This window comes from Streptomyces sp. NPDC030143 (assembly GCF_055573695.1).
In genome coordinates, this window is the sequence record NZ_JBVIAY010000004.1 from 56,266 (window position 1) to 111,994 (window position 55,729).

General features: G+C 73.4%; 52 protein-coding genes, 1 tRNA gene and 1 pseudogene (2 of these 54 running past the window's edge). 30 read left to right on the forward strand and 24 right to left on the reverse strand.

Features of this window, described 5'->3' with window-relative positions:
- Positions 1-2,208, reverse strand: partial view of a penicillin acylase family protein gene (locus tag ACZ4YY_RS08650; protein WP_468285445.1) — the 5' portion only. 339 nt of this gene lie to the left of the window's left edge; 2,208 of the gene's 2,547 nt are visible here — the first part of the coding sequence; it begins with the start codon at positions 2,206-2,208; its stop codon lies off the left edge, out of view.
- 88 nt (positions 2,209-2,296) lie between these two features.
- Here ACZ4YY_RS08650 and ACZ4YY_RS08655 point away from each other — a divergent pair, with 88 nt between their 5' ends.
- The 6 genes from ACZ4YY_RS08655 to ACZ4YY_RS08680 all read left to right on the forward strand — a co-directional run bounded on the left by ACZ4YY_RS08655 (position 2,297) and on the right by ACZ4YY_RS08680 (position 5,664).
- A complete protein-coding gene (locus tag ACZ4YY_RS08655) occupies positions 2,297-3,019 on the forward strand; it encodes a siderophore-interacting protein (RefSeq protein WP_468285448.1) in 723 nt (240 codons plus the stop codon).
- Positions 3,020-3,043: 24 nt separating this feature from the next.
- Positions 3,044-3,673, forward strand: coding sequence for an HhH-GPD-type base excision DNA repair protein (locus ACZ4YY_RS08660; protein ID WP_468285450.1), 630 nt, complete (start codon positions 3,044-3,046; stop codon positions 3,671-3,673).
- 72 nt (positions 3,674-3,745) lie between these two features.
- Positions 3,746-4,048, forward strand: a complete 303-nt coding sequence (locus ACZ4YY_RS08665; protein ID WP_468285453.1) for a hypothetical protein — start codon at positions 3,746-3,748, stop codon at positions 4,046-4,048.
- A 50-nt stretch (positions 4,049-4,098) separates the two neighbouring features.
- Positions 4,099-4,239, forward strand: coding sequence for a hypothetical protein (locus tag ACZ4YY_RS08670; protein ID WP_468285455.1), 141 nt, complete (start codon positions 4,099-4,101; stop codon positions 4,237-4,239).
- Positions 4,240-4,592: 353 nt separating this feature from the next.
- A complete protein-coding gene (locus ACZ4YY_RS08675; protein ID WP_004943146.1) occupies positions 4,593-4,889 on the forward strand; it encodes a type II toxin-antitoxin system VapB family antitoxin in 297 nt (98 codons plus the stop codon).
- Positions 4,890-5,028: 139 nt separating this feature from the next.
- Positions 5,029-5,664, forward strand: coding sequence for a LytR C-terminal domain-containing protein (locus tag ACZ4YY_RS08680; protein WP_468286542.1), 636 nt, complete (start codon positions 5,029-5,031; stop codon positions 5,662-5,664).
- Positions 5,665-6,181: 517 nt separating this feature from the next.
- Here the strand turns inward: ACZ4YY_RS08680 and upp are convergent.
- Positions 6,182-6,817 carry a uracil phosphoribosyltransferase gene (upp, locus tag ACZ4YY_RS08685; protein WP_468285457.1) on the reverse strand — a complete coding sequence of 212 codons (636 nt, stop codon included), beginning with the start codon at positions 6,815-6,817 and terminating at the stop codon, positions 6,182-6,184.
- Positions 6,818-6,955: 138 nt separating this feature from the next.
- On the opposite strand from upp, the gene ACZ4YY_RS08690 reads away from it, so the two are divergent.
- The 6 genes from ACZ4YY_RS08690 (at position 6,956) to ACZ4YY_RS08715 (ending at position 9,932) form a co-directional block, all read left to right on the forward strand.
- The gene (locus tag ACZ4YY_RS08690; protein ID WP_468285460.1) at positions 6,956-7,150 is read left to right on the forward strand and encodes a hypothetical protein; all 195 of its coding nucleotides are present in this window, start codon (positions 6,956-6,958) and stop codon (positions 7,148-7,150) included.
- A 313-nt stretch (positions 7,151-7,463) separates the two neighbouring features.
- Positions 7,464-7,997: a tRNA adenosine deaminase-associated protein gene (locus ACZ4YY_RS08695; RefSeq protein WP_468286545.1), complete on the forward strand. Its 534-nt coding sequence runs from the start codon at positions 7,464-7,466 to the stop codon at positions 7,995-7,997.
- A 62-nt stretch (positions 7,998-8,059) separates the two neighbouring features.
- Complete coding sequence (tadA, locus tag ACZ4YY_RS08700) at positions 8,060-8,491, forward strand: tRNA adenosine(34) deaminase TadA (RefSeq protein WP_468285463.1); 432 nt, start codon at positions 8,060-8,062, stop codon at positions 8,489-8,491.
- A 45-nt stretch (positions 8,492-8,536) separates the two neighbouring features.
- A tRNA-Ser gene (locus ACZ4YY_RS08705) sits at positions 8,537-8,621 on the forward strand.
- A 139-nt stretch (positions 8,622-8,760) separates the two neighbouring features.
- Positions 8,761-9,567 carry an ATP-grasp domain-containing protein gene (locus tag ACZ4YY_RS08710; protein WP_468285466.1) on the forward strand — a complete coding sequence of 269 codons (807 nt, stop codon included), beginning with the start codon at positions 8,761-8,763 and terminating at the stop codon, positions 9,565-9,567.
- A gap of 215 nt (positions 9,568-9,782) precedes the next feature.
- Positions 9,783-9,932, forward strand: a complete 150-nt coding sequence (locus ACZ4YY_RS08715; protein ID WP_468285469.1) for a hypothetical protein — start codon at positions 9,783-9,785, stop codon at positions 9,930-9,932.
- Positions 9,933-9,990: 58 nt separating this feature from the next.
- Here the strand turns inward: ACZ4YY_RS08715 and ACZ4YY_RS08720 are convergent, their stop codons facing one another.
- A complete protein-coding gene (locus ACZ4YY_RS08720) occupies positions 9,991-13,149 on the reverse strand; it encodes an AfsR/SARP family transcriptional regulator (RefSeq protein WP_468285472.1) in 3,159 nt (1,052 codons plus the stop codon).
- Between the two features lie 813 nt (positions 13,150-13,962).
- Here ACZ4YY_RS08720 and ACZ4YY_RS08725 point away from each other — a divergent pair.
- Both ACZ4YY_RS08725 and ACZ4YY_RS08730 read left to right on the forward strand, forming a co-directional pair.
- On the forward strand, positions 13,963-15,396 hold the full coding sequence (locus tag ACZ4YY_RS08725) for an NB-ARC domain-containing protein (RefSeq protein WP_468285475.1): 1,434 nt from the start codon (positions 13,963-13,965) through the stop codon (positions 15,394-15,396).
- The gene (locus ACZ4YY_RS08730; protein WP_468285478.1) at positions 15,393-17,045 is read left to right on the forward strand and encodes a DUF885 domain-containing protein; all 1,653 of its coding nucleotides are present in this window, start codon (positions 15,393-15,395) and stop codon (positions 17,043-17,045) included. The genes ACZ4YY_RS08725 and ACZ4YY_RS08730 overlap by 4 nt, the downstream gene beginning before the upstream one ends.
- An 88-nt stretch (positions 17,046-17,133) precedes the next feature.
- Here ACZ4YY_RS08730 and ACZ4YY_RS08735 read toward each other — a convergent pair whose 3' ends face one another.
- The 9 genes from ACZ4YY_RS08735 to ACZ4YY_RS08775 form a co-directional block, all read right to left on the reverse strand.
- Positions 17,134-17,970, reverse strand: coding sequence for an isocitrate lyase/PEP mutase family protein (locus ACZ4YY_RS08735; protein WP_468285480.1), 837 nt, complete (start codon positions 17,968-17,970; stop codon positions 17,134-17,136).
- A gap of 158 nt (positions 17,971-18,128) precedes the next feature.
- Positions 18,129-19,118 (reverse strand): MmcQ/YjbR family DNA-binding protein, encoded by a 990-nt coding sequence (locus ACZ4YY_RS08740; RefSeq protein ID WP_468285483.1) that lies wholly within the window; start codon positions 19,116-19,118, stop codon positions 18,129-18,131.
- 34 nt (positions 19,119-19,152) lie between these two features.
- Complete coding sequence (locus ACZ4YY_RS08745; protein ID WP_468285486.1) at positions 19,153-20,415, reverse strand: ATP-grasp domain-containing protein; 1,263 nt, start codon at positions 20,413-20,415, stop codon at positions 19,153-19,155.
- A 17-nt stretch (positions 20,416-20,432) separates the two neighbouring features.
- Positions 20,433-21,677, reverse strand: a complete 1,245-nt coding sequence (locus tag ACZ4YY_RS08750; protein WP_468285489.1) for an ATP-grasp domain-containing protein — start codon at positions 21,675-21,677, stop codon at positions 20,433-20,435.
- Between the two features lie 31 nt (positions 21,678-21,708).
- A complete protein-coding gene (locus tag ACZ4YY_RS08755; protein WP_468285492.1) occupies positions 21,709-22,830 on the reverse strand; it encodes an NAD(P)/FAD-dependent oxidoreductase in 1,122 nt (373 codons plus the stop codon).
- Between the two features lie 36 nt (positions 22,831-22,866).
- The gene (locus tag ACZ4YY_RS08760) at positions 22,867-24,471 is read right to left on the reverse strand and encodes a class I tRNA ligase family protein (RefSeq protein WP_468285495.1); all 1,605 of its coding nucleotides are present in this window, start codon (positions 24,469-24,471) and stop codon (positions 22,867-22,869) included.
- 5 nt (positions 24,472-24,476) lie between these two features.
- Positions 24,477-24,845 (reverse strand): cupin domain-containing protein, encoded by a 369-nt coding sequence (locus tag ACZ4YY_RS08765; protein WP_468285497.1) that lies wholly within the window; start codon positions 24,843-24,845, stop codon positions 24,477-24,479.
- Positions 24,846-24,880: 35 nt separating this feature from the next.
- Complete coding sequence (locus ACZ4YY_RS08770; protein WP_468285500.1) at positions 24,881-26,179, reverse strand: SidA/IucD/PvdA family monooxygenase; 1,299 nt, start codon at positions 26,177-26,179, stop codon at positions 24,881-24,883.
- A 117-nt stretch (positions 26,180-26,296) separates the two neighbouring features.
- Positions 26,297-27,577, reverse strand: a complete 1,281-nt coding sequence (locus ACZ4YY_RS08775) for an ATP-grasp domain-containing protein (RefSeq protein ID WP_468285503.1) — start codon at positions 27,575-27,577, stop codon at positions 26,297-26,299.
- 176 nt (positions 27,578-27,753) lie between these two features.
- On the opposite strand from ACZ4YY_RS08775, the gene ACZ4YY_RS08780 reads away from it, so the two are divergent.
- The 10 genes from ACZ4YY_RS08780 (at position 27,754) to ACZ4YY_RS08825 (ending at position 36,132) form a co-directional block, all read left to right on the forward strand.
- A complete protein-coding gene (locus ACZ4YY_RS08780; protein ID WP_468285506.1) occupies positions 27,754-28,086 on the forward strand; it encodes an avidin-fold protein in 333 nt (110 codons plus the stop codon).
- Between the two features lies 1 nt (position 28,087).
- Positions 28,088-29,467: an FAD-binding oxidoreductase gene (locus ACZ4YY_RS08785; RefSeq protein ID WP_468285509.1), complete on the forward strand. Its 1,380-nt coding sequence runs from the start codon at positions 28,088-28,090 to the stop codon at positions 29,465-29,467.
- Positions 29,468-29,496: 29 nt separating this feature from the next.
- Entirely contained in the window at positions 29,497-30,795 is a 1,299-nt protein-coding gene (locus tag ACZ4YY_RS08790) for an MFS transporter (protein ID WP_468285512.1), read from the forward strand.
- A 201-nt stretch (positions 30,796-30,996) separates the two neighbouring features.
- Positions 30,997-31,863, forward strand: coding sequence for a dimethylargininase (ddaH, locus tag ACZ4YY_RS08795; RefSeq protein WP_468285515.1), 867 nt, complete (start codon positions 30,997-30,999; stop codon positions 31,861-31,863).
- Positions 31,864-31,897: 34 nt separating this feature from the next.
- Positions 31,898-32,401, forward strand: coding sequence for a YbaK/EbsC family protein (locus tag ACZ4YY_RS08800; RefSeq protein WP_468285518.1), 504 nt, complete (start codon positions 31,898-31,900; stop codon positions 32,399-32,401).
- A 174-nt stretch (positions 32,402-32,575) separates the two neighbouring features.
- Positions 32,576-32,752 (forward strand): hypothetical protein, encoded by a 177-nt coding sequence (locus ACZ4YY_RS08805; RefSeq protein ID WP_468285523.1) that lies wholly within the window; start codon positions 32,576-32,578, stop codon positions 32,750-32,752.
- Between the two features lie 18 nt (positions 32,753-32,770).
- Positions 32,771-33,064, forward strand: a complete 294-nt coding sequence (locus ACZ4YY_RS08810; RefSeq protein WP_468285526.1) for a Dabb family protein — start codon at positions 32,771-32,773, stop codon at positions 33,062-33,064.
- 168 nt (positions 33,065-33,232) lie between these two features.
- Positions 33,233-34,072, forward strand: coding sequence for an RNA polymerase sigma factor SigF (locus ACZ4YY_RS08815; RefSeq protein WP_468286547.1), 840 nt, complete (start codon positions 33,233-33,235; stop codon positions 34,070-34,072).
- A gap of 306 nt (positions 34,073-34,378) precedes the next feature.
- Positions 34,379-35,290, forward strand: a complete 912-nt coding sequence (locus tag ACZ4YY_RS08820) for an RNA polymerase sigma factor SigF (protein WP_468285529.1) — start codon at positions 34,379-34,381, stop codon at positions 35,288-35,290.
- A 395-nt stretch (positions 35,291-35,685) separates the two neighbouring features.
- Positions 35,686-36,132, forward strand: a complete 447-nt coding sequence (locus ACZ4YY_RS08825; RefSeq protein ID WP_468285532.1) for a hypothetical protein — start codon at positions 35,686-35,688, stop codon at positions 36,130-36,132.
- Between the two features lie 11 nt (positions 36,133-36,143).
- Here ACZ4YY_RS08825 and ACZ4YY_RS08830 read toward each other — a convergent pair whose 3' ends face one another.
- Positions 36,144-36,341, reverse strand: coding sequence for a hypothetical protein (locus tag ACZ4YY_RS08830; RefSeq protein WP_468285535.1), 198 nt, complete (start codon positions 36,339-36,341; stop codon positions 36,144-36,146).
- 235 nt (positions 36,342-36,576) lie between these two features.
- Between ACZ4YY_RS08830 and ACZ4YY_RS08835 the strand changes: the two genes are divergently transcribed.
- The 4 genes from ACZ4YY_RS08835 to ACZ4YY_RS08850 all read left to right on the forward strand — a co-directional run bounded on the left by ACZ4YY_RS08835 (position 36,577) and on the right by ACZ4YY_RS08850 (position 41,073).
- Positions 36,577-37,098, forward strand: a complete 522-nt coding sequence (locus ACZ4YY_RS08835; RefSeq protein WP_468285538.1) for a MarR family winged helix-turn-helix transcriptional regulator — start codon at positions 36,577-36,579, stop codon at positions 37,096-37,098.
- A gap of 82 nt (positions 37,099-37,180) precedes the next feature.
- Positions 37,181-39,643 carry an MFS transporter gene (locus ACZ4YY_RS08840; protein ID WP_468286550.1) on the forward strand — a complete coding sequence of 821 codons (2,463 nt, stop codon included), beginning with the start codon at positions 37,181-37,183 and terminating at the stop codon, positions 39,641-39,643.
- Between the two features lie 67 nt (positions 39,644-39,710).
- A complete protein-coding gene (locus ACZ4YY_RS08845) occupies positions 39,711-40,532 on the forward strand; it encodes a YceI family protein (protein ID WP_468285541.1) in 822 nt (273 codons plus the stop codon).
- A 70-nt stretch (positions 40,533-40,602) separates the two neighbouring features.
- Positions 40,603-41,073, forward strand: a complete 471-nt coding sequence (locus tag ACZ4YY_RS08850) for a PPOX class F420-dependent oxidoreductase (protein ID WP_468285544.1) — start codon at positions 40,603-40,605, stop codon at positions 41,071-41,073.
- 297 nt (positions 41,074-41,370) lie between these two features.
- Here the strand turns inward: ACZ4YY_RS08850 and ACZ4YY_RS08855 are convergent, their stop codons facing one another.
- The 6 genes from ACZ4YY_RS08855 to ACZ4YY_RS08880 form a co-directional block, all read right to left on the reverse strand.
- Entirely contained in the window at positions 41,371-43,494 is a 2,124-nt protein-coding gene (locus ACZ4YY_RS08855) for an ArnT family glycosyltransferase (RefSeq protein ID WP_468285546.1), read from the reverse strand.
- A complete protein-coding gene (locus ACZ4YY_RS08860) occupies positions 43,491-44,882 on the reverse strand; it encodes a bifunctional glycosyltransferase family 2/GtrA family protein (protein WP_468285549.1) in 1,392 nt (463 codons plus the stop codon). Before ACZ4YY_RS08860 ends, ACZ4YY_RS08855 begins: the two co-directional genes overlap by 4 nt.
- A gap of 14 nt (positions 44,883-44,896) precedes the next feature.
- Positions 44,897-46,561, reverse strand: coding sequence for a sensor histidine kinase (locus tag ACZ4YY_RS08865; RefSeq protein WP_468285552.1), 1,665 nt, complete (start codon positions 46,559-46,561; stop codon positions 44,897-44,899).
- Positions 46,558-47,298: a response regulator transcription factor gene (locus tag ACZ4YY_RS08870; protein WP_468285555.1), complete on the reverse strand. Its 741-nt coding sequence runs from the start codon at positions 47,296-47,298 to the stop codon at positions 46,558-46,560. Before ACZ4YY_RS08870 ends, ACZ4YY_RS08865 begins: the two co-directional genes overlap by 4 nt.
- Before the next feature lie 253 nt (positions 47,299-47,551).
- Complete coding sequence (locus tag ACZ4YY_RS08875) at positions 47,552-48,430, reverse strand: DUF2797 domain-containing protein (protein ID WP_468285557.1); 879 nt, start codon at positions 48,428-48,430, stop codon at positions 47,552-47,554.
- Complete coding sequence (locus ACZ4YY_RS08880; protein ID WP_468285560.1) at positions 48,351-48,776, reverse strand: HGxxPAAW family protein; 426 nt, start codon at positions 48,774-48,776, stop codon at positions 48,351-48,353. The genes ACZ4YY_RS08875 and ACZ4YY_RS08880 overlap by 80 nt, the downstream gene beginning before the upstream one ends.
- 165 nt (positions 48,777-48,941) lie before the next feature.
- Between ACZ4YY_RS08880 and ACZ4YY_RS08885 the strand changes: the two genes are divergently transcribed.
- Positions 48,942-49,433, forward strand: coding sequence for a MarR family transcriptional regulator (locus ACZ4YY_RS08885; RefSeq protein WP_468285562.1), 492 nt, complete (start codon positions 48,942-48,944; stop codon positions 49,431-49,433).
- 176 nt (positions 49,434-49,609) lie between these two features.
- Here ACZ4YY_RS08885 and ACZ4YY_RS08890 read toward each other — a convergent pair whose 3' ends face one another.
- The gene (locus tag ACZ4YY_RS08890) at positions 49,610-49,912 is read right to left on the reverse strand and encodes a hypothetical protein (protein WP_468285564.1); all 303 of its coding nucleotides are present in this window, start codon (positions 49,910-49,912) and stop codon (positions 49,610-49,612) included.
- Positions 49,913-50,251: 339 nt separating this feature from the next.
- Here ACZ4YY_RS08890 and ACZ4YY_RS08895 point away from each other — a divergent pair, with 339 nt between their 5' ends.
- Positions 50,252-52,801 (forward strand): RHS repeat domain-containing protein, encoded by a 2,550-nt coding sequence (locus ACZ4YY_RS08895; RefSeq protein ID WP_468285567.1) that lies wholly within the window; start codon positions 50,252-50,254, stop codon positions 52,799-52,801.
- Positions 52,802-52,932: 131 nt separating this feature from the next.
- On the opposite strand, the pseudogene ACZ4YY_RS08900 reads toward ACZ4YY_RS08895, so the two are convergent.
- The 4 genes and pseudogenes from ACZ4YY_RS08900 to ACZ4YY_RS08915 form a co-directional block, all read right to left on the reverse strand.
- Positions 52,933-53,361 (reverse strand): annotated as a pseudogene (locus ACZ4YY_RS08900) (sigma-70 family RNA polymerase sigma factor family protein); the annotation flags it as partial.
- Between the two features lie 106 nt (positions 53,362-53,467).
- Positions 53,468-54,655, reverse strand: coding sequence for an HTTM domain-containing protein (locus ACZ4YY_RS08905; RefSeq protein ID WP_468285570.1), 1,188 nt, complete (start codon positions 54,653-54,655; stop codon positions 53,468-53,470).
- The gene (locus ACZ4YY_RS08910; protein ID WP_468285573.1) at positions 54,645-55,331 is read right to left on the reverse strand and encodes a DUF5819 family protein; all 687 of its coding nucleotides are present in this window, start codon (positions 55,329-55,331) and stop codon (positions 54,645-54,647) included. Before ACZ4YY_RS08910 ends, ACZ4YY_RS08905 begins: the two co-directional genes overlap by 11 nt.
- 162 nt (positions 55,332-55,493) lie before the next feature.
- Positions 55,494-55,729: the 3' portion of an ice-binding family protein gene (locus ACZ4YY_RS08915; protein ID WP_468285576.1), read on the reverse strand. Its footprint extends 1,027 nt past the window's final position; the window shows 236 of its 1,263 coding nt (coding positions 1,028-1,263); its start codon lies beyond the right edge, outside the window; the stop codon is at positions 55,494-55,496.

Below are 55,729 nucleotides of genomic sequence, written 5' to 3' on the forward strand. Positions count from 1 at the left end.
GGCGGCCTCCTCGACGGCCTCCCGGACCAGCGCGGGACGGTCGATGCCGTACAACTCCTCGGCCCGCAGGAGGTGTTCGAGGGCGAAGCCGATGCGCGGGACGAGCGCCAGCCAGGGCTGGAGGACCTCGGGGTAGGCGGGCGCGGTGGTGAGGGCGGCGAAGACGGGGTGGGCGGCGAGGCGGCGGACGACGGCACTGCGCAGCGCGGCGAAGACGGCGGCCTCCTGGCTGTCGGCGTCCATGCGGCGGTTCCAGCGCAGCAGGCGTTCGCGCAGGCCGGCCGCCGGGTCGGTGAGGTCGTCGAGGGCCGCCAGGTGGTCCAGCAGGGGGGCGGCGGAGGCGAGATGGGTGTCCGTGTGGACGGCGGGCATGTCGGCGGCGGACCAGTGCCGGCGTCCGTCGAGCAGGGCGCGGATGCGGTCGGCGCGGTGGGGCGGGGCGAACTCGACGCCGAGCGGGGCGGCGGGGCCGCGCTGGTTGGCCATGACGGCGACGCCGTCGGTCAGTCCCGCGCGGGGCGGCTCGTGCCAGCCGGTCCACTCGTGTCCGGGCTCCCAGGCGTCGACCAGACGGACGCGGTTGGCCTCGGAGCGCACCGGCACCCGGCCCGCGACCCGGTGCAGCAGACCGCCCTCGGTGTCGGCGGCCTGGACGACGTTGACCGGCTCGGCCCAGCGGTCGACCGCGCGGTCGACGTCGGCGACCCGGCGGGCGCGCAGGAGCGGGAGCAGGGCGCCGAAGCCCAGGTCGCCGGTGACGCGGGGCGGGTAGCGCAGGGCGAGGGCGAGCGGGGTGCCGTCGTCGAGGCCCTCCGGGCCGCCCGCGATCACCGGGCCGCGCTCGGTCTCCAGGACCTCCACCTCCACGGTCTCCTCCCCCGCCACCCGGACGAGTTCGGTGTGCCGGGCGACCCGCCGCCAGGTGCCGTCCGGACCGAGCGCCTCGACACCGGCGCCGGTGCGGCGCAGCCGTTCGCGGTAGAGGTCCTGGTAGTCGGCCATGGCGTTGGTGATGGCCCAGGCGACGGTGCCGGTGTGGCCGAAGTGGGCGATGCCGGGGATCCCGGGGACGGCGAGGCCGACGACGTCGAACTCGTCGCAAGCGAGGTGGATCTGCTGGTAGACGCCGGGGTCCTCGATGAAGCGGTGGGGGTCGCCGGCGATGACGGCCTGTCCGGTGACGGTCCGTTCGCCGCTCACCAGCCAGCCGTTGCTGCCGGACGTCCCGGGGCCGTCGGTGGCGAACAGGCCGACGGCCTCGGGACCGAGGTGGCGGACGGCCTCCTCGCGCCACAGCTTGGCGGGGAAGCCGGCGAAGAGGATGTGGGTGGCGAGCCATACGGCGAGCGGGGTCCAGGGCTCCCAGCGACCGGGGACGAGACCGACCTGGGCGAACTCGGGGGCGACGGGGGTCGCGGGGGCGACCCGGGACGCGGGGGCCGTGGGGGCGGAGGGGGCCGAGGGAGTGGGGTCGGCGGCGGGGGTCGCGGGCGGGAGGTCGGCGGCGCCGGCCGCCGGGTGGGGGCCGGCGCCGGGGCGGTGGCCGAGGCTGTCGTCGGGGCAGCCAGGGTGGGACCCGGCGTCGGGGCCCGGCTGGGGCCTGCCGTCCAGGCCCGGCTGAGGCCTGCTGTCGGGGCCTTCGTGGTGGCCGTCGGGGCCTTCACGCCTGTCCTCGGGGCCTCCACCGCGGCCGTCGGGGCATTCCTGCCTGCTCTCGGGGCCTTCGTGGACCCCGTCGAGGCCTCCACCGCGGCCCTCGGGGCATTCGTGGTGGCGGCCCTCAGGTCCTTCCTGCCTGCTCTCGAGGCCTCCGTGGCCCCCGTCGAGGCCTCCGCCGCGGCCCTCGAGGGTCGTGCGGAGGGCGTCGAGGCCCTCGTTGACGCCGTCGACGTACGCGCGCACCCAGTCGGCGCTCTCCGGGTCGCGCTCCTCCAGGGTGGCGAAGCAGCGGCGGGCCGTGTCGTCGAGGCGGGCGCGGCGCACGAAGCGGTCCCAGGGGAGGGCGTCGGGGCCGAGGAAGGACGCCGAGGTGCCGCGGGCGCGGTGGCGTTCGACCTCCAGTTGCCAGGCGCGGTCGCGGGCCGTGACCAGCCCCTGGAGCCGGGCGAGTTCGCGGGCGGTGCCGGCCCGCAGGTGCGGAATGCCCCAGGCGTCCCGGTAGACGCCCCGCGTGTCTCTGTCGGTCCCGGTGTCGTTCTGGGTGGTCACCCTGTCGCCCCTCCGCGCCTGCACTGTGCTTTAGGTTAGCCTTACCTAATCATTCGGGGCAGCAGGGTACGCGAGAGGTGAAGAGGCCATGGCGCAGGGGCGGGGCTGGGAGGGCGCGGTCCTCAGGTTGATGCGGGCGAAGGACTTCACGCTCACCGTCACGGGGGCGGAGGACATCACACCGCACTACCGACGGCTGCACCTCTCCGACGGCGGGCTGCTCGCCGCGACGGGGATCCATCCGACGATGTGGGTCCGGCTGTGGTTCACCAACGCCGGCAAGCCGCACCAGCGGGCGTACACGCTGGTCGACCCCGACCGGGCGGCCGGGACGTTCTCCCTGGAGTTCGCCCTGCACGAGGGCGCGGCCAGCGACTGGGCGCGGGCGGCGAAGCCCGGGGACACGATCGAGGCGACCGTCCAGGGCACCGGTTTCGAGGAGCCGGCGCCCGCTCCCTCGCACCTGTTCGTGGTCGGCGACCCCGCCTCGCTGCCCGCGATCAACTCCCTGCTCGACGCGCTGGGCCCGGTCCCCGCCACCGTCTGGTTCGAGGGCGGTGGGGACGGCCTGCCCTTCCGCGCCGACCCGGCCCGCCACGAGATACGGCACGTGCCGCGCGCGGACGGCGGGGCCGCACTGGTCGAGCGGGTGCGGTCCGAGCTGCCGGAGCCGCTGCGGGCCACCCCGGACCCGTACGTCTGGATCGCCTGCGACACCCGCACGACGCGCGCGCTGGCCACGTACGTGCGCAAGGAACTGGGCGCTCCCAAGGAGCGGACGCACGCGCTGGGGTACTGGCGGGCGGACTGACCCCGCAGGCGGGATGATCGGGACATGGACGTCACCCTTCACCTGGCCCAGGACCCCGAGGCGGACGAACTCCTCGGGCGCTCCCCGCTCGCCGCGCTGGTCGGGATGCTGCTCGACCAGCAAGTGCCCATGGAGTGGGCGTTCAAGGGGCCCCGGACGATCGCCGACCGGCTCGGCGCGGAGGATCTGGACGCGCACGAGATCGCCGCGCGGGATCCGGAGGCCTTCGCGGCGCTGCTGTCGGAGAAGCCCGCCGTGCACCGCTACCCGGGCTCCATGGCCAAGCGCATCCAGCAGCTGTGCCAGTACCTGGTCGAGCACTACGACGGCGACGCGAGCACCGTCTGGGCCGGTGTCGGCACCGGCGGGGAGCTGCTGAAGCGCCTGGAGGAGCTGCCCGGCTTCGGCAGGCAGAAGGCCCAGATCTTCCTCGCGCTGCTCGGCAAGCAGCTCGGCGTCACGCCCACGGGGTGGCGCGAGGCGGCCGGTGCGTACGGCGAGGAGAGGTCCTTCCGGTCCGTCGCCGACATCACCGGCCCCGAGTCCTTGGCCAAGGTGCGTGCCCACAAGCAGGAGATGAAGGCGGCGGCCAAGGCGCAGAAGGCCGCGAAGCCCGCCGGGTCCGCGAAGTCCGCGAGGCCCCCGAAGGGGTAGATGTACGCCGAACGGGCGGTTTGTCCGCTCGGTGCGCTGAACGTTCCGCGTGTCGCGGGGAGATCACCTCCCATGAGCACCGCAGGACGTCGACCGCGCAGCCGCACCTGGCTTCGGGTCCTCGTGCTGCTGCTCGCCGTGCTGCTGCCGGGCGCTCCCGCCGAGACGGCCGCGCCCCCGGTCGTCTCCGCCGAGAGCTTCGAGTACGACGCCGTCGACACGGCCCTGCGCGCCCCGGCCGGCGGCGCCCACCGCGTCGTCGCGCCCCCGCGCCCGGCACGCCGGCCGCTACCGGAGGCGGGTGCGGCCCCGGCAGCGCCGCCCCGGCCGGCCCGGCCCCTGAACGCACTGCGCACGGTGGTCCTGCGCTGCTGACGGACGCCTCTCCCCCGTCCCTCAGCACTCACGCAAGGAACCGGACCACCATGACCGCAGATCCTTACGCCGTCCTGCGCGCCCTGCTGCGCGCGGAGGCCGCCCGCAGTGCGCCGAAGCCGCAGGGGAACGCGGCGGAAGCGGAGACAGGGCAGTCGGCCGCCCGCCCGAAGAGCGACCGGCGTCGCTGACGCGACGGCGGGGGAGGCCGGGCCGCCGGCCTCCCCCGCCGTGCGGCGCACGGGTGACGCGGTGCGCCGCGCCCGCCGCACCGCTGTCCACAGCCTGTGCACAACGATGGCGCGTGAGGAACAACACGCCGGGCCGCGGGGCGGACACGCCGACGACGCGCCGCCGCCTTTCGGATCGCGAGCGCATCGGACGTCCGGCGAAGGGCGCGAGCCGGTCGGGGCACCGCCGCCGGGCACGAGCGGGCCGCCGCGGGCCGGTCGTTCCCGTTTGCACCTGTTCATCATGTCTTTTGCAGCGGCACACTCCGCCTCCATGGCTGCGCCCGGAACGTCGGGACCGGTAGGCTTTCCGTGTGATCTTCAAGCGCATCGGAAACGGCCGGCCGTACCCCGACCACGGCCGGGAAAGCACCCGGCAGTGGGCGGACGTCGCGCCGCGCCCGGTCCGCCTCGATCAGCTGGTGACCACCAAGCAGCAGCTCGACCTGGAAACACTGCTCGCCGAGGACTCGACGTTCTACGGCGACCTCTTCGCGCACGTCGTGAAGTGGCAGGGCGACCTCTATCTGGAGGACGGGCTGCACCGCGCGGTGCGGGCGGCGCTGCAACAGCGCCAGGTGCTGCACGCGCGCGTGCTCGAGCTCGACTGAGCCGGGCCGCTCCTCCGACCCCCGGTGGCCCTCCGTTGGCCCTTTCGGGTTCTCCTGTGCGCCGTCGAATGATCATCTAGTAGGCACGGCCGCCCAGGCGCACTACGCTGCGCTCATGAGCATGCTGACTCCCCCCGGCATGGGCGGCAAGTACCGCATCACGGGGGACAAGTACCCCCGTATGCGCCCGCACCGGCGGCGCGGTCGACTGGTCGTCATGGTCGTCGCCTGCGGTGCCGTGCTCGGTGTCGCCGGGTGGGGTGTCCTGCAGCTCATCGACGTCTTCACCGGTGGCGGGGGCACGGCCTCGGCGGCCGGCTCCGGCACCTCCTGCCGGACGAAGGCCGCCCCGGCGGCCAGTGCCTCGCCGGCCGTCGCCGTCCCCCGGCCCGCGCAGATCACCGTCAACGTCTTCAACGCCACGACGCGCGGCGGGCTCGCCAAGACCACGGCGGACGAACTGCGCAGGCGCGGCTTCGCCATCGGACAGGTGGGCAACGCGGGCAAGGAGTACGACAAGAAGGTCGTCGGCGCGGGCGTGCTGCTCGGGCCCACGGCCTCGCTGAACACCTCACTGCCCGTCCTGGCCACCCAGTTGCCCGCCGCGGAACGACGGACGGACGCCGCGCGCAAGGGGCCGGCGATCGATCTGATCCTCGGGAACGGGTTCCGGGCGCTGGCGCCCCAGGCGGCCGCGGCGAAGTCCCTGACGGCGCTGGCGGCTCCGCAGCCGGCGGCCAGCGCGAGCGCCTGCGCGGCGGGCGAGCGCAGGTAACCCCGCTCGCCCGGGGCGGACCCCGGCAGTCCGGCAGTCACCGCGCGCCACCGCGCCCACCTGTGCCGATCCGTGCCGATCCGTGCCGATCCGTGCTGGGTGCGGTGCCCCGTGCCTACGCGTTTCCCGTACCCCTCCTCGGACGGCAGCCCTGCCCGCGGTTCATCGCGGGGACGGAGCTCGCTCGCGGATCGGGGGGAAGCCGGCAACGGCTCGCGGCCGGCGGAGCGGGGACGGCGACTCGGCCACACGGTCCGAGCGGCGGGGGCGACGGCGGGGACCGGGACCGCGCCGCGAGCGCCCGCGGGCTGACGGCACAGCGGCGCGTTCGCAGCTCTTAGGGGCCCTTGCACGATGAGCGCCTGATCAGGCCGCGTGGTCCGGTGCCGTGCATCGCAAGCGCCGGAGAGTCCTTGCAGCGGAGCTACGGAGCTGCGGAGCTACCAGGACTCTCCGGCAACGCGGCGAGGTGCGGTACCGGGCCGCGCGGCCCAGGCGCTCACAGTGCGAGGACCCCTTACTCGGCTGCCCCGTAGAGGCGGTCGCCGGCGTCGCCGAGGCCGGGGACGATGTAACCCTGTTCGTTGAGGTGGTCGTCGACCGCCGCCGTGACCACGGTGACCGGGGTTCCGGCGAGTTCGCGTTCCATGATCTCGACGCCCTCGGGGGCGGCCAGCAGGACCACCGCGGTGACGTCGTCGGCACCGCGGTGGATGAGTTCGCGGATCGCCGCGACCAGGGTGCCGCCGGTGGCCAGCATCGGGTCCAGGACGTACACCTGGCGGCCGGAGAGGTCCTCCGGCATGCGAGTGGCGTACGTGGAGGCCTGGAGCGTCTCCTCGTTGCGGATCATGCCCAGGAAGCCCACCTCGGCGGTCGGCAGCAGACGGACCATGCCGTCCAGCATGCCGAGGCCCGCGCGCAGGATCGGCACGACCAGGGGGCGCGGGTGGGACAGCTTGACGCCCGTCGTCGAGGCGACCGGGGTGTGGATGTCCACCGTTTCGGTGCGCACGTCACGCGTGGCCTCGTAGGCGAGCAGGGTGACGAGCTCGTCGGCGAGCCGGCGGAAGGTCGCTGAGTCGGTGCGGCGGTCGCGCAGCGTGGTGAGCTTGTGGGCGACCAGGGGGTGGTCGACGACGTGGAGACGCATGTCCACAACAGTAACCGGGCCCGACCGGCCCCGGCGTCCGCGCGCACAGGGAGCCCCGCACCCGCGATGGGGCCGTTCGCTGGCATCAAACCCCCGCCGGAGGGAAGGTGGTGGGGACGGACCCGGGGTGGTGGACCTATGCCTGACCTGCCAGACCGCGCGGCATCCGACGCGGACGAGCCGCCGGAGACAGAAGCCGAGCGACGTCGGCGACGCGCCCAGTTCCTGCGCGAACTGGCCGAGGCCCGCGAGCTGCGCGACCGGGTCCAGCCACGCCGCGCCAAGACCGCTCGGCTGCGACACGCGATGCGCATGCGCACCTTCCGCTGGTAGCCGCCCGCCCGTTGCCCGCACGGGAGATCGCCGATCTCGCGGGCGTTGCGGGGGGTGGGCGTGCGTGGGCGCGGCGGAAAGCCGCGTACGATCCGCACGTGGCGGCAACGAGTGCGCTGGTGAAGTTGGTTGCGGGCTTCCGCACGGACCCGCGGTCAAAACCACCGGACACAGGGAGCCGAAGACGTCCCCTGGACGCCTTGTTTCTGCCACGATTCCGAGTGGGTGGGGCTCGGAGCGCAGCTCTCCCCGCCCGTAACCTCCGCCGGGGGGACCCCCAACCGGCACGCCTATGACCAGTGGGAGAGTCACGGTGTACTTCGCCGCACTGCTCGCGCGCACCGAAGACGGGTGGGAAGCGAGCGACACAGAGCTCGACGATGTGGAGACCCTGTCCGATCTGGCCGACCTGGCCCGGGAAGCCTCTCCCGACGAGGACACGGTGCTCGTGCTGATCGAGCAGGAGGACTCGTGGTTCGGCGTGGTCCGCGTCGACGGCGAGGACGACCCTCGTATCTACGTCTCCGATGCCGCCGCCGCCGCCCGCAGTTCCTACGGCGAGATCCTGCTCACCGACGAACTGCTCGGCCGGGACTCCGGGGCCGGTGACGACCTGGACGCCCTCGACCTGGACGGCACCGAGGACGGCGAGGACGACGAGGACGACGCCGACGCCGACGCCGAGGCGGTGACGGCCGACGCCGTGCCGCACGGCCCGGTCGGCGACGCCGCCATCCTCGACGACCTCGGCGTCGGCGAGAAGGAGCTGAAGTCGCTGTCCCAGGACGCGCTCACCGAGATCGCCGAGGCCCTGGGCGCCTCGGAGACCCTGGAGACCGTCCGCTGACCGCACCGCCGACCGAAGAGCACCCTCCCGCCGACCCCGTCCGCGACCCCTGGCGGGCCGCGATGCGGCTCGCCCTGGACGAGGCGGACGCGGCCGCCCGGGGCGGGGACGTCCCCGTCGGCGCCGTCGTGCTGGCCGCCGACGGCACGACCGTGCTCGCGACCGGCCACAACGAACGGGAGGCCGACTCCGATCCGACGGCCCACGCCGAGGTGCTCGCCATCCGCCGGGCCGCCGCCCGGCTGGGCGAGTGGCGGCTGAACGGCTGCACGCTCGTCGTGACGCTGGAGCCCTGCACGATGTGCGCGGGCGCGCTCGTCCAGTCCCGCGTCGACCGGGTCGTCTACGGCGCCCGCGACGACAAGGCGGGCGCGGCAGGCTCCCTCTGGGACGTCGTCCGCGACCGCCGGCTCAACCACCGCCCCGAGGTGATCGAGGGCGTCCTCGCCGAGGACTGCGCCCGGCTGCTCACCGAGTTCTTCCGCTCCCGCTGACAATCGATTTCCGACCACACCGCGGCGTCCTGTAAGGTCTCCCTCGGTAGCGTGTCCGAGCGGCCGAAGGAGCTCGCCTCGAAAGCGAGTGTGGCGCAAGTCACCGAGGGTTCAAATCCCTCCGCTACCGCTGACAACACCCCCCGAACCGTGGTGACACGGCTCGGGGGGTGTTCTGCGTGAGCGGGAGGGGAACGGGGCGGGAGGTGAACGGGAAGGTGCGGGGGGAGCGTGGCGGCGTTCGAGCGGATCGGCGGGAGAGGGAGGCCGTGGCGAGCGTTGCGGAACGGATGCTGTTGGTGATGCCCGGGGGCGGGCTCCTGCGGTCGGCGGTGGCCGCCGGGTTCGACCTGTGGGCGGTGGTGCGGCCCGATGAGCCGCTGCCGGACGCGGTCCGGACGGAGCGGTTGTTCGTGGCGGGAGCGTCCGCGATCGCCGACGGCACCCTGCACGCCCTGGTCGGCGGGCTCGTACGGCGCTACGGGATCGGGCAGCTCCTGTGCGGTCCCGGCGCCGGGGACGACGTCCGGGCCGTCGTCCGGCGGGTGCGGCGGGAGCGGGACGGGGTGCTGTGGCGGGACCCCGCCGCCGAACGGCTGATGGACCCCGTGGCGCTGCGACGGCTGCTGCTCGGCGGGACCCGGGCACCGGTGCGGGCCGAGGAGGCCGCCACCGTGGGCCACGCCCGGGCGGCGGTCGAGCGGCTCGGCATGCCGGTGGTCATCAAGTCCCGCTACGACGGCGTCCGTTGGGGCGGACCCGCGTTCGTGCGGGACGCGGAGTCGCTCGCCCTGTGGGCGAAGGCCGCCACCGTCGGTCCGCATCTGGTCGAGGAACTCCTCGTGGGGCCCCGCTACCGGGTGGAGACGCTGTCGCTGGGCGGGATGCACCACGTGGTGCACGTGGTGCGCGAGGGGTCGGGGACGGGTGTGGCCGACGACGAGGTCTCCCGTATCCGTTCCTGCGTACGGGAGCTGCTCGACCTCGCCGGTTTCGCGGGGGGCGTGCTGCGCACCGACGCCGTCCTCACCCCGGACGGCCCCCGCATCGCGGGCTGCGCGGACGGCGGCCTCTGAGCGTCGGTGCGGCCCGCTCCGGGCCGGATCGCCTCGAGCGGCGGGCCCCGTGGGGGGCGGGGGCGGGGTGGTGGCTGTCGCGAAGGGGGAACGGCGGGTTCCCCGGGAGGGCGGGAACGAGAGGGGACCGGATCGGGAACCGTCGTCGGAAACATCGGCCCCGTCGAGAGCGGGAGGCACTGCCGCCACCGCCAACTACCTCTGGGGACGGGCACATGCGCAGCAAGGCAGCGGGACTGATCGGGATCTTCGCGGCACTCGCCCTGGCGCTCGCACTGGGCTCGGCGGGGGACCTCACGGACGTCCCGGCGGGGGGGCACCAGGTGGTCGCCAGCGACGTCGGCCCGCACACCGTGAAGCCGTGACCGCACCTCGCGGACGCGAACGCCCCGCCCGGGGAACCGGGCGGGGCGTTCGGCGTTCTCAGCGCTGCGCCGGGGACCGGTGCAGGTCGAGCCGGGTCAGGAGCTCCTGCGCCGCGGCGGCGTGGGCGGCGGACGAGGCGTGGTGCAGCTCCCGTTCGGCCGCCGCCAGGCCGGACAGGGCGTGCCACTCCTCCGCGCGCAGGCGGGCCGCCGTCGCGCTGCGGTGGGCCTGCTCGTGCAGGGCGCGGGCGGTCTCGAAGTCGCCCGCGTGGAAGTGGAAGCGGGCGACGACGTTCTGCGTCTTGGCGCGCCGCAGCGGGGCGTCGGTCTCGGCGGCGAGGGTGAGCGCGCGGACGGCGTGGCCGTGGCCGGTCGACGGGTCGCCGAGGAGCTGGGCGACGCGGGCGGACAGCGCGAGCAGCAGGGCCGTGTCACCGGCCGGGACGCGCTCGTCGCACAGGGCGCGGGCCCGCGCGAGCGTCTCGCCGGCCGCGGTGTGCTCCCCGAGGCCGACCTCGGCGAACGCGAGGTCGGTCAGCGACGTCACCTGGTTGTTGAGGTAGCCGAGGCGCAGCGAGATCCCGGCGGCCTCCCGGGCGGCGTCGGCGGCCTCGGCGTGCCGGCCCTGTTCCTCGTAGACCGTGCTGAGGGTGCACAGGACGTCCGCCTGGTTGCGTTCGGCGCCCAGTTCACGGGCGAGGTCCAGGGAACGGCGCAGGTGGAAGAGGGCGGGCTCGTAACCGGCGCGGGTGGCGTGCAGGATGCCCAGGACGCTGTCGGCGTGCGCCTCGGTGTGCCGGTTGCCCGACGTCACCGCCACCTCACGGGCCTCGGTGACGGTCTCGATGCCCTCCTCCAGCTGGCCCAGCTTCCAGCAGGCGACGCCCAGGTTGGACAGGGCGCTGCTGAGCAGCCACAGGTCGCCGGTGCGGCGGGCGGCGGCCGACGCGGTGCGGGCGACCGCCGCGTACTCGGTGAAGTGGCCGCGGGCGTTGAGGTGGAAGACGAGGTTGCGGGCGAGGACGGCGGCGTGTCGGTCCAGGCCCAGGCCGTGGGCCAGGGCGGTGGCCGCGATCAGGCCCTCGTGTTCGTGGGTGAACCAGCGGCGGGCGGCGGCCTCTGTCAGCTGCGGGAGTTCGCCGTCGTAGGGCGGGAGTTCCGTCGGGTGCTGTTTGCGGCCCGGGAACAGGGCCTGGCAGGCGGACTCGGTGGCGGAGACGTAGTAGCCGAGGAGGCGTTCGGTGACGGCCGCGGTCTCCTCCTCGGGGGTGGGCAGTTCACGGGCGAAGCTGCGCACCAGGTCGTGGAAGGTGTACTGGCCTATGTCGGGCTGCTGGAGCAGGTGGACGTCCAGCAGGTGTTCCAGGACGTCCTCCGCGTCGAACAGGTCCAGGCCGAGCAGGGCGGCCGCGGCGTGCGGGTCGATCCGGGCGCCGGGGTGCATCGCCAGCAGCCGGAACGCGGTGCGGTGCGGTTCGGTCATCGCCAGGTAGGACAGGCGCAGGGTGGCGGCGACGCCCCGTTCGCCGGAGGTGAGTTCCACCATCCGGCGGGTCTCGTCGCGCAGCCGGTCGACGAGATAGGCCAGCGTCCAGCGGGGGCGGTTGCGCAGCCGGGCGGTGGCGATGCGCAGGGCGAGCGGCAGGTGGCCGCAGCGCTCGGCGAGTTCCGCGGCGGCCTCCGGCTCGGCGGCGACCCGGTCCGCGCCGAGGGTCTCGGCGACCAGCTCGGCGCTGTCCTGCGGGGGCAGCAGGCCGAGGGAGAGCCAGGCGGCGCCGTCCAGGTCGACCAGGCGGGCCCGGCTGGTGATCAGGACGAGGCAGCCGGGGGCGGGGGTGAGCAGGGGGCGCAGTTGGGCGGCGTCGACGGCGTTGTCCAGCAGGAGCAGCACGCGGCGGCCGACGAGGCACGAGCGCCACAGGGCGGCGCGGCTCTGCAGGTCCTGCGGGATGCGTTCGCCGGGGGTGCCGAGCATGCGCAGCAGTACGTCCAGCGCGCTCTCCGGGCGCATCGGCTCCTCGCCCGGGGTGAAGCCGCGCAGGTCGAGGTGGAGCTGGCCGTCCGGGTAGTCGGCGGCGAGCTGGTGCGCGGCGCGCACGGCGAGCGAGGTCTTGCCGGTGCCGCCCATGCCGTCGATGGCGACGATGCGGGCGCGGTGCTCGCGGGAGACGCCGACGGGGGCGGTGGCGAGCTCGACGATCCGGGTGAGTTCGCTGCGGCGGCCGGTGAAGTCGGAGAGGTCGTAGGGAAGGGTGCAGGGGGCCTCCGGCGGGAGGGAGGCGGAATCGTCCTCGGGGGTGGCGTGCGGGCCGCCGGGAGCGGTTTGCAGTGACGGTTCTGCAGAGTCTCCGGACGGGGCGGTGGGCGCGGGGACCGGGGCCGGGACCGGGTGGAGTTCCGGACTGTCGCGCAGGATGTCCTCGTACAGCCTGGACAGCTGCGGGCCGGGGTCGACGCCGAGTTCCTCGACGAGGAGGGCCCGTACCCGGCCGTACTCCTCCAGTGCCTCCGCCTGCCGGCCCGAGCGGTACAGGGCGTGCATCAGCTGGCCGCGCAGGGTCTCGCGCAGCGGATGCGCGGCGACGAGGTCGCGCAGGTCGGCGACGAGGGCGTTGCCCTCTCCGCGCGTCAACCGCAGTGCGAAGAGCTGTTCGGCGGCGGTGAGACGGCGCTCGTCCAGGACGGCGGCGGCCGCGTCGATCACGGCGCCGCCGGTCCCGGCCAGCACCGGCCCGCGCCACAGGGCGAGCGCGGCGGTCAGCTCTCGGACGGCGTCCGGGAGACGGCCCGCCGCCTCGGCGCCGACGGCGGCGCGCAGGTGGGAGCCGAACTCGAGCAGGTCGAGGCGGGCGCCGGTGAGGGCGGCGCGGTAGCCGGGGCCGTCGGTGACGATGACGCCGCTGCCGCCGGGCAGGCGTCTTCGCAGGTCGGCTACGGCCTTGCGGACCTGGTGCCCAGCGGTGGCCGGGGGGTTGTCCTCCCAGGCGGCCTCGACCAGCCGGGAGACGGGGACGAGACGGCCGGGTTCGAGCAGGAGCATCGCGAGGACGCGTTCCTGGATGGCTCCGCCGAGACGGAGACGGGTGCCGTCCCACCAGCCCTCCAGCGGGCCGAGCAGCAGGAAGCACAGCTGCTGAGCGGGTGCTTCGCGCGCGGCGGGAGTCGGCCCGTTCCGCTCGGCCGTGCTCTCGCTGTTCCCCACGTCCATGACTGCCATCGGCTCCCCCCGCCCCCGGTGACCGGCGCCCCTTACCGGGACGCGGGCCGTCGGGATCATAAACGCTCGGCTAGGGGAACGGTACGGGGAGCGACGAATGTCGCCGGTGAGCGGCTGGTACGCGGGGGGTGGACAGGTCGCCGGCGGCGGCTTGTACGGCGGGGTGGCCGGCACCGGAGTTCGCCCGCGGCGGCGTGTACCTCCGGGTGGCCGGCACCGGAGTTCGCCCGCGGCGGCGTGTACGTCCGGGTGGCCGGCACCGGAGTTCGCCCGCGGCGGCGTGTACGTCCGGGTGGCCGGCACGGGAGTTCGCCTGCGGCGGGGCGGGGCGGGGGCACGTCCGTCGGTCCGAGGGCTGGTGCGCCGTGCGGGGCGCGGCCCGGGCTGACGGGCGCCGCCGGGAGGGTGAACGGGGATGGGGCACGCCATCCGGCGCCGCCGGATCCGTGACCAGGGGTGGGACGCGCCATCCGGCGCCGCCGGATCCGTGACCAGGGGTGGGACGCGCCATCCGGCGCTGACCGGGCGCGCCGCCGGACCGGTGACCAGAGGTGCGACGGCCACCCGGCGCTGAGCGGGCGGGCCCGCGCCCACCGTGCCGTCCCGGGCGGCACGCATGCCCGCGGATCCGACAGCATCCGGAAGGGACCCGGACGGCGGCGTGGGCCTGCGGGGTGACGGCGGTGGGTGCTCGCGGGACTCGTCCGGGAGGGGATCGGGAACGGGCGGGAAGACCGTGGTGGGGCAGGCAGGAGACGGCGGGGGGATCGCGGTGAACCCGTGGTGAGCCCGTCACCGAGCACCCCGAGGAGCATGAGCGTGGGCAGACCGGAGAAACCGCTGGCCCAGGACGCCGGACCGGCCACCGTCTTCGCCCGTGAGCTGCGCCGGCTGAGGGCCGCGGCGGGCTCCCCCAGTTACCGCGAGCTGGCGAAGCGGGCGCTGTTCTCCGCCTCGGTGCTCTCGGACGCGGCGGCCGGGCACCGGCTGCCGACCCTTCAGGTGGCGCTCGCCTTCGCGGAGGCGTGCGGCGGGGAACGCACCGTGTGGGAGCGGTACTGGCGGGAGGCCGCGCGGTCGGCGGGCGAGGAGGAGCGGCCGGCCGGCAAGGCCGTGCACCAGGTGCAGGAGAACCGGTTGCGGGCCGCCGCCGTGCGGGCCGTGCTGCCCACTCCGGCCCAGCTGCCGATGCAGGGGCGGGCGCTCGCGGGGCGGGGACGGCACCTCGGCCTGGCGCGGTTCGCGACGGCCCTCGGCGGCGGGGCCGAGCCGCCGCTGCTGGTCCACGGGCAGGCCGGCGTCGGCAAGTCGGCGTTCGCGCTGCACCTGGCGCGGGAGCTGGCGGCCGATCTGCCGGACGGCCAGCTGTACGTCTGTCTCGATCCGGCCGCCGACGGCCGCAAGGACGCGCCGGGCATCGCGGGCGGTCTGCTGCGGGCGCTCGGGATCGCGCCGGAGCACATACCCGACGACCCGGCGCAGCGCGTCGGCCTGTACCGGTCGGTGCTGCGCGAGCGACGGCTGCTGGTGGTGTTCGACGGCGTGCGGCAGGAACGGCAGGTGCGGGAGCTGCTGCTGGCCACCCCGGAGAGCCGGATCGTGCTCACCTCCCGTTCCCGGCTGCTCGGTCTGGACGGCGTGCGGCGGCTGGCACTGCCGGTGCTGGAGCGCGACGAGTCGATGGAGCTGCTCGGCGGTGTCCTCGGCCGGGACCGGCTCGCCGGCGCCCCCCGGGCCGGTCTGCTGCTCGCGGAGGCCTGCGGCGACCTGCCCCTCGCCCTCACCCTCGCCGCCCGCCGCCTGGCCGCCCGCCCGGAGGCGCTGCTGGCCGAGGGGGTCGCCGAACTCGTCGCGGGTGAGGGCCTGTCCGGGCGGCTGCGGGCCGGTGACGAGAGCCTGACCGACCGCTACGACGACGCCTACCGCCGCCTCGGCCCCTGGGCGCGCCTGGTGCTGCGGCAGTTCGCGGCGGCGGACACGCCACCGTCCGTCGACACGGTCGCCCACGAGTCCGTGACCGCCCTCGCCCGTTCCCTGGAGCGCGCCCGTCAGCCCGTCGAGGACCTCCTCGAAACCCTCGTCGACAGCGGTCTGCTGGAGCGGACCGACGTGGCCGGTCAGTACGGACTCCCGCCCCTGGTGCGGCAGTTCGCCCGGTCGCAGGCCGATCCCACCGTCGACGAACAGCCCCCCGGTACCGCGGCACCCAGCCGTCCCCACGCTCTGACAGGAGACCCGGCAGCATGACCGACCCCGCAACCCCCGTGACCGTCCTCGCCGAGGAGACCGTCGACCTGATCGCCGCCGAGGATCCGCTCGACGACGCGCTCGAAGGGTGCCCGGAGATCGTCGGGCGGCTCGCCGACCCCTCCGAGGAGGCTCAGGCCGCGCTGCGCGAGCGGGCGCTGCGGCTCGCCGCGCGGGCCGAGCGCGCCCCCGTCCGGGACGCCGGGGAGGAGGTGACCCGGGCCGTGGTCGTGCAGCAGGCGCGGGCCGTCGCCGACCGGCTCGGGACCCGGCTCGTCGAGCACACCGTCGCCGACTACCAGAACTCCCCCCTCGGCCGGCTGCTCGGTTCGCTACCCGAGGTGCGCCCGGCGGGAACGGAGCAGGAACGCGGGCATCTGGAGCGGCTGGCGGGTCTGCCCGGCTATCTGGCGGCGGCCGCCGACCGGCACCGCGCGGGTCTGGCCGCCGGGCGGCTGCCCGTCGCCGAGCGGGTCCGCACGGCCGTGGCGCGGCTCGACGCCCACCTCGCCGACCCGGCCGGTGACCCGCTGCGGGCGGTGCCGCTGGACGCGCGGTTCCACGGCGAGCGGGACCGGCTGATCGACGAACGGGTCCGGCCCGCGTTCGCCGCATACCGGGAGGTGCTGCACACCGAGCTGGCCCCGCACGGGCGTCCGCAGGAGCGGCCCGGGCTGTGCCACCTGCCCGACGGCGAGGAGCACTACGCCACGCTCGCCCGCGTCCACACCACCACCGACCGGGCCCCGAAGGAGCTGCACGACGTCGGTGTGGAGCTGCTGGCCCGGCTGGAGGAGGAGTACGTCCGGATCGGGGCGCAGGCTTTCGGCCCGGGGCTGGACGCGGCCGGGGTGCGTGAGCGGCTGCGCTCCGACGCCCGGCTGCGCTGGAGCGGCGACGAGGAGATGCTGTCCGCGGCCCGTACGGCGATCGCGCGGGCCGAGCTGGCCGCGCCCCGCCGGTTCGGACGGCTGCCGGCTGTGCCGTGCGTGCTGGACGGCCGGGAGGTGCCGGGTGCGCCGCAGGCCTGGTACATGCCGGCCGCGCTGGACGGCTCGCGGCCGGGCACGTACCACGCCAACACCGAGCGCGTGACGGAGCGCTCGCGGGTGCTGGCGGAGGCCACCGCCTTCCACGAGGCCGTGCCCGGCCACCATGTGCAGCTGTCCCTCGCGCAGGACCTCACCGGTCTGCCCCGGCTGCGGCGGATCGCCTGGATCAACGCCTACATCGAGGGCTGGGGGCTGTACGCGGAGCGCCTCGCCGACGAGATGGGCCTGTACTCAGGGCCGTTGGCGCGGCTGGGCATGCTCGCGATGGACTCGCTGCGGGCCGCCCGGCTGGTCGTCGACACGGGGCTGCACCAGTTCGGCTGGAGCCGCGAGCAGGCGGTGGGCTTCCTGCGCGAGCACACGGTCCTCGCCGAGGTCGAGATCGGCAACGAGACGGACCGGTACATCGAGTGGCCGGGGCAGGCTCTGTCGTACATGACGGGGCGTCTGGAGATCCAGCGGCTGCGCTCGCGGGCCGCGCGCGATCTGGGGCCGGCCTTCGACGTGCGGGGCTTCCACGACCTGGTGCTCGGGCACGGGTCGCTGCCGCTGGACGTGCTGGACCGGGTGGTCGCCCGCTGGACGGCCGAGCGCTGAACGACCGCGCGGGGTGGGGGCCGGTCACCGGCCCCCACCCGCTCCGCCACCGTCAGCCGTGCCCGGCCGTGCCCGGGCCCGCCGGCCGTCAGTTGCTGAACAGGCCGTTCATCTGGCCGAAGTCCAGGGACGCGTCCAGCGCGCCGTACGTGCCGGTGTCGAGCAGTTCCAGGGTGGCGTCGCGGGCCACCCGGTAGGCGGCCTGGGCCGCGCCCGTGCCGACGCTGACGCGGCGTACGCCCGCCTTGGCCAGCTCGGCCACGCTCGGGCCGCCGGGGCCGGCCATGGCGTTGACCGGCAGCGGGGAGCGGGAGGACAGCTCGCCGAGGACGGCCAGGTCGAGCAGGCCGGGCACGAAGACGCCGTCGGCGCCCGCCTCGGCGTAGGCGGCGGTGCGGGCGAGGACGTCCTCCAGGCGGCCGGACTCCTCGCCGATGCCGAACAGGTACACGTCGGTGCGCGCGTTGATCACCAGCTCGGGCAGTCCCGCCTCGGTCGCGGCGGCGCGGGCGGCGGCGATCCGTTCGGCCTGCTCCTCGGCGGTGAACAGCGGTCCGCCCGGCGCCTTGGAGTCCTCCAGGTTGACGCCGACCGCGCCGGCCGCGACCACCTCGGTGACCGTCCTCGCGACCTCGGCCGGCGCCGCGCCGTAACCGCCCTCGATGTCGACGGTCACCGGGACGTCCACGGCGGCGACGATGCGCGCGGCGGCGGCGAGCATCTCCTCACGGGTGGCCTGCTCGCCGTCCCCCCTGCCCAGGGACCAGGCGACGCCGCCGCTGGTCGTGGCGACGACCGGGGCGCCGGCGGCGGCGATCACGGCGGCGCTGGCCGCGTCCCAGGCGTTCGGCAGCACGAGGACGGTGTCGGAGCCGAGCCGCCGCAGCAGCTGGGCCTTTTCCTTGGTGCTCTGGTCAACTGTCATGGTGTCACGTGCCTTTCACGGTGCGGGAGTGCGGACGATCGTCACACGCGGGGTGCGCGCGGGGGGCGGCATTCGGACGTCACGGGCGGGGGGCTCAGGGGTCCTTGCGCTGTGCCCGCCCGGGCCGCGCGGCCCCGGGGGCAGAGTGCAAGGACCTCTCAGGAGGCCGTGCGCCGGGTGATAGTCACGTACAGGTGTTCGTCGAGGACCTTCGGGAGGGTGACGGCGGGCCGGCCGAGGTCGGCGACCAGCGCGTCGGCGGTCAGACCGCTCTCGGCGAGGACGGCCCGCGCCCAGGCCCGGCCGGTACGCAGGTGGCGGGCGAAGGCGGCGCCGTCGCGGGCGCCGTACAGCTCGCTCGCGATGGCCGCGTCCCAGGGCATGACGGTGTGCGGGCGCAGCGCGTACAGCGCCTTGGCCGCGGCCGTGGGGCCGAGGCTGCGGCGGCGGGGCGGGACCGCGGCCGGGAGCCGGGCCAGGTCGTCGTAGGCCGCCGCGAGGGTCTCGATCTCGGGGTCGGTCAGGTCGGCGAGAGGGGTGTCGGGGAGGGGGTGCTGCTCCGTCCAGGCGGCGAGGCCCTCACCCAGGGCGTACGGCTCGCCCTCGCGGGGGTAGGGCAGCCGGCAGCCCCAGGAGTTGAGCCAGCGGTGCAGGGCCGTGCGGTGGGCGGGGTCGGTGAGGTCGGGGCCGGGCGCGGTCAGCTCGCGCAGTTCCCGCCAGGTGCGGTCCACGCCGGTGTAGCCGGCGAACACCTCGGCGGATGCGCGCAGTTGTCCGAGCTGCGGGGGTTGCGGCACGGGCGCGGGGTCGGTTCCGAGGTGGGCGCGGGCGACCTTCGCGGGGACGCACAGGCGCCACGCCTCGGTGATCAGTTCCGTCAGTTCGGGCAGGTCCAGGGCGCCCAGGGAGGCCTGCGCCCAGTTGAAGCGCAGGTCGGATGCGCGCGGCAGGGAGAACTTCTCCGGTTCCGCCGCGACCAGGGCCTCGCGCTCCTCCTTCGGGAACGCGAAGCCCAGTGTGGTCTCGTCCCGGGACAGCGCCAGGTAGACGATCCGCCCGATGCGGAACTTCACCCGGTCCCGGACCAGGTGCTCCTCGGTGCGCGGCAGCGCGAGCGCCAGGCGTCTCACGTCCTCGACAGTGGCCATGCCTTCCCTCTCCCGTGGGGCCCGGCCGCGCGGGTCAGCCCCGCGCGGGCCGGACCTTGACCTCGATCGTCTCCAATGCCCGGACGGCGGTCGCGTGGGCCTCGGCGCCGGTGGCGGCCTCGGTGACGGCCGAGCCGATCCGGTCCCAGGAGCTGCGCAGTTCACGCACCTCTGCGCCGGGTTCGACGGTCACCGAGCACAGCTCGACGCCGGGCAGCCCGTGGGCCTCCTCGACACCGGAGACGGACTCCACGACACCCGCCTCGCCGGTGTGCAGGAACCGGATCGCGGCGGCGCCCGGGGCCTTCACCGGGAGCGTCTCGGTCAGTTCCTCGCCCTTCATCAGCGTCCAGAAGGAGCGTACGAGGTCGACGCGGTAGGCGCGGTCGATGAGGTCGACGATGCCGTCGCCGGGGAAGCGGCCCGCGCACTCGACGAGGTAGGGGCGGCCGTCCTCGACGATCCACTCGCAGTGCGCGATGCCGGTGCCGAAACCGACCGAGGTCAGCAGGCGTTCGGTCTCGGAGCGCAGCAGGGCGTCCAGCTCGGCCGGGATGTCGGCGGGGACCAGGTGGCCGAGCTCGACCGGGCGGGTGCCGGGGTAGAGGTCCTTGCCGGTGACGTTGGCGAAGAGGGCCCGGCCGCGCTCCACCAGCAGCTCGACGCTGTATTCACGGCCCTGGACGCACCGCTCGACCAGCATGCGCAGTTCGATGCCGCGGTCGGGGACCATCACGCCCTCGTCCATCGCGGTCGTCTCCGCCCAGGCCTCGTCGATCTCGTCGGCGGACGCGAGGATGCGGGTGCCGAGGGCGGCCTGCCGGTTGGCGGGCTTGAGGACGGCGGGGCCGGGGTGGGCGGCCATGAAGGCGCGCACCTCGTCCGGGGAGGTGACCTCCTCCGACTCGGGGTTGAGGATGCCGGCCGAGGCGCTGACCCTGCGCAGCAGGGCCTTGTCGCGCAGGATCCGCAGCGCGCCGTAGCCGCCGGTGGGCAGGCCGTAGCGCTCGGCGAGGCGGGCGGCGAAGGGGGTGGCGTACTCCTGGAGCGGGGCGACCGCGGCGGGGTCCAGGTCGGGGTGGGCGTTGTAGAAGGCGTCGGCGGCGCCTTCGAGCTGGTACTCCCAGGCGATCAGCTCCCGTACGACGGGGGCCTCGTCGGCCTTGGGCCGCAGGTCGCGCTTGCGGATGACGTCGGGTTCGTCGACGACGATCACCGAGCCCTCCGGCTGGAACTGGGCGAGCGAGGTCACCGCGACGGGCACGAAGCCCACCATGATCACGGGGCGTCGGTTCATGTCGGTCACTCCTGGGTTCAGACGAGGTCGGCGCGGACCTGGGCGGCGAGTTCCTCGGCGGTGGACATCGCGTCCTCGAACGAGGTGCCGGTCACGCCGAGGAAGCCGAGGATGTTGTTGCCCTCCGGCGGACGGCGGACCAGGTCGCCGGGCTTGGCGGTGACCTTGAGGAAGAACAGGTCGTCCCGTTCCGCGACCTCGTCGGGGACGTGGACGCCCTCGATCCGGCCGGAGGCGGGCGGCAGCAGGCACATCGCGGCGGTGTGCACACCGGTCGGGGTGTAGGGGCCCGACCGCGGGCGGACGCCGCGCGCCACGTCGGCGACGGCGGCGATCGGGTCGTAGCCGGCGGAGATGCGGGCCATGTGGTCCAGTCCGCCGCCCCCGGGGCGTACGGCGATCTCCACCAGGTGCGGGCGGCCCTCGTGGAAGCGGACCTCGGCGTGCAGCACGCTGCGCCTGAGGCCCTGGGCGCGGGCGCCGGCGGCGACGACCGCGTGGACGGCCTCGATCTGGGCCGGGGTGAGCGCGGTCGGCGCGTGGTGGACGTCGTCGTCGAAGGTGTCGCCCTCGGCGGTGACCCGGTCGACGATCGAGCCGAGGTGCACCTCGTCGTCCCAGGCCAGGGCCTCGATGAGGAACTCGTCGCCGTCGAGGAAGGACTCCACCAGCAGCCCGTGCGGTCCGAGGTCGAGGCCGTCGGCCTCCATGGCGTACCAGGACAGCTCGGTCAGGCCCTGCGCGGCCTGCGCGTAGCGCTCGCGCAGCTCGCTCTCGTCGTCGGCGCGGAAGACGTAGTGGGAGGCGGCGCCCAGGGTCGGTTTCACGATCACCGGGTAGCCGAAGTCGGCGGCGGCGGCCAGCGCCTCGGTCTCGTCGGTGACGAACCGGAAGGACGGGTGGGCGGCGGCGCCGCGCTCGTGGGCCTGGCGCATCAGCAGCTTGTTGCGGCTGGCGCGGGCGGCCTCCACACCGATGCCGGGCAGGCCGAGGGCCTCGGCGACGGCGGCGACGGCGAGGACCCCGGACTCCGAGAAGGTGAGGACGCCCTCGAACCGCTCCTCGGCGTGCCACTCCTTGGCGGCGGCGATCAGGTCCTCGATGTTCCGTGAGCCGGCGATCCGGTAGCGGCCGGCGGGCCAGAAGTCCTCGGTGCCCTCGCCGTTGAGGACGTACAGGTCGGCGCCCAGGCCGACGACCTGCTCGTAGCGGGAGACGTAGTAGGTGGCGTTCTGCCGGGCTTCGATCGCCAGGAGCTTCATGGCGGCGGTCCTTCCGCGAGTCGTTCGGGAGTCAGGGGGAGGCGTCGAGGGGGGCCGTGTCCAGCGCCGCCAGGCCCGTCGGGGCGTGGGCGCGGCCGAGGACGCGGTCGGCGAGGGCGCGGGCGATCAGCGGCGCGAACTTGAACGAGGAGCCGCCGCAGGCCGCGTAGGCGTGTCCCGACGCGCCGAGGGTGACCACGAGCGGCCCGCCGGTCTCGGCGTACGACAGGTAGTAGCAGTCCTTGCTGCCGAGCACCCAGGCCGGTGAGAAGCCCGGCAGCAGGTCGCCGAACTCGGCGGCGAGCTCCCGCTGGTGCGCCTCGGGCGTGATGTGGTCGGTGAGGTCGTCGACCTCGTGGCACAAGGCGGCGGAGGTCAGCTTGAGCGCGGTGCCGGCGACCGGCGGGATCAGCCAGGCGCCCCGCCGGGTGCCGAGCGCCGGGATCGCCGGGGTGGCCGCCCACGCCTCGGCCTGCGCCTTCGGCACCCGGCAGTACAGCAGCGACTGCCGGTGCAGCGTGAGCGTCTTCGCCACCCGCTCCGGCAGCAGCCCTCGCGCCCACGGGCCGACGGCGACCAGCACGCCGTCGGCGTCGAGGGTCCGTCCGTCGGCGAGGTGGACCCGCCCGCGCTCGCCGTCCACCGCGACCACCGGCCGGTGCTCGACCAGGTCGACGCCGGGCTGCCACTTCAGCCAGCCCGCGCAGGCGGCGAGGACGCGCTCGGCGAGCAGCACCCCGGCCTCGTCCTCCAGGACGCCGGCCAGGGCGCCGTCGAGGGAGAGGTGCGGGTAGCGCTCGGCGAGCGCGGGCGCCGTGAGGGTGCGGGCCCGGCCGCCGGCGCCGGTCAGGAGCAGGGCGCCGGCGTCCGCCGCGGCGGGCGGCAGCACGGTGAGGGCGCCGACCCGCTCGTAGAAGCGGGTGGCGAGCAGTTCCTCCAGGTCCAGCCAGCGCCGGTGGGCGTGCAGTGCGGCGCTGGTGGCGCGCGGGTCGGCCGGGTGCAGGGCGCGCAGGATGCGGTGCTGGTCGAAAGAGGTGGCCCGGCTGTACGGGATGGGCCCCTGGTCGACGACCGTGACCCGGTGTCCGCCGAGGGCGCACTCCACGGCGGTCAGCAGGGCGATCACGCCGCCGCCCACCACGGTGACGCGCATCGGGCACCTCCTTTCGCGGGTAGGGGTTGCGGGCGGTCAGCCCAGGGTCGGGACCGTGAACGGCCTGGTCGTGCGCTCCGTCGGCGCCACGGTGAACGTGCCGTCGAAGCCGCCCTCGGCACGGGCCCGATCGGCGAGGTCGATGAGGATCGGGGAGGCCGCCGCGAGCAGGGTGCGCAGCTCCGCGAAGAGGTCGCCGAGGGTGGCGGTCGCCCTCTCGCGGGTGGCCGCGGACAGCCCGTCGAGCAGGGCCTCGGCCCGGCCGAGGAGGCGATCGGTGTGCAGCGGGATCAGGTCGGCGGTGCGGCTGAGGCTGTAGCCGGTGAGCTGGTAGCCGGCCACGAACCGCTCGGCCACGGCCGCCCGGCGCGCGTTCGCCTCCGCGGAGACCGGCAGGTCCTGGCCCTCCACGCCGAGTTCGGCGACCGCCTTGCCGAGCAGGCCGGCCAGCCGGTTCCACGGCTCGACCAGCCGTTCGCCGGCGATCTTCTCCAGGGCGGCCCGGGAGAAGTTGGTGCGGGCGTGTTCGGGGGCGGTCAGAGCGAGGTGGAAGCGGACGAGGTCGCGGGGGACCTCGCGGACCAGGTCGCGCGTCCACACGACGTGGCCCTTGCTGGTGGAGAACTTCTCGTTCTCCAGCTCGTAGAACTCGTTGCAGACGATGGCGTCGGGGACGACGTAGCGGCCCTCGTGGGCGAGGAGCAGCGTCAGGTGGGTCAGTCCCCAGAAGTAGGCGTTGTCGAAGCCGAGGAAGTAGACCAGCCGGATGTCGTTCTCGGCGAGCCACAGCTCGTCGTCGCTCGCCGGCTGTTCGCCGTGGGCGCGCTGGGCGACGGCCGTGCAGTACATGGAGGCCGGCATGCCCTCCGCCCAGGCGTTGAGGACCTGGCCCGGGGTCTCGGGGAAGGGCGCGGGGATGCCCCAGCCGGTCGGGTAGGTGATGGGGAAGTCGGGCAGCGGGCGGGCCAGCAGTTCGCGCATCAACTGCACGATGTGCGGGCGCCAGGTGGACTGCTTGGCTTCGTGGAAGGCGGTGAGCTGCTCGCGGTACTCCTCCAGCGGCAGCACGAGGATCTCGGCCTCGCGGTGGGTGACCCGGGCGTCGGGGTCGACCGTGGAGCGCGGGTCGGTCAGCTCGGTGAAGTTGTTGGGGTGGCCGCAGCCCTCGCACAGCCCGCCCCGGCTGACCGCCAGGCACACCGGGCAGCCGCCGCTGACCAGGCCCTCCATCAGGAACTCGCCGGTGGCCTCGACGTACGGCAGCCGCACCGTGCGCAGTCTGAACCTGCCGGCCTCGTGCAGCCGGGTCAGGAAGTCCAGGACCATCGCGCGGTAGCCGTCGTCGAAGGGGGCGAAGCCGTCGACGGAGATGCCCATCAGGCCGAGCGTCTCGCGGATGTCGTGCCAGGACTTCTCGGCGAGCGCCTGCGGAGCGGTGCCGAGCTTGGCCGCGCTGGAGACGACGTACGTCTGGCTGTCGTCGGTGCCCGTCGTGTACAGCACGGGCTGTCCGGTGGCGCGCAGGTAGCGGGCGTGGACGTCGGCCGCCATGTAGGGGCCGGCGATGTGGCCGACGTGCAGGTCGCCGTTGGGGGTGGGGGGCGGGCCGATGATGACGGTGCGGCGCTGGTCTCGGCTCATGGGGCTCACGCCTCCTGGGTCGTGTGACGGGCGGTGAAGCGCTCGGCCATCTCGGCGTCCCACCAGACGCTGTACATCTCGAAGTCGGCGTCGGAGTCGTTGACGACCCGGTGCTCCTGGTGGGGCGGGAAGTGCACGATGTCGCCGGCGTTGAACGGCACGCGCTCGCCGCCGGACTCCAGGAAGGCCTCGCCGCGCAGGGCGATGAAGATCTCGTACTCGTGGTGGCCGTGCGCGGTGGACGCGGTGCCGGGGCGGATGACGCACCAGGAGCCCTCGAAGGGGGCGTTCAACTGGGGCCAGGGCAGGAGCCGTTGGGCGTCGAGGCCGTTCTCGTGGGTGAGGCCTGCGCGGTCCAGGTTCTTGATGAGCATGTGGGTCTCTCTGCTGGTGGGGAGCGGTCGCGAGGTCAGGCGGCGGCGAGGGCGGGCTCGCGGTCCCCCGCCGGGTGGTCGGCTCGGTGCTTGAGGAGGTCCTCGGTGATCTCCGCCGAGCGGGCGGCGAGGACGCTGAGCAGGGAGTCGGCGATGCCGTGGGTGGCCTCGTTGACGCCCTGGAGGTAGAGGGCACCGCTGGCCGGGCGGCCCAGCTCCAGCCGGTAGGCGCGGGTGACCTGGAGGTCGTCGAGGCCGAGGCCGTCGCCGAGGGCGCGCACCAGGCGGGGCATGCCGCGCGCGAAGCCGGTGCCGAGCAGCAGCACGTCGGTGCGCAGTTCGCGCACGGCGCCGGTGCGGCGGTCGGTGAGGGTCAGGACGAGGTCGTCGCCGTCGGTCGCGGCGCCGGTGACGTCGGTCATGGTGATCATGCCGAGGCGTCCGGTGCCGTCGCGCCGGTCCCGGTAGAACTGCCGGTACAGGCCGTCGAGGGTGGCCGGGGCCAGGCCGCCGTAGTTGGCGCGGTGCATCTCCGCGAGGAGCTGACGGCGGGCGTCGGGGGCGGCCTCGTAGAAGTCGTCGACGAACGAGGAGTAGAACAGTTCGTTCGTGAACTTGCTGCTCTCGTAGCCGTTCAGGCCGATCGAGCGCATGATCATCGTGGGGCGGCAGTCGGGCAGGTCGCGCAGGGCCGCGCCGAACAGCTCGGCCGCGCTCTGCGCGCCGCCGACGACGGCGATCCGCAGCGGACGGTCGGTGGGCAGGGCGGCGACGCGCTGCTGGTACTCGGTGGAGTGGATGACCCGCTCGGCGGGCAGCCCTTCGAACACGGCCGGCACGTGCGCGTCGCGCCCGGCGCCGATCACCAGGTAGCGGCAGCCGACGGTGTCGCCGTTCGCCAGCTCGACGGTCCAGCCGGTGATCTCGTCCTCGGCGCCGTGCACGGGGGCGACGGCGGTGACCCCGCGCCCGTACTCGACGCGCACCCCGGTCAGCGAGTCCGCCACCCACTGGAGGTACTCGGATATCTCACTGCGGTACGGCACCCAGCTGCCCAGGTTGACGAAGGCGTCCAGCCGACCGTGCGCCTGGAGGAAGCTGAGGAACGAGAACTCGCTGCGCGGATTGCGCATCGTGACCAGGTCCTTGAGGAAGGAGACCTGGCTCAGGGCGTCGGGCAGCAGCATCCCCCGCTGCCACACGACGTTCTCCTCGCGCTCGACGACGAGGGTGCGGCCCGCGAGCTCGGGGGCCAGCTCCTCGAGCGCGACCGCGAGGGCGAGGTTCGCCGGGCCGGCGCCGACGGCGAGCAGTTCGACGGTGCGGTGTGCCATGAAGTACTCCAGAGAAGGGGTCCGGTGATCCAGCCCGCCCGGCGTTCGGGGCCGAGGCCCGTGCGGGGCCGGAGCGGGGGTCTGGGGGCGGCAGCCCCCGGGGGACGGGGGCCGCCGTCAGGCCGGCGCCGGCACGGCCACCGTCAGCGGACGCCGGTCCAGCGCGACCGCCGCCGCCGCCACGTCCAGGCGGATTCCCGTCTCGACCGGGTCGGCGCCCGTGACGATGACGTACGAGTGGCGGGAGAGGTAGCCGTTGGGCGGCAGCCGCAGCTCGGTGCCGGGCCCGGCCATCGCCGCGGCCGCCAGCAGGCCCTCGGCCTCGGTGGGCGGGACGACGGAGACGACCTCGCAGTCCTCGGGCGGGTAGCCGAAGCGGATGCCGACCGTGCGGGCCTCGGTGTCGGTGAAGTCGGGCCGCTCGCCCAGTGCGGCGCGCACGGCGGCGCGGGCGGGGTCGATTCCGGTGGCGAGCTGCCCGAGGCGCGGGATGAGGTCGCCGCCGAGCCGGCCGTTGATCTCGACGATGACCGGGCCGCGCGCGGTGAGCTTCACCTCGGTGTGGGTGATGCCGTAGCCGTAGCCGATGGCGCGGTGCGCGGCGCGCAGCATCGCCAGCAGCTCGGGGTCGGTGCGCAGCGGGTCGTCGGCGGCGACGTGGTGGCCGATCTCCTCGAAGTACGGGAAGAGCCCGACCTGTTTGCGGGCCACGAACATCGGGAGGTACGCGCCGTCCACGACGGCCGCGTCGATGCTGATCTCGGGGCCTTCTAGGTACTCCTCGACCAGCGCGCCGCCCCGGTAGGACACCGCGCCGATCCGGCTGGCCTCGTCGGCGGTGCGGAAGGCGTCCACCACCTCGCCGGCGTCCGCGGCGAACACGACGCCGATGCTGGCGCCCATCCCGCGCGGCTTCACCACCACCGGGTAGCCGATCGACGCGGCCGCCGCGAGGGCTTCCTCGGCGGTGTCCACCCAGGCGTAGCGGGGCTGGTCGACGCCGGCCTCGGTGAGCAGCCGGCGGCTGCGGAACTTGTCCCGGCAGCCCTCCACGCCGTCGACGCCCGCACCGGGCAGCCCGAGCGCCTCGGCGACGTGCGCGGTGGTGACGATCAGCGTCTCGTCCCAGCTGAGGACTCCGCGCACGGTGACGCGATCCGCCAGTTCCTTCGCCGCCGCGAGCACGGCCGCCCGGTCGGTGACGTCCACGACGGTGTGTCCGGTGAGGTGGGGGGTCTGCCAGTCGGGCTCCTCGCCCGTGAACAGCCAGACCGGGTGGGTGGCCGCCGCGCCGGCCAGCAGGTATTCGCGGTACGTGCGCAGCCCGCACCCGATGAGCAGGACGACGCCGTCCTGGGCGCCCGTCCCGTCCGTGTTCACGGCGCTTGTCTCGTCCACGCGCTGATCGCCTCCTGAAGCCGAGTGACGATCCGATTCCACGGGGTGCGGGCATTGCCCGGAAGCCATGTCCGGGAAGGCCAATCAACGCCCGTCCGGGGCCCGCCGGCGTCCGGTTGATTGGCCGTTGGCCGCACCCCTTCCGGGCAACCCCGCCCGCCGGTTGCATGGCGGACGTGATCAATTACGACGGCAAGCGATTCCGGAAGGTCCTCAAGGACCCGGCCGACGACGCCCCCACCGCGCGGTACCGGCAGTCGGGCGACCTGGTCTGGGCCGAGTTCGCCGGCGGTGACGTGCGCCGCGGCTCCCTCGCGGGCACCCGCGACGCGGACGGCGTGATCAGCTTCTCCTACAGCATGGTCCTCGACGACGGGCGGGTGATCTCCGGCCACAGCGTCAACACCCCCGAGGTGCTCCAGGACGGCCGGATCCGGCTGCACGAGCGCTGGGAGCGCTACGGCGCCCATGCCGACAGCGGTGTCTCCTTCATCGAGGAGGTGCGCTGACATGGCGGACTTCTCCCGGCTGGCGGGCGAGGTGGAGGGCCGGGTCTTCCTGCCGGGCAGCGCCGGTTTCCGCGTCGGATCCAGGCTGTTCAACACCCGCTACCGCGACCGCGCCCCGGCCGCCGTCGTCACCGCGGCCCACACCGCCGACGTACGGCGGGCCCTGGTGTGGGCGCGTGAGGAGGGCGTCCCGGTCGTCGCCCGCAACGGCGGCCACAGTTTCGCCGGGTACTCCGTCAACGAGGGCCTGGTCATCGACCTGAGCCGGCTCACGGAGACCCGCGCGGACGGCTCGACCGGTCTGGTCGTCGCCGGCGGCGGCGCCAAGATCAGCCATGTCTACGACGCGGTGCAGCCGTACGAGATGGTCTTCTCCACCGGCACCAGCCCGACGGTGGGCGTGGCGGGGCTCGCGCTGGGCGGCGGCGCCGCGTTCGCCGCCCGCCGCTACGGGCTGACCGCGGACGCCCTGGTGGAGACCACGGTGGTCCTCGCCGACGGCTCCCTCGCGGTGGCCAACGAGCGGGAGAACCCCGACCTGTTCTGGGCCTGCAAGGGCGGCGGCGGGGGCAACTTCGGCATCAACGTCTCGCTGACCTTCCAGGCGCAGCCCGTCCCGGACGTCACGACGTTCCACCTGACCTGGAAGTGGGCGGACGCCGCCGCCGTCCTGGAGGCCGGCCAGCGCATGGTCCAGCAGGCGCCGGACGACTTCGCGGCCCGGCTCGGGGTGTGGACGCACGGCACCGGACTCGGCGCGGTCCGCGACCACCTCGAAGTCACCCTCCAGGGACAGTTCTTCGGACCGGCGAGCGCCTGTCTGGAGATCCTCGACCCGGTGCTGCGCGCGGCCGCCCCCGTCTCGAAGGACGTCATCGAGCGGACGTTCTGGGAGGCCAACAAGTACATGGTCCACGCGACCACGGGCGACCGGTTCGCGCTGCGCTCCAACTACGTCCGCGAGCCGCTGGCCGTCGAGGGCGTCGAGACCCTGCTGTCCTGGATCGAGCGCTGGCCCGGCAGCCACAACGCCGACGGCGGCGGGGCGGGACTGTTCTCCTGGGGCGGCGCCATCAACCGCGTGGCCTCCGACGCCACCGCCTTCGTCCACCGCGACACCCTGTTCCTGGTCTCCCTGGACACCTCCTGGACGGACGACGACGGCCCCGACCGCGTCGCCGCCCACCTCGACTGGCTGAACGGCCTGCACGCCGACCTGGCCCCGCACGTCACCGGCTCCGCCTACCAGAACTTCGTCGACCCGGAGCTGACGAACTGGCGCGAGGCCTACTACGGCGCCAACTACGAGCGCCTGGTCCAGGTGAAGGAGAAGTACGACCCGGACGGGGTCTTCTCCTTCGACCAGGCGATCGGTTCCTGAACCCGCCGGATCCCCCCAAGGAGTCTGTGATGTCCAAGCCCAGGAAGGGCCCCCGGAAGGACCCGGCCGCGCCCGGTGTCCTCGACGCCCTGCGGGCCACCCCCCGCCCGGTCCGCTACCTCCTCGGCGGCGTGCTGCTGAACCAGCTCGGCGCCTTCGTCCAGACCTTCCTGGTGCTGTACCTGACGCACCGCGGTTACGGCGTCGACAAGGCGGGCTTCCTGCTCGGTGCCTACGGCGTCGGCGCGGTCGCCGGAACCGTGCTGGGCGGCGAGCTGACGTCCCGTCTGGGCAGCCGCAACACCATCGTCACGGCGATGGGCGGCTCCGCGGTCCTGGTCTTCGTCATCCCGTGGCTGGCCGAGCCCGGCGCCTATCCGGTGCTGCTCTGCCTGGTCGTCCTGCTCGGTCTGATGACCCAGTCCTACCGCCCGGCGGCCTCCGCGCTGCTGAGCGAGCTGATGCCGGACGAGCACCGGGTCATGGGCTTCTCGATGCTGCGGATCGCCATGAACACCGGCGCCGCGGCCGGCCCGCTGCTCGCCGCCGGCCTCATCCAGATCGACTGGAACCTGCTGTTCTGGTTCGACGGCGTGACCGCCCTGACGTACGCGCTGCTGGCGGCCACCCTGCTGCCCAGGCCGGCGGCCGGGAAGAAGGACGCCCCCGCGGCGAAGGAGGACCAGCGCTCGGCGTACGGCGTGATGGTCCGCGACCACCGCTTCCTCTTCTACCTGACGTCGATGCTGTTCAGCGCGCTGGTCTACGCCCAGTTCTTCGCGGTGCTGCCGGTCGACCTGGAGGACGCCGGCCACTCCACGGCCCTCTACAGCGTCGTCCTGACCCTGTCCTCGGCGCTGCTGATCAGTCTGGAGCTGGCGGTGACCGCCCGGGTGAGCCGCTGGCGGGCCAGTACGGCCGCGACGGTGGGCACCTTCGTGTACTGCCTGGGCATCGCCGGCTTCGGCCTGCCGGGCAGTGTGCCCGCGCTGATCCTGCTGACCACCGCCGTCAGCGTGGGCGGGCTGATGGTCAGCGGTCCGACGCTGTGGGCACACCCGGCCAAGGCCGAGGAGAAGGTCCGCGGCCGCTACATCGCCGCCTCCCAGGCCGTGTTCGGTCTCGGCTCGGCGGTCGGCCCGGCCCTCGGCATGCTCGTGTGGACCCGCTGGGGGGACGGCGTGTGGGTCGCCTGCGCGGTCCTCGGCGTCCTGGCGGCCGCCCTCGCCCACGCCGGCCTGCGGGCCTCCGACGAGCCGGCCGAACCGCAGGACCCGCCCGCCGGGCCGGACGTCCGCGACGACGAAGAAGCCACCGTCTCCACCTGACGGACACCTGCCCGCACACCACTACCTCCGCCCGACGGGCCCCCCGCCCGACACCCTCCCGCGGACCACCGACCAACCGCCCGACGCCCTCCCGCACACCACCGGCCCGACCGACACCCACCGCACGACCCGGCCCGTCCGCCCACCCCCGCGCGGGCCGGTCACCCCTCACCACCCATGAGAACCGCCGAAGGAGCACCCGTGCCCGTCACCGACACCATCGTCCCCACCGGTTCGACCTACCGGGCCGAGCGGCCCGTCCGGAAGGCCACCTCCCGCCGGCTGCTGATGTGCCGGCCGCGGCACTACGACGTCACGTACTCGATCAACCCCTGGATGAACCCCGGGCGCAGCACCGACAACACCCTCGCGCTGCGCCAGTGGGAGCGGCTCAAGGACCTGTACGTCGAACTCGGGCACAGCGTCGAGGAGATCAAGCCGGTCGAGGACCTGCCCGACATGGTGTTCGCCGCCAACGGCGCCACCGTCGTCGACGGCAAGGTCTACGGCGCCCGCTTCCGGCACGCCGAGCGCACCGCCGAAGGGCCCGCCTACCTGCGCTGGTTCCAGGAGCACGGCTACCGGGACGTGCTGTGGCCGGAGCACATCAACGAGGGCGAGGGCGACTTCCTCACCGTCGGCCGGCAGATCCTGGCCGGCACCGGTTTCCGCACCGACATCCGCGCGCACGCCGAGGCGCAGGAGTTCTTCGGGGTGCCGGTGACCTCGCTGACGCTGGTCAACCCCCGCCACTACCACCTCGACACCGCTCTCGCCGTGCTGTCCGACGACGAGATCATGTACTACCCCGAGGCGTTCACCCCGGGCAGCCGGGCCGTGCTGCGGGCCCTGTACCCGGACGCCGTGATCGCCTCCGCCGAGGACGCGGCCGTCTTCGGTCTGAACGCCTTCTCCGACGGACGTCACGTCCTGCTGCCGACCGCCGCCACCGGCCTGCACGCCCAGTTGCGCGCCCGCGGCTTCGAACCCGTCGGCGTCGAGCTCACCGAACTGCTCAAGGCGGGCGGCAGCGTCAAGTGCTGCACGTTGGAGCTGCGCGACCGCTGAGCGACTCCCTCTCCCAGGTCCAGAAAGGATCCCCATGTCCCCCGCGCCCGCGACCGTGGACAGCCGTACCCGACTGCTCGACCTGCTCGTCAGAGGCGGTGCCCACTACCGCCTCCTGAGCCACGCGCCGCAGGGTCGCACCGACCTCGCCAGCGCGCTGCGCGGACACCGCCTGGAGCAGGCCGCCAAGAGCCTGGTGATCCGGGTGGCCCTCAGCCGCAAGCGGCGGCGCTACGTGATCGCGGTGGTCCCCGGCGACCGCCGTGTGGACCTCGCCGCGCTGACCGCCCTGTACGCGGGGGAGGAGGCGTCGTTCGCGGTGCGCGGGGTCGCGGAGCAGCTCACCGGGTGCGTGAGCGGCTCGATCATGCCGCTGAGCTTCGACCCGGACCTGGAGGTGGTCGCGGACCCGGACCTCTTCGCGCACGAGGAGATCTTCTTCAACACCGGGCGTCTTGACGAGTCGGTGGCCCTGCGCACCGACTCCTACCGCGCGTTGGTGGCTCCCCGAGTGGCGCGGATCGCGGCGCCCGCCTAGGGGGTCTTGCACGGTGAGCGCCTGATCAGGCCGCGCGGCCCAGGCGGGCACAGTGCAAGGACCTATAAGACGTGCCGTGCGACGCCCCACGCGCCTACGGTGTGACAATCCGACCGGCGGTTACACTCGCCGCCGTCAGCAGGGGCCCCTAGGGGCAGTCACAGGGAGGCCGCGGTGGCGGTGAACGCCAAGAAGATCGCCGTCTACGTACTCGTGGTCTTCGTGCTCTACGTGATCATCACGGACCCGGCCAAGGCCGCGGACTACGTCCAGATAGGCTTCGAGGGCATATCGGACGCCGCCAAGGCCGTCGGCGACTTCTTCACCTGGATCGCCGACGGAGCGAAGTAGCCCGCACGGGGAGTGCCCATGATCCGCCACCTGGTCCTGTTCAAGCTCGCCGAGGGCGTCGGACGCGACGACCCCCGGGTCGTCGCGGGCGAGGCGGCCTTCCGGGCCCTCGGGGACCAGATCGAGGAGCTGCGCTTCTGGGAGCTGGGCTGGAACGTGAGCGAGCGTCCCATCGCCTACGACTTCGCGATCAACTCGGCGGTCGAGGACGCGGACGCCCTGAAGCGCTACCTCGAGCACCCCGCCCACCAGGCGGGCGTCGCCCTGTGGCGTGAGTTCGCCACCTGGGTGGTCGCCGACTACGAGTTCTGAGCGGCACCTCGTCGACACCGTGGAGCCCCCCGCCGGAAAAGGCGGGGGGCTCCACGGTGTTTCAGGCCTCAACTTGTCCCTCAACACGGCGTTATCGGGTGCTTGCACACAGTGCACATGTCTTGTGATGCTATGACCGCTTTTGACGGATGATTGACCGATGAAGAGGTGGCGTTGACCGTGTCGGCCAGTACTGCGCCGCCCCAGGAGGAGGCGTCCGAGCCCGCCCCCGTTCCCGAGAAGCGGCGCGGCGCCGACACCCGGGCGCTCACCCAGGTGCTCTTCGGCCAGCTCAAGGAACTCCAGCCGGGCACCCCGGAGCACAACCGCGTACGGGGGGCGCTCATCGAGGCGAACCTGCCGCTCGTGCGCTACGCGGCCGCCCGCTTCCGCTCCCGCAACGAGCCGATGGAGGACGTCGTCCAGGTCGGCACCATCGGTCTCATCAACGCCATCGACCGCTTCGACCCGGACCGGGGCGTGCAGTTCCCGACGTTCGCGATGCCGACGGTCGTCGGCGAGATCAAGCGGTACTTTCGCGACAACGTCCGCACGGTCCACGTCCCGCGCCGGCTGCACGAGCTGTGGGTGCAGGTCAACAGCGCGACCGAGGACCTCACCACCTGCTTCGGCCGCACCCCGACCACCGCCGAGATCGCCGAGCGGCTGCGCATCGGTGAGGACGAGGTGCTGTCCTGCATCGAGGCCGGCCGCTCCTACCACGCCACCTCCCTGGAGGCCGCCCAGGAGGGCGACGGCCTGCCCGGCCTGCTGGACCGGCTCGGCTACGAGGACCCGGCGCTGGACGGCGTGGAACACCGCGACCTCGTCCGCCACCTCCTGGTCCAACTCCCCGAGCGCGAACAGCGGATCCTGCTGCTGCGCTACTACAGCAACCTCACCCAGTCCCAGATCAGCGCGGAACTCGGCGTCTCCCAGATGCACGTCTCCCGGCTCCTGGCCCGCAGCTTCCAGCGCCTGCGCTCGGCGAACCGCATCGACGCGTAGCCGGACGACAGCCCGTCAGGAGGGGCGCGACCGCATCCCGAATACGGGTGCGAGTGATCACCGTCACGAGCGAATCGCCCAGCGCGGCTGATCCCGACAGATTTGCGCTGAAGAACCGTCACACCCCCTCTTTCCAGGGCCGATTCATCACTCAGATGTCGACATGTCACTACAGCGTGTTGCCGACATGTGACATTCTGCGGGAAGCGCGTTTGCCGGGCCTTCGGCTCCGGTATTCAGGTGAAGGCTGACCTTCCTCTCCGGGAAGCGTCCGCCGCGACCGTCCCGCGACCCAAAGGGGGTGGCATGTCCGCAGAACAGGGCAGCTCGAAGGTGCTCACGCTCATGAAGAGCGAGTCCGCGCCCGCCGAGCCCGTCACGCCCGTCGAGCCCGATCTGCTCGACGACGTCACGGCCCTCGAGGCCGCGCCCGCCCCGGCCCTCCCGGTCACGGGGGCCATCGACACCCGCACCCTGTCCCGCTCCCTGTTCCTGCGCCTGGCCGCCCTCGGCCAGGACAGCCCCGAGCGCGCCTACGTCCGGGACACACTGATCGAGCTCAACCTCCCGCTCGTGCGCTACGCGGCCGCCCGCTTCCGCTCGCGCAACGAGCCGATGGAGGACATCGTCCAGGTCGGCACGATCGGCCTGATCAAGGCGATCGACCGCTTCGACTGCGAACGCGGTGTGGAGTTCCCGACCTTCGCGATGCCGACGGTCGTGGGCGAGATCAAGCGCTTCTTCCGCGACACCTCGTGGTCGGTGCGGGTGCCGCGCCGGCTCCAGGAGCTGCGGCTGGCCCTGACGAAGGCCAGCGACGAGCTCTCCCAGAAGCTGGACCGCTCACCGACGGTCGCCGAACTGGCCGCGGTGCTGGGCGTGTCCGAGGAGGACGTGGTCGACGGCCTCGCGGTCGGCAACGCCTACACGGCCTCCTCCCTCGACTCCCCGGCCCCCGAGGACGACGGCGGCGAGGGCTCCCTGGCCGACCGCCTCGGTTACGAGGACACGGCGCTGGAGGGTGTGGAGTACCGCGAGTCGCTGAAGCCGCTGCTGGCCAAGCTGCCGCCGCGCGAGCGGCGCATCATCATGCTGCGCTTCTTCGCCAACATGACCCAGTCGCAGATCGGCGAGGAGGTCGGCATCTCCCAGATGCACGTCTCCCGGCTGCTGACCCGCACCCTGGCCCAGCTCCGCGACGGCCTGATCTCCGACTAGCCCCCTTGCGGACGAGAGACCCCCGGGGCTTCCGGGGGGTTCCTTACTGACGACCCGTCAGCCACACTGGCGCGATGCGCCCACCGACAGGGAGACAGGGCCGCCGAGGTGCCGTGCTGGGCGCGTCGGCGGCCGTCCTCGCGGCGGCGGGCGGACTGCTGGTCGTGGGTACGGGCGGTCAGGACGAGGGCCGGGTGCCCCTGGGCTCGGCACCGGACCCGCCGCTCACGGCAGTGTCCCCCACGGCGGACGTACGACTGGTCCCGCTGGACGGGGAGCCCTCCTCCCCCGCGGCCGGGAACGCACGCCCTCGGCCGCCTCGGAGCCCGGCACCCCCGCGACCGCCGGCTGCACCGGCGGACGCCACCGCCCCGGCCCCCGGCAGCCCGTCCCCGATGCCCGACAGCCCCGATCCGGCCCCCGGGGGCCCGTCGCCGGACGGCCCCGACCCGACGCCGGGCAGCGGCCCTCCCGGCTCCTCCGACCCGCGACCGGGTCGACCGCTCCCGACGCCTTCGACGACCGCGCCCGCCGCCCCGGCCGTCCTGAACGCGAGCGAGCCCGAACGCGCCCCCACCGACCGCCGCTGGTGCGAGCAGGTGACGCTCACCCTGCACAACGTGGGCGGGACGGCGGTGCGTTCGGGCACCGTGACACTCGGCACGCACATCATCGACGGCATCGGCATCGACTGGAAGACGGTCGAGACGACACGGCGGCTCCCCGCGCCGATCGCCCCGGGCGCCCGCGAGCGGGGCACCTGGACGGTATGCGTGGACGCCTGGCGCGTCCCGCCGGGCATGCGCGTGGAGACGCGGGACGTGACGTTGCGCTGGGAGTGAGGACGCTCCGGTTACTTCAGCGCCAGCCAGGCGACCGCCGCCACGATCGCCACCGCCGCGACGATGCCCACGATCAGGCCGATACGGGGGCCGGCGGGCGCGGCGGCCTGACGGGACGCCGGCGGGGCGCCCTCGTCGACGAACGCCCGGAACATCTGGGTGCTGCCGGCGGGGTCGTGGTTGCCCTGGGGGCCCTGGGTGTTAGCCATGCCCCGAGACCCTAGCGAAACCGGCCGGGCGTCCCCAAGCGGGGGTCGCCACGGGGCCCTTCCCCGCACCACCGGCCCCGCCCGCCCACCAGCCCGCCAGCCACCAGCCCCACCAGTGTGTTTACTGGCGCAATACTTGCCTTTGCCAACTTTTTGCGGCCCGGCAGGCCCTTTTATTTGCCTGTAGCAACCAAGCGCTTCTATGGTTGCCCTAAGCAACAAAACGGGGGGTGTGATGGCCGGGCAGGCGCAGTACGAGGAGCTGGCGCGTCAGCTCAGCGCCGTCGGGGCCGTGAAGCGGGACCTCGGGCGGATCCTGCCCGCCGACTGCTCGGCGGGTTCCGCGGCCGTGCTGACGCTGCTCGGGCGCCAGGGCGACCTGCGGATGAGCGCCCTGTCCGAGCTGCTCGCCGTCGACATGTCGGTGACCAGCCGGCACGCCGCGCACCTCGCCGAGCGGGGCTGGATCGAACGCTCCCCCGACCCGGCGGACAAACGCTCCCGCATCCTGCGCCTCACCCCCGCCGGCGAGGCCATGCTCCTGGAGCTGTCCCGCCGCTCCACGGCACTGCTGGCCGAGCGCCTGAGCGACTGGACGGAGGAGGAGGTCGCTCAGCTCATCCGGCTGATGACCCGGCTGCGCGCCTGCTTCGGCGACAGCCGCTCGTCCCCGCACCGGCCCCCGCCGCCGGCCCCGCCCCCACCTGCCGTTCCCCCAGGTGAACAGACCACCCGTACACCCGCACGAACGACGTAAGCAAAGGAAGTCCATGGCAACGACCACACCAGCCGGTGTGCGGGCGCACGCGAAGCACGGCGGAGGGTCCGCCGACGCTCCGATGACGCACCGGCAGATCATGGAGGCCCTCTCCGGCCTCCTGCTCGGCATGTTCGTGGCGATCCTGTCGTCCACGATCGTCTCCAACGCCCTCCCGGAGATCATCGGCGACCTCGGCGGCGGCCAGTCCGCCTACACCTGGGTCGTCACCGCCACCCTGCTGTCGATGACGGCCGCCACCCCCCTGTGGGGCAAGCTCGCCGACCTGTACAGCAAGAAGGCGCTCGTCCAGCTGGCGCTCGTCATCTACGTGCTCGGCTCCGCGGCCGCCGGCCTGTCGCAGAACGCGGGCATGCTGATCGCCTGCCGTGTCGTGCAGGGCATCGGCGTCGGCGGTCTGTCCGCCCTCGCGCAGATCGTGATGGCCGCGATGATCTCCCCGCGCGAGCGCGGACGGTACTCCGGCTACCTGGGGGCGACGTTCGCGGTCGCGACCGTCGGCGGTCCGCTGCTCGGCGGTGTCATCACCGACACCAGCTGGCTCGGCTGGCGCTGGTGCTTCTACGTCGGCGTCCCCTTCGCCGTCATCGCGCTGATCGTGTTGCAGAAGACCCTGCACCTGCCGGTCGTGAAGCGGGACGTGAAGGTCGACTGGGCCGGCGCGTTCTTCATCTCGGCGGCGGTCTCGCTGCTGCTGGTCTGGGTCACTTTCGCCGGTGACAAGTACGACTGGCTGTCCTGGCAGACGTACGCGATGGTCGCCGGTTCGATCGCGCTCGCACTGGTCTTCGTGCTCGTCGAGTCGAAGGCGAGCGAGCCGATCATCCCGCTGCGGCTGTTCCGCAACCGCACCATCACGCTGTCGTCGATCGCCTCGCTGTTCGTGGGCGTCGCGATGTTCTCCGGCACCGTCTTCTTCGCCCAGTACTTCCAGCTGGCCCGCGACAAGTCCCCGACGATGTCCGGTGTCATGACGATTCCCATGATCGGCGGCCTGTTCATCTCCTCCACCGTTTCCGGGCAGCTCATCACCCGCACCGGGAAGTGGAAGGCCTGGCTGGTCAGCGGCGGTCTGCTCACCACGGCGGGCCTCGGTCTGCTGGGCACCGTCCGCTACGACACCGACTACTGGAAGACGGCCGTCTTCATGGCCCTCCTCGGTCTCGGCGTCGGCATGATGATGCAGAACCTGGTGCTGTCCACGCAGAACCAGGTGGAGGCGAGCGACCTCGGCTCGGCCAGCTCCACGGTCACCTTCTTCCGCTCCCTCGGCGGTGCGATGGGCGTCTCCGCGCTGGGCGCCGTCATGGCCGACCGCATCACCGGCTACGCCGAGGACGGCATCGCCGACCTCGGCCCCCGCTACGCGTCCCTCGCCTCCGGTTCGAGCTCCACCGGCGAGATCCCGGACATGGACAAGCTGCCCGCGCCGCTGCGCACGGTCATGGAGAGCGCGTACGGCCACGGCATCGCCGACGTCTTCCTGATCGCGTCGGTCCTGGCCCTGCTCGCCTTCCTCATCACGCTGTTCATCAAGGAGGTCCCGCTGCGGACCACGGGCGCGCTGGCGCAGGAGGCCGCGGCGACCGCGGAGGCCCCGGCGCAGGCCGCTGCTCCGGCCGCCGCCGAGCGGACGCCGGAGCAGCGGACGCGGGACTCCGTCCCGAGCCGGGCCGTCACCGGCCCGGAGGCCGACGGCACGGCGACCGCGACGCAGCGGCTCGCGGCCGTCGCCACCCTCGACGCCCCGCAGCCGTCCTCCGGCGGCGTCCCGGTCCACGGCTTCGTCCGCGGCGCCGAGAACGCGCCCGTCCCGCGGGCCGCCGTCACCCTGATCTCCCTCGCGGGACGCCAGCTCGGCCGGTCGGTCGCGCAGGCCGACGGCTCCTACGCGCTGGACGCGCCGGGAACCGGCTCGTACGTCCTGATCGCCTCCGCCGACGGCTTCCAGCCGCAGGCGTCCACGATCGTGGTGGGCGGCGAACCGGTCGCCTACGACATCCTGCTCAGCGGGACCAGCGGGCTCGGCGGCGTCGTGCGGGCGGCGGGGTCGGGGCAGCCCGTCAAGGGCGCGATGGTGATCGTCACCGATGTACGGGGCGATCTGCTGGCCACCGGCACCACCGGTGAGCAGGGCGAGTTCTCCTTCACCGAACTGGTGCCGGGTGCCGTGACCGTCGCGGTGAACGCCGCCGGGTTCCGGCCGCGCGCCCTGCCCGTCGAGGTCGGCGTGACCGGCGTGACCCGCGCGGAGGTCGCCCTCGACGCGGGCTCCCAGGTCCAGGGCGTCGTCCGGGCGCCGCACGGCCCGCTGGCCGACGCGCGCGTCACCCTCGTGGACGCGGCGGGCAACGTGGTCGCCACGGCCACGACCGGCGCGGACGGCGCGTACGCCTTCACCGACCTCGACGGCGGCGACTACACGGTCATCGCGACGGGCTACCCGCCGGTGGCGACCGCGCTGACCGTGACCGGCACCGGCGTCGACGGCCACGACATCGAACTCGCCCACCCGGGCGAGTAGGACGGCGCCGGGCGGGCGGCGGGGCCCCACCCCGCCGCCCGCCCGCTCTTGTGAGGAGTTACCCGAGATGGCACTGACCGCGAGGATCCGCACCCGGGACGGATGGGCCGTGTCGCACGCGGTCGTCACGGTGACCGACATGACGGGCACCCAGGTGCTGCGCGCCGAGGCCGACCCGGAGGGCGTCGTCCGCGACGCGACGGCGCTCGCGCCGGGGGCGTACACGGTCATCGTCACGGCCGTCGGGTACGCGCCGGCCGCCTCCAGCGCGCTCGTCACAGCGAGCGGTCGCGCCGAGGTCGGCACGGTGACCCTGGCCCGGCAGGGCGGCACCGAACTGCCGCCGCCCGGCCCGTGGACCGTCGACCCGGCCCACTCCACGGTCGGCGCGGTCGCCCAGCACCTGGGCATCTCCAGCGTGCGCGGCCGGTTCACGGAGTTCTCCGCGAGCGTCGAGATCGCCCCGGACGACGTCACCGCCTCCCGGGTGGAGGCGGTGATCCGCGCCGCCTCCATCGACACCGGCAACGGCATGCGCGACACCCACCTGCGCTCGGCGGACTTCCTGGACGTCGAGACGTACCCCGAGATCACCTACCGGTCGACCGGTCTGACGGCCGTGGGCCCCGACCGCTGGACGGTCCACGGCGAACTGGACCTGCGCGGCGTCGTCCGCCCCGTCGACCTCGACCTCGCCCACCTCGGCACCGGCGGCGACCCGTGGGGCGGCACCCGCGCCGCCTTCCGCGCGACGGCCGAACTCGACCGCGAGGACTTCGCCATGAACTACAACCAGGTCGTCCAGGCGGGCATCGCCGCCATCGGGACGACGCTGAGGGTGGAGCTGGACGTCCAGGCGGTCCGGGGCGGGTCGCTGCCGCAGACGTAGGACCGACAGGGCCGGTCCCCGGCCGCCGCGATCCCTGCGGAGCCCGTCGGACAAGGCCTAGGCTGCCGGCATGGCACCGAACATCGCGACCAACACCTCCGTCGGCCTCGACGAGCTGCTGGACTTCGTCCGCCCCCGTCACCGCGCGATCCTGCTGACCCGGCGGGCCGACGGCAGCCCCCAGGGCTCGCCGCTGACCTGCGGAGTCGACGACGCGGGCCGGATCGTGGTGTCCACCTACCCGGAGCGGGCCAAGACCCGCAACGCCCAGCGGGACGAGCGGGTCAGCGTGATCGTCCTGAGCGACGACTGGAACGGACCGTGGGTGCAGATCGACGGCACCGCCGAGGTGATCGACGCGCCGGACTCGGTCGAGCCGCTGGTGGAGTACTACCGCACCATCGCGGGTGAGCACCCGGACTGGGACGAGTACCGCGAGGCGATGGTCAGGCAGGGCAAGTCGATCATCCGGATCACCCCGCGGCGGTGGGGACCGGTGGCCACGGGCGGCTTCCCCGCCCGTCTCGCGCCCGGCAACTGAGGACCTGTCGGCCGGATCGGGGCGCAGGGCGGCGACGGTGGGTGCGCGGTTCCCGCGGCGGGCCGGTCAGCCCCGTCCCGGACTGGGGGTCAGTGCTCGACACGCTGGGCCCGCCCAGGGACGCTCCCGGGGGCGGGCGGGTCAGGGCGCGGATCTTCAGGCCGCACGGTGTGCACCGTGGAACTGTCGTACGGCGTACGGGAGGGGCGGTCGGCCGTCGGACATGGGGGCGTGCGGAAGGCGGTGACCCTCGGGGCCACCGCCTTCCGTGTGCTCGCAGAACCGCCGGCCGGATCCTCAGCCGCTCGCCTTGCGCGTCAGGTCGTAGAAGGTCGACGAGCCGACCGTGACCTGCTGGAAGTTCGCCTCGACCCAGGAGGTGATCTGCGAGGAGGTTCCGTTCGCGCCGCCACCCGCGCCACCGCCGGTGCCGCCGGAGACGAAGTAGTGGATCCTTCCGTCCGCCACGTACTTCTGGAACTGCGCCAACGTGGGGGACGGGTCGGTGCCGTTGAAGCCGCCGACCGCCATCACCGGCTCACCGGTGGAGAGCTGGTAGCTCGCCGCGTTCTGGGCTCCGACGGCCGCCGCGACCCAGGTGTACTGGTCGGCATCCGCCTCCAGCAGCTTCTGGGCCTCGTCGGAGACGTCGGCGCCGTTCAGCAGGCCGCCGACGCCACCGCCGCCGCCCATGCCGCCGTCACCGGTCCGCCCGCCGGGGCCGACCTGCTGGTTCTGCTGACCCTGTTGGTTCTGCCGGCCCGGCACACCGCCGCCGAAGCCCCCGGTCGGGGGCCGGCCCTGGCGTCCCTGCTGGTTCTGGCCGCCGCCGGGGAAGCCGCCACCGCCGCCCGGACCGCCGCGGCCGCCCGAGACCGCCGGACCGGCGGTGACGATCGACCCGGTGTGGCCCTCGCTCAGCGTGGTGAGGGTGTACGCCGCCGGACCGGCCAGTGCGGTCGCCAGGCCCACCCCCACGACGGCCAGGGCCGACAGACGTCCGAGCCGGCCGGAGAAGACCAGTCCGAGTGCGGCGCCCAGACCGCCCACCAGCACGAACCACTTCAGCCACGGCAGGTGGTCGGAGGAGCGGTCGAGGAGGACGTACCCCCAGGCCGCCGTGGCCGTCGTCGCGCCCGCCAGGGTCGGCGACGCCCACACCCGGTCGCGCCGCTCCCACAGCAGCGCCGTGCCCATGCCGATCAGCGGCGCGATGTACGGGGCGAGGGCCACGGTGTAGTACTCGTGGAAGATGCCCCGCATGTAGCTGAACACCACCATGGTGGTCACCAGCGCGCCGCCCCACACCAGGAACGAACCGCGGGTCAGGGACGTCCGCCCGGCCCGGCGCGTGGCGACCAGGCCCGCGACGAGCAGGATCAGCGCGGCCGGGATCAGCCAGGAGACCTGGCCGCCGATGCTCGAACCGAAGAGCCGGTCCCAGCCCGTCTCGCCCCAGTTGCCGCCACCGCCACCGCCCCCTCCGCCGACGCTGCCGGTCTCCTCGCCGTTCAGCCGGCCGAGGCCGTTGTAGCCGAAGGTCAGCTCCAGGAAGCTGTTGTTCTGCGAGCCGCCGATGTAAGGGCGGGAGGACGCGGGCCACAGCTCGACGATCGCTACCCACCAGCCGCCGGAGACGACCAGGGCCACGGTCGCCAGGGCCAGCTGCCCGAAACGCTTCTTCAGGCTCACCGGCGCGCACACCGCGTACACGATCGCCAGCGGCGGAAGGATCAGGAAGGCCTGGAGGGTCTTGGCGAGGAACGCGAATCCGATCGCGACGCCCGCCCACACCAGCCACTTCGTCCGCCCGTCCTCCAGGGCGCGGACGACGAGGTGGCAGGCGACCGCCATCAGCAGTGCCAGCATCGCGTCCGGGTTGTTGAACCGGAACATCAGGGCCGCGACCGGGGTGAGCGCGAGCACCGCGCCCGCGATCAGGCCGGCGGCCGGGCCGAACCGGCGGCGCGCGGTCGCGTGGACCACGGCCACGGTGCCGACGGCCATCAGCACCTCGGGGACGAGCATCGCCCACGAGCTCAGGCCGAAGATCCTGACCGACAGGGCCATCGGCCACAGGGAGGCCGGCGGCTTGTCGACGGTGATGGCGTTGGCCGCGTCCAGCGAGCCGAAGAAGAACGCCTTCCACGACCGGCTGCCCGCCTGGACGGCCGCGGAGTAGAAGGAGTTGGCGTAGCCGGAGGCGCTGAGGTCGTACAGGTAGAGCAGGAAGGTCGCGGCCAGCAGGCCGAGGAAGGCCGGGCGCGCCCAGCGGGGGTCCTCGGGCCGGCCGCGCAGGAGTCTGCGGACGAACGGCTGCCGGGGCTCACCCGACGCGGGGGCGGGGCCGGACGGCTGCCGGGGCGCGATCGCCGGGGCGGGGACCGGGGGCGCCGTCGTGGGGTCGGGGTGGGTGGTCATCGGGCGTCCCCCGGCTCGGTGTCGTGGGGGCGCACCGGCTGCAGCCGCATGGTGGTGTCCCTCCGGGTGCCGTCCGCGGCCCCACCGGCACCGAACGGGGTCGGTCCGCCCGGGACACCCGGCGGGGTCGTCGGGGAGGCGTCCGGCTCCCGGCGGTCCGCGAACACCCAGACGCGGAAGAGCAGGAAGCGCAGCACGGTCGCCGCGAGGTTCGCCACGATGAGCACGGCCAGCTCGGTGGAGTGCGCGGGGTTGGAGGTCGCCGCGTTCAGGGCGACGAGGGAGCCGCTGGTCAGCGTGAGGCCGATCCCGAAGACGACCAGCCCCTGGGCCTGGTGCCGGACGGCGTCGCCGCGTCCGCGCACCCCGAAGGTGAGGCGCCGGTTGGCGGCGGTGTTGGCGATCGCCGAGACCAGCAGGGCGAGCGCGTTGGCCGCCTGCGAGCCGGAGAACTGCCGGAAGCCGCTGTACAGCAGCAGGTAGAACAAGGTGGACAGACCACCGACCACACAGAAGCCGACGAGCTGACGGGCCAGGCCCTTGGGTACGTCCATGATCTCGCGGTCGCGGGGGTCGTCGCCGAACGGCCTGGTCAGCCGGTCCAGTGGAAGCGAACCGGTGCCCAGCGCCTTCCCTACGCGCCACACCCCCTTCAGGTCCTCGGTCGCCGTCCTCACGATGTGCACCGTGGAGTCCGGGTCGTCGACCCAGTCGACCGGCACCTCGTGGATACGGAGTCCGGCTCGTTCGGCGAGCACCAGCATCTCAGTGTCGAAGAACCAGCCGGTGTCTTCCACCAGGGGGAGCAGAACTTGTGCGACATCACGTCGGATCGCCTTGAAGCCGCACTGGGCGTCGGAGAAGCGGGCCTGGAGCGAGCCGCGCAGGATCAGGTTGTAGGAGCGGGAGACGAACTCCCGCTTGGCACCGCGCACCACACGGGAGCTGCGGGCCAGGCGAGAGCCGATCGCCAGGTCGGAGTGACCGGAGATCAGCGGTGCCACCAGCGGCAGCAGCGCGTTGAGGTCGGTGGACAGGTCCACGTCCATGTAGGCGAGGATCGGGGCCTCCGAGGCCGACCAGACGGTCCGCAGCGCCCGGCCGCGGCCCTTCTGCTCCAGCCGGCGGGACGTCACCTCCGGGATCCGCGTCTCCAGCAGCCGCGACACGTCGGGGGTGGTGTCCGTCGAGGCGTTGTCCGCGATCGTGATGCGGAACGGGTACGGGAACGTCCGGCTGAGGTGGTCGTGGAGTCTGACGACGCACTGCCGGAGGTCCTTCTCCTCGTTGTAGACGGGGATCACTACGTCCAGGACAGGCGTACCGGCTGCGGCGGCCGGGAGGTGCTCCCGCGCCGGCAGGGTGCCGGGAGAAGAGTCGGTTCGCATGTCGGTGACTCTCGTCAAGCGCCCTGTCGCACCCATGTGCCGGCCCTGTGCTCGTCCTGTGAGTCCCGTTGCCGGTCCGTTCCGGGCACGGGACGCGGCGCGGCGGGGGCGAGCGCGGGCAGGTGCACGGTGAACACGGTCTGTCCGGGCACGCTGTCGACGGTCACCGCACCGCCGTGCGCGGTCGCCACGGCCTGCACGATGGCGAGGCCGAGGCCGGTCGAGCCGGTGGAGCGGGAGCGTGCGGAGTCGCCGCGGGCGAACCGTTCGAAGACGTGCGGGAGCAGTTCGGGCGGGATGCCCTGGCCGTCGTCCCGGACGTCCACGCACATCCACGGACCGCGCCGCTGCACGCGTGCGGTGACGGTCGTCCCCGCCGGGGTGTGCGTGCGGGCGTTGGCGAGGAGGTTGACGAGGACCTGTTGCAGCCGGGCCGCGTCCGCGGACACGAGCGCCGGTTCGTCGGGCAGCTCCAGCCGCCACACGTGGTCCGGTCCGGCCGCACGGGCGTCGCTGATCGTGTCCACGACCAGCGGGACGAGGTCGGTCTGCTCGAACTGCAACGGCCGGCCGGCGTCCAGCCGGGCGAGCAGCAGCAGGTCCTCGACGAGCAGGGTCATCCGGCCCGCCTCGGACTCGATCCGGCCGAGCGCGTGCCGGGTGTCGGGCCCCACCTGTTCGCGTCCGCGCCGGGTCAGCTCGGCGTACCCGCGGATGGAGGCGAGGGGCGTGCGCAGCTCGTGGCTGGCGTCGGCGACGAACTGCCGTACCCGCGTCTCGCTCCGCTGGCGGGAGTGCAGGGCGCTGTGGACATGGTCCAGCATCCGGTTGAGCGCGGCGCCGACCTGGCCGACCTCGGTGTGCGGGTCGGTCTCGGACTCCGGGACGCGCTCGCTGAGGTTGACCTCGCCGGTGTGCAGGGGCAGTTCGGAGACCCGGGTGGCGGTGGCGGCGACCTTGCGCAGCGGGCGGGTGGCGACGCCGACGAGGACGTACCCGGCGATGGCGGCGGCGACCAGCCCGGCGGCGGTGACGCTCACCTCGACGAGGATGAGGGTGGTGACGGTGCCGTCGGTGTCCTCGGTGGGGACGGCGACGTAGTAGGAGCCGCTGCTCCCGGTCACGTACACGGCGCGGTAGTCACCGAGGCCGGGGATCTCGACGCTGTGCGGATCGCCGTCCCGGCTGACGTCGTCGAGGGCGGTGCGCTGGGGTTCGGTGAGGGACGTGGCCACCATGCCGCTGATGTCGGTGCTGGCGGGGTCCTTCCTGCCGTACCTGGCGTCCGTGACGGCGCCGTTGTCGACCTTCGCGATCAGCGTGCCCTGCGGCTGGGGGCCGTGCGTGACGAACTCGCCGAGGTCCACGGTGCCCGAGCCGCCGGCGCTCCCGGTCGAGCCCTGCCGGGGCTGGTCGTCCTCGATCATGCCGGGCGGCATCCCGGCCGCGCGTGTGGAGACGTCCTTCAGCTTGCCGTCGAGCTGCTGGTAGAGGTGGGAGCGCAGCGCGAGCGTGGTCACCGTGCCGATCACCGCGCAGACGACGGCGATCAGCACCACGGACGCGACGACGAGCCGGGTCCGCAGGGTGCGCGGCCTTCCCTCCACCGCTCCGGGCTTCGCTCGGGCCGGGGGACCCCCGTGTCGCTTCTGCGGACGCGGCCGTCGCCGCCCGCTCATGTGACGGCCGGCTTGATCAGGTAGCCGGCCCCCCGCCGGGTGTGGATCATCGGCTCACGCCCCGCGTCGATCTTGCGTCGCAGGTACGAGATGTACAGCTCGACCACGTTGGCCTGGCCGCCGAAGTCGTAGGACCAGACCCGGTCGAGGATCTGGGCCTTGCTGAGCACGCGCCGCGGGTTGCGCATCAGGAAGCGCAGCAGCTCGAACTCGGTGGCGGTGAGGTGGATGTTCTCGCCGGCGCGGGAGACCTCGTGGCTGTCCTCGTCCAGGGTGAGGTCGCCCACGACCAGCACGGAGTCGGAGCGGCGGTCGGCGGCACCGGAGCGCCGGATGAGCCCGCGCAGCCGGGCGACGACCTCCTCCAGGGAGAACGGCTTGGTGACGTAGTCGTCGCCGCCTGCGGTCAGGCCGGCGATCCGGTCCTCGACGGCGTCCTTGGCCGTGAGGAACAGCACCGGCACCTCCGGCAGTTCGCGCCGCAGCCGTCCCAGGACGGCCAGCCCGTCCATGTCGGGCAGCATCATGTCCAGGACGACGGCGTCGGGCCGGAACTCGCGCGCGGTCTGGACGGCGCCCGTGCCGTCCCCCGCGCTGCGGATCTGCCATCCCTCGTAGCGCAGGGCCATGGACAGCAGTTCGGTGATCGACAGTTCGTCGTCCACCACAAGCACTCGGACGGGGCTCCCGTCCGGCCGCAGCAGTTCGGTGCGCCCCTGGGGCGAGGTCGTGGTCATGGAGGACACCTTGTCGGCGGCCTCTGAGAGCACGCTTTTCGCCGTCTGTGATTTCCCTGAGAAACACAGGGAAATCACAGGGAGCGCCCCGGCCGTGGGGTTTCACCCGGTCCTGTGGGCCGGTCCGCCGCTGTCGCGGGGAGCCCGGAAGTCCTGATCGCGCGGTGGCATCACTGTGCGGGAACCGTCACGGAAGCGGCCACCGTCCCGCCTTCTTTTCGGCCTCCCCATCGCCCCTTCTCCCGTTCCCGACTCAGAACAACCCGTCCTGAAGGTGCCCGTCCCCCTTCCTGAACTCCCGCACGGGCAGCCCGAGCCGACCGCCCGGCTCCGTCGGCACCAGCTCCCACCCCCTCATCAACCGCGTGTCGAGCACCACGACCCCCTCGCCGGTCGCCAGGTGCAGATCGGGCCCGGCGGCCGCCACCAGTTCCCCGCCGACCGCGCCCCCGGCGACCAGCTCGCTGACCTCCCCGACGGCGGCCGGCGCCCCGCCCAGCCCGAACACCGCCATGTGGTCGACGGCCTGGAACCTCTCCCGCGTCAACGACTCCGGCCAGCCGGCCAGTTCCACCGCACGCGCGTGCAACTGCGCGATCTCGGCCGCCCGTTCCTCCTCGGTCCGCGGCAGTGCAGCCCGCACCGCGCGCTTCTCCGCGTACGGGACCCGGTCGGGCACGCCCAGGGCGGCCCGCAGCAGTTCCTCCGCGCGCCGGGCGGCCATCAGCGGGCCCGTGCCGAGCCTGCTGAAGCAGACGGCGCCCTGCTCCAGCAGCCGTGCCGGCCCCCGTTCGACCGCCGTGATCCCGACCTTGACCAGGCCGGGCCCGAACCACGCCAGGTAGACGCGGTAGGGCCGGGGATCGTCGGCGATCCCGTCGGCGGCGACGGAGTGCGCCCGGTCCAGCCGCGCGCACTCCTCGCAGCGGGCCCCGGTGCTCCGCCCCGACACCGGCGCCCGCAGCGGACAGGGGTGACCCCGAGCCCCCACACACCCCCGCACGCTCCCCTCCGCGACCCCGAAGGCCACTCGCCCGCCCCGAGACAGTGGACTACGACGCCCCCCGTCCCACATCAGCACGGGGCCCTGCGGCGACCACCGCAGTCCCGCGCACTTCCATGCCCGTGCCATCTCTCCCCACGGTAGGCCCCACCACTGACAGCGCCCCAGGCACCGGCGCCCGCCGCCCCCGCCCCGCGAGCCGGCAGCCCAGACACTCCGGGTGTCCGTCGCGGGCCTGTAGGTCCCGCACCCGCATCCCCCACTCGGCCCGCGGCCGCACGCCGGGCGGCTTGCCCCACCCCGACAGGTGCAGGGCCCAGGTGACCAGAGCACTCAGGACGACGATCCCGAGCCCCACGCCCACCAGGGCACCGGACGCGACGCACACCCCGACGCCCGCCACGGAGCCCCCGGCGGTCGCGACGGCGACACCGGTCCAGCCGGCGACCGTATGGCCTTCGTCGTACAGCGACATGAATACCTCGCGATCTAAGAGGTTGCCATTCTTAACCTCTTACAAGGTAAGAGAAACCGAAAGCGGATAACAAGGACCCAGCACCCGGAACCCGCGCCCGTCCCCCCGGACGCCGCACCCCACCCGCGGACCCCGCGCCCGCATCCGAAGGAGAGCCCCGCCGCGATGACCGCCCAGCCGCCGCCCCGCCCCGACGCCACCCCCGCCCGAGCCATCGCGGCGATGGACGACCTCATCGCGGCGCACCTGCTCGGCCAGCAGGAGATGGCCCAGCGCCTGGGCCTGAACGTCACCGACCTCACCTGCTTCGCCTACGTCCTCCAGGCCGGTGACGACCTCCTCACCGCGGGCGACCTCGCGAGCCGCGTCCACGTCACGACGGGCGCGGTGACCGGCATCCTCAACCGTCTGGAACGCGCCGGCTACGTCACCCGCCGCCCCGACCCCCGGGACCGCCGCCGCGTCCGCGTGGCCGCCGTACCCGACGCGGTGGCCCGCGCCCACGCCCTCTACCAGCCCTACTACGACCGACTGGGCACTCTCTTCGCCGACTACTCCGCCGAGGAGACCGCCGTCCTGACGGACTGGTTCACCCGTGCCACCGCCCTCGCCCACGCCTACCGGGAGGAACTCCGCACCTCCGAGAACCCCGGCTGACCGAGCGGTCCCCTCCTCACCCCGCTGCCGCCGCCCCGCCCACCGCACGGCCCACGGCGCCGCCGGCCCCGTCGGCGGGCACCCGCTGTGGACCGCCGTCCGGCACAGGGCGCGGCCGGCGAGGCCTCCCGTCATCTGCACGCGGTGTGATCGCGGCGAGCGACCGCGACGGACGATCAGGCGGCGCCGGTGACCCCGTCGACGACGAAGCGCCGGTGCAGCGGAGCCATCTCGACCCGCGGGTCGCTCGTCACCCCGAGCTGCCCCTTCAGCACGGGCGCGATCCGGTCGGTGATGAACGAGCCGAACTGCTCCTGCGACTCCCAGACGTCGAGCACGTGCATGCCGTCGTCCGCGAACCACGCCGCGTGCAGCACCAGCCCGTCCGGGGTGTCCTCCTCCCACCGCACCGCCTGCCGCGCCGCGTCGTACAGCTCGGGCGTGATCTCGGGCCACACGAGCGTCATCACCACCGCCATGAAGCGTCCTCTCCCTCAGCCGGAAGACGGGCGGCGCACCGCCCGCCCGTGGAGGGGCAGCGGCGCACCGCCCGCCCGTGGAAGGGGAGCGGCAAAACCGCCCGCCCGTGGGTGGTGAGCGGCGCACCGCCCACCCCGTCTCGACGCTAGGCCCACCCCGCCGGCCGGGCATTCCGGAGCACCCGTTCGCGCACCCGTGGGCCGCGGCCGTCCGGTTCCGGCGTCCCCTCACCCCGCGCGGACCGCGGGACACCGGATGTGAGGGGGCCCGCCGGACCGCCTGTCACTACCAGGGGCTATTGTCCGGCCTGCTCGTTTCATCTTTTTCACAGGAGCTCCATGCGCCTCAAGCAGGTGTCGCTCGCCGCGGCCCTCTCCCTCGTCGCCGGGCTGACCACCGCCACCGTCGGCCTCAGCGGCTCGGCCGCCTTCGCGGGCTCCGCGGTGCTGCCGCTGTCCGGCTATGCGCACATGCTGGTCGACACCGCTCACCAGCACGTCTTCTTCAGCCAGGGCGCCGGTTCGACCGGCATCGTGGTGACCGACCTGTCCGGTGCTCCCGTCGCCACCATCGCGAACGAGCAGGGCGCCACCGGACTGGCGCTGTCCCCCGACGGCGGCACGCTGTACGCGGCTCTGGCGGACGGCGACGCGATCGCCGCCATCGACGCGGCGACGCTCACCGAGACCGGCCGCTGGTCCACCGGCGCCGACAGCGCCCCGGTCTCCGTCGCCGTGGCGGGCGGCCGCGTCTGGTACGGATACACGTCCGACGGCCGGGGCGGCATCGGATCGGTCGACCCGTCCGCCGCCGCCCCGGCGGCGACCCCTCAGCCCGCCATGTCGCACTGGTCGGTCGCACCGCTGCTCACGACGGGCGGCGGCGTGCTCGCGGCCGAGGAGCCGCAGCAGAACCTCAGCCACGTGGCCACCTTCGACGTCTCCTCCGGCACCCCCTCGGTCGAGGCCGACACCCTCGTCCAGGGCGGCACGGCGACCGGGCTCCAGGTCACCGGTGACGGCGCGAAGGTGCTCCTCGCCGCCCCGCAGCAGCCCGCCCTGAAGGCGTACCGCAGCACGGACCTGGCCTCCGCAGACCCCGCCGTGTACTTCACCGGCGGCGTGGGCTCCGCCCCGAACTCGGTCGCCGCCGACACCGACGGCACGATCGCCGTCGCCGGCACCTCCGGTGTCTACCTCTACGCCGGTTCGAACTCCCTCGCCGAGAACCGCGTCACCTTCCCGTCCGGCACCACCGTCGCCCCCGACGGCCTGGAGTGGGGAGGTGACGGCACGACGCTCTACGCCGTCACGCGGGACTCCTCGGGCGCCTTCGCCCTCAACGTGCTGAGCGCCGCCAAGCTGACGGACACCCAGCTCACCCTGGAGCACCCGAAGTACGCGGTTCCCACCGAGCAGTACACGATCACCGGCTCGCTGAGCACCCTCGGCGCCCTGCCCGCCGGCGCACCGCTCCAGGTCACCCGCGACGGCACGGCCCTGCCCGACACGGTGGTCGGCCAGGACGGGACGTTCGCCGTCGACGACACGCGGCAGGACGAAGGCGCGTACACCTACCGGGTGTCGTACGCCGGTGACGCGACGCACCGGGCCACGACGGCCTCGCTGACGGTGCACGTGGCGCGGCTGCCGACCACCCTCACCGGCCCGGACCTCACCTCGGCGAGCCCCGGTTCGGTCGTCTTCGCCGGTTCGCTCCTGACCCAGCTGGGCTTCGGCAGCCTCCCCCAGGGCACCACCGTCCAGGTCGCCCGGAGGAACGACACCACCCAGGAGACGGTGCAGCTCCCGTCCGTCCCGGTCGACCCGGCCACCACCCGGTTCACCGTCACCGACGCCCCGGGCACCGCCGGGCAGTTCACCTACATCGTGTCGTACGGAGGCGACGCCACCCACCAGCCGACCGAGGCCGGCATGAGCATGACGATCTCGCCGTACGCCCCCACCCTGACCCTCGGGGCCCCGGCGACCGCGACCCGGGCGGCTGCCCTGTCCTTCGGCGGCAAGCTCGGCGACGGCCCCTACGGCGGCGGCCAGACGGTCACCGTCTCCCGCACGGACGCCGCCCACACCACGACGCCCGTGAAGTGGACCGCGCCCGTGGGCGCCGACGGCACCGTCACCGTCAAGGACACTCCGTCCGTCGGCGGCGCCAACACCTACACCGTGAGCTACCCGGGTGACGCCTCCCACAAGGCGGCCACCGCGTCCGCGATCGTCCAGGTGTCCCGGGCGGCGACGACCGTGTCCGTGACCACCAACGCGTCCTCGTACGCGTACGGCGCGACGGCCACCGTCACCGCGCGCCTCGGCACGACGTACAACAGCCGCACGGTCTCGATCTACGCCACGCCCTACGGCGGGACGAAAACGCTGGTCAAGACGGGGACCGTGGACGCCAACGGCAACCTGGCGGCCACGTACAAGCTCACCCGCAACACGACGTTCACGGCGTCCTTCGCGGGCGACCACCGCTACGCGCCGGCGACGGCCACCCGCGTCGCCGGCGCCTACGTGAGGGTCGCGACGACGCTCGGCGGCTACTACACGACCACCACGTCCGGCGGCATCACCTACCGCGTCTACCACCGCACGGTGAAGCCGACGGTGACCGCGACCGTGACGCCGAACAAGGCCGGTCAGTGCCAGCGCTTCCAGGTCCAGCAGTACTACAGCGGCGCCTGGCGCACACTCACCACCTCGGGCTGCTACGCCCTGGCCGCGAACAGCACCGCCAAGACCCAGCTGAGCCTCACCAACGCGCTCAACCAGAAGTTCCGGGTCCGCTCGCTGTACGAGCGCAGCACGAAGGACAACACCAACCTGAGCACGTGGAGCGGCTGGCTCTACCTCACGGTCAAGACCTGAGCCCCGCCCCGAAAGCCCCCCGCCGCGGAACGGCGGGGGCCCACACCAGCCACGACACGAGGGGCCCCGGATGTCTTCCGGGGCCCCTCACTCGTCGTTGTCCCCCGTGGCGACCGCCCTGGCCGCGGCTCAGCCGGAGCCGGAAGGTCCAGTCGCTCGAGCCTGGCCGGATCGACCACAGTCGTGATGCCGGCGATCCGGCCGTCGACGACCGTGAACGCGAGGACGGAGAGCGGGGTGCCGTCCTCGCTCCAGGACATGGTCCCCGGCAGGCCTTTGACGATCACCGCCCGCCCCCGTGCGGCGTTCCCACCGGCCGGCCGCGCGCCGGCGGCGACCTTGGTGGCGCCGATGGTGACGACCACTCCGGCGAGGGTGTCGACGGTCAGTCGCACCTCGGGGTCGAGCACTCGCAGCAACTCCTGGAAGTCTCCGCGGCGAGCCGCCGCCAGGAAGGCGCGGACCACCTCGCGCTGCTCCCGTCCGACGCCGGCCGGCCGCTCGGTCGCCCGCACCTTCCTCCGGGCGCGGCCGGCGAGCATCTTGGCGGCAGCCGGACTCGACGAGTGTCCGCGCCCGTCACAGCCGCAGCAGACCGGCCCCTGCCGTCGAAAGGCCCCACTGCTCGGCGTGGGGCCTTTCGAGCTTGTCCGGCTCGGTCACGACTCAACTGCTCTTCGGGGGCACTTGGGGGGACGCGGGCTCGGTGGCGAGCGTGCCCTTCCGCCCTGCGGGGAGGGTGACTCGATGCTTCGAGCCGAGTACGCCGGGTCTGCCTTGGGCAGGTACGGCTCCGGATCCTGCCGCTCGTCCGGGTGCCGGACGCCAGCTGCCCGTCCGCCGCATCGCGCGTCGGCAGAGGTGGGGCAGGGAGGTGTAGAAGCGGTCGGGAAGGAACACGGCGTCCGCAACGATCATCGCGCCGGAGAAGAGAGGCAGCCCCATGAGCAGCGCGATGCCGATGTGCATGCCCAGCAGCATGGCGAGAACGGGGTACTTGAGCCTGCCGAAGAGCACGAACGGGAAGGCCACCTGCAAGAGCACGGTCATGTAGCCGACGATGGCGAGGGCGAGCGTGTGCCCGTCCACGAAGTGGGAGAGCACGGGCCAGGGACGGAAGAGTTCGAGGTTCAGGACGTAGTGGAGCGCGGTGCCGCTGCTCCAGGAAGGTCCCTGGACCTTGTACAGGCCGGCTGATCCGTAGAGGAAACAGACCTGTGCGGCGATGAGGAACATGCCGCAGTTGTGCACCACCGCGACCAAGCTGGTTCGGGCATCGCGAATCTGCCGCCCGGCGAAGCTCCTCGGCGGTCCCGGCGTGTTGCCCGCACGAAGCGCCTTCAGCCGGTTTCTGCGCGCGTCCAGGGACCAGCGCCGACCGCACGCGGTGAGGACTAGGTAGAGAGACATCAGCAGGATGAGGTTGTCGCCCCCGTCCGTCATGAAAACCGCCCGGCCGTGGAACGAGGTCACCACGGCGGCGAAGAGGACGGACACGACGCGGGTCCGCCAACCCAGCAAGAACAGTACGGATGTGACGAGAGCCAGCGAGTAGCAGAGCTCGAAGTAGGCGCGGCTGTCGGACAGGGTCAGGAAGCTGTTCCACCCCGTCTGTTCGAAGAGTTGCTGTGCCAGTGCGGGCGTCCACGGAGAGCCAGGGCCCCAGATCTCGTCCCGGTGCGGGAACTCGCGCAGCAGAAAGAGCAGGTAGAGCAGTCCGTAGCCGATGCGCAGCACCGATGCGGCGTACAGGGACACCGGGCGGCTGGTCAGGAGGTCCCATACGGTGTTGATCCGGGCGGCGATCCACCGGTCGGCGCCGGCGGACGCGGTCCTCTGCGCCTCATTTTTCATGGCGGGTCACCTTCCACCAGGGCAGGAGCCGGTTCTCGGTCGGCGTCGGCGCGCGATTGCCGGCGGCGGGGCCGGGCGCGACGGGCAGTGTGACGACGCGGAGCTGGATGAAGTCGAAGGTGCCGCTCCTGTGGGCGGCGACGCGGTCCGCGGCGATGTTGGCCAGGTACTTCTGCATCATCAGGGCGCGCTCCGTCCGCGCCTTGTCGTCTCCTCCGTGCGTGTCGACGTAGCCGGACCAGGCACGGCGCAGCATGTTCTGCGCCGTGTGGCTCGGGAACGGCTGATGTTCGACTGCGGAGCTGTCCACGGCGGTCAGGTCGAACCAGGGACTTACACGGACCGATCCGTCGGAGCCGGTGCGTGCGGTTCTCGCCAAAACCTGCCGGTTGACGGATTCCGGGTCCGGGGCGAAGAGCCGCCAGTTCTGTTCGAAGAAGGGATACACCCATGCATTGACCAGTGGACTGTATCGCTTGGAGACGGTGTTGGCCGGGGCCACGTGAAGGAACACGAGAATGACGTGGACGACAGTCACTGCCAGGCATAGAACCACGGCGGCGCGCAGCCCGAATTTCAGCGCACGGATGCCTCTCGGCGACTTGTGCGGCGCGGCCGTGACGCCAGGACTTTCCTGGGTGGCCGGACCGGAGTCGGACTGCTGGATTTCCTCCACGTCCGCTGAGTCAATTCCGCTCGACACCGCCTACCTGTCTTTCTCTATCAGCTGCTCGCGCCTTGATTTTTACGCTGACTTCCACCGCCAGCGCGCGGCGGAATCGATGAGAATTCCGCCGCGCGCCGTCATCCGGTGAGAGGACCAACCGCAGTGCGCCGTCTAATCCTCGTGGCCCTTGGAGTTGTCGTCGCCCTCGTAACCCTTGGGCACCTCGTCGTAGCCGTAGTTCTCGTCGAGCTGCTTGCCGTGGTCGTACTCGGCGTGGTCGCCCTTCCCGTGGTCGGGCCTGCCCCCGTCGTCCGGCCGACCCGGCGCGTCGTCGTGGTCCGGCCGGCCCGGCGCGTCGTCGTGGTCCGGCCGGCCCGGCGCGTCGTCGTGCCCGCCGCCGTCACCGC

Coding starts and splice junctions, on each gene's coding strand:
- ACZ4YY_RS08655 (WP_468285448.1), top strand. CDS start 2,297: ATGGCGCAGGGGCGGGGCTGGGAGGGCGCGGTCCTCAGGTTGATGCGG.
- ACZ4YY_RS08660 (WP_468285450.1), top strand. CDS start 3,044: ATGGACGTCACCCTTCACCTGGCCCAGGACCCCGAGGCGGACGAACTC.
- ACZ4YY_RS08665 (WP_468285453.1), top strand. CDS start 3,746: ATGAGCACCGCAGGACGTCGACCGCGCAGCCGCACCTGGCTTCGGGTC.
- ACZ4YY_RS08670 (WP_468285455.1), top strand. CDS start 4,099: ATGACCGCAGATCCTTACGCCGTCCTGCGCGCCCTGCTGCGCGCGGAG.
- ACZ4YY_RS08680 (WP_468286542.1), top strand. CDS start 5,029: ATGGGCGGCAAGTACCGCATCACGGGGGACAAGTACCCCCGTATGCGC.
- upp (WP_468285457.1), bottom strand. CDS start 6,817: ATGCGTCTCCACGTCGTCGACCACCCCCTGGTCGCCCACAAGCTCACC.
- ACZ4YY_RS08690 (WP_468285460.1), top strand. CDS start 6,956: ATGCCTGACCTGCCAGACCGCGCGGCATCCGACGCGGACGAGCCGCCG.
- tadA (WP_468285463.1), top strand. CDS start 8,060: ATGCGGCTCGCCCTGGACGAGGCGGACGCGGCCGCCCGGGGCGGGGAC.
- ACZ4YY_RS08715 (WP_468285469.1), top strand. CDS start 9,783: ATGCGCAGCAAGGCAGCGGGACTGATCGGGATCTTCGCGGCACTCGCC.
- ACZ4YY_RS08720 (WP_468285472.1), bottom strand. CDS start 13,149: ATGGCAGTCATGGACGTGGGGAACAGCGAGAGCACGGCCGAGCGGAAC.
- ACZ4YY_RS08725 (WP_468285475.1), top strand. CDS start 13,963: ATGAGCGTGGGCAGACCGGAGAAACCGCTGGCCCAGGACGCCGGACCG.
- ACZ4YY_RS08730 (WP_468285478.1), top strand. CDS start 15,393: ATGACCGACCCCGCAACCCCCGTGACCGTCCTCGCCGAGGAGACCGTC.
- ACZ4YY_RS08735 (WP_468285480.1), bottom strand. CDS start 17,970: ATGACAGTTGACCAGAGCACCAAGGAAAAGGCCCAGCTGCTGCGGCGG.
- ACZ4YY_RS08740 (WP_468285483.1), bottom strand. CDS start 19,118: ATGGCCACTGTCGAGGACGTGAGACGCCTGGCGCTCGCGCTGCCGCGC.
- ACZ4YY_RS08745 (WP_468285486.1), bottom strand. CDS start 20,415: ATGAACCGACGCCCCGTGATCATGGTGGGCTTCGTGCCCGTCGCGGTG.
- ACZ4YY_RS08750 (WP_468285489.1), bottom strand. CDS start 21,677: ATGAAGCTCCTGGCGATCGAAGCCCGGCAGAACGCCACCTACTACGTC.
- ACZ4YY_RS08755 (WP_468285492.1), bottom strand. CDS start 22,830: ATGCGCGTCACCGTGGTGGGCGGCGGCGTGATCGCCCTGCTGACCGCC.
- ACZ4YY_RS08760 (WP_468285495.1), bottom strand. CDS start 24,471: ATGAGCCGAGACCAGCGCCGCACCGTCATCATCGGCCCGCCCCCCACC.
- ACZ4YY_RS08765 (WP_468285497.1), bottom strand. CDS start 24,845: ATGCTCATCAAGAACCTGGACCGCGCAGGCCTCACCCACGAGAACGGC.
- ACZ4YY_RS08770 (WP_468285500.1), bottom strand. CDS start 26,179: ATGGCACACCGCACCGTCGAACTGCTCGCCGTCGGCGCCGGCCCGGCG.
- ACZ4YY_RS08785 (WP_468285509.1), top strand. CDS start 28,088: ATGGCGGACTTCTCCCGGCTGGCGGGCGAGGTGGAGGGCCGGGTCTTC.
- ACZ4YY_RS08790 (WP_468285512.1), top strand. CDS start 29,497: ATGTCCAAGCCCAGGAAGGGCCCCCGGAAGGACCCGGCCGCGCCCGGT.
- ACZ4YY_RS08800 (WP_468285518.1), top strand. CDS start 31,898: ATGTCCCCCGCGCCCGCGACCGTGGACAGCCGTACCCGACTGCTCGAC.
- ACZ4YY_RS08810 (WP_468285526.1), top strand. CDS start 32,771: ATGATCCGCCACCTGGTCCTGTTCAAGCTCGCCGAGGGCGTCGGACGC.
- ACZ4YY_RS08820 (WP_468285529.1), top strand. CDS start 34,379: ATGTCCGCAGAACAGGGCAGCTCGAAGGTGCTCACGCTCATGAAGAGC.
- ACZ4YY_RS08825 (WP_468285532.1), top strand. CDS start 35,686: ATGCCCGACAGCCCCGATCCGGCCCCCGGGGGCCCGTCGCCGGACGGC.
- ACZ4YY_RS08830 (WP_468285535.1), bottom strand. CDS start 36,341: ATGGCTAACACCCAGGGCCCCCAGGGCAACCACGACCCCGCCGGCAGC.
- ACZ4YY_RS08835 (WP_468285538.1), top strand. CDS start 36,577: ATGGCCGGGCAGGCGCAGTACGAGGAGCTGGCGCGTCAGCTCAGCGCC.
- ACZ4YY_RS08840 (WP_468286550.1), top strand. CDS start 37,181: ATGACGCACCGGCAGATCATGGAGGCCCTCTCCGGCCTCCTGCTCGGC.
- ACZ4YY_RS08845 (WP_468285541.1), top strand. CDS start 39,711: ATGGCACTGACCGCGAGGATCCGCACCCGGGACGGATGGGCCGTGTCG.
- ACZ4YY_RS08850 (WP_468285544.1), top strand. CDS start 40,603: ATGGCACCGAACATCGCGACCAACACCTCCGTCGGCCTCGACGAGCTG.
- ACZ4YY_RS08855 (WP_468285546.1), bottom strand. CDS start 43,494: ATGACCACCCACCCCGACCCCACGACGGCGCCCCCGGTCCCCGCCCCG.
- ACZ4YY_RS08860 (WP_468285549.1), bottom strand. CDS start 44,882: ATGCGAACCGACTCTTCTCCCGGCACCCTGCCGGCGCGGGAGCACCTC.
- ACZ4YY_RS08865 (WP_468285552.1), bottom strand. CDS start 46,561: ATGAGCGGGCGGCGACGGCCGCGTCCGCAGAAGCGACACGGGGGTCCC.
- ACZ4YY_RS08870 (WP_468285555.1), bottom strand. CDS start 47,298: ATGACCACGACCTCGCCCCAGGGGCGCACCGAACTGCTGCGGCCGGAC.
- ACZ4YY_RS08875 (WP_468285557.1), bottom strand. CDS start 48,430: ATGGCACGGGCATGGAAGTGCGCGGGACTGCGGTGGTCGCCGCAGGGC.
- ACZ4YY_RS08880 (WP_468285560.1), bottom strand. CDS start 48,776: ATGTCGCTGTACGACGAAGGCCATACGGTCGCCGGCTGGACCGGTGTC.
- ACZ4YY_RS08885 (WP_468285562.1), top strand. CDS start 48,942: ATGACCGCCCAGCCGCCGCCCCGCCCCGACGCCACCCCCGCCCGAGCC.
- ACZ4YY_RS08890 (WP_468285564.1), bottom strand. CDS start 49,912: ATGGCGGTGGTGATGACGCTCGTGTGGCCCGAGATCACGCCCGAGCTG.
- ACZ4YY_RS08895 (WP_468285567.1), top strand. CDS start 50,252: ATGCGCCTCAAGCAGGTGTCGCTCGCCGCGGCCCTCTCCCTCGTCGCC.
- ACZ4YY_RS08905 (WP_468285570.1), bottom strand. CDS start 54,655: ATGAAAAATGAGGCGCAGAGGACCGCGTCCGCCGGCGCCGACCGGTGG.